The following is a 56,394-nucleotide window of genomic DNA, read 5'->3' on the forward strand; positions in this document are numbered from 1 at the left end:
GAGTAGGTCACCAGCGCATCCTGGTTCTCCAGATCCAGCGCGCCGCCCAGCAGGTCCGTCCGCCGCCGCAGCAGCGCCCGTTCCTGGTCGGCCGAGGAGCCCAGCGCCTGCAGGCGATTGCCGACCAGGGCGATTCGCGCCAGGTCGGCGCCGGTCTGCGCCTCGAAGGTGGTGGAGCGCGTGTCGGAGGCGACGACGGACAGGCTGTCGCCGGCGGTGGCGAGGTAGACGCGCGCCGCCGGCAGGTCGCAGGCCACCAGCGTCAGCCCGCCGTCGAAGACCTCCACCGCCCGGCCACCGCCGCCGCCGCCGACCATGCCGCCGACGAACTGGTTGTCGCCCTGGTTGGCGGCGTTCGAATTGACCCGGATGGCGGTGCCCTGGCTGCTGATGAAGCCACCGACCCACTTGGTGCGGAAGGCGCTGCCCTGGATCAGGGCGCCGACGGTGTTGGGATCGGCGAGCGACAGCAGGTCGTCGACGCTGCAATTGTGCAGCTGGATGGAAGCCGCGCCATTGCCGAGGTCGAAGCCGCGGTCGTAGCCGAAGCTGAAGCAGTTGACGAATTCGGCCACGTCGCTGCTCTCGATGCGGAAGCCGGTGCCGAGGCGCCGGTTGTTCCACACCGCCACGGTGCCGCCGCTGGTCCAGGCGCCGGAGAAGCTCGATCCCTGCAGGTCGATCCGCGTGGTGTCGACGACGGTGGCGAGGAAGCGGTTGTTCGCACCGGGCACGCCGCCCACGCCATAGACGTTGACGATATCGCCCGTCACCAGCCCATGCGCGGCGGAGGTGGTGACGCGCACCGCACCGGCGCCGTTGTTCGCCACCGCCGAGACCGTGCGGGTGACGATGGAGAGGTTCGCCAGGTTGCCCGTCAGGAACGGCCACAGATGCACGTCGTGCACGCGGCTGATGTCGTAGGTGCGGGTCATGAAGATGCCGTTGCGGTTGTCCCCGCGCATCCGGCGCAGGTTCAGCCGCTGGCTGTTGTCGGACCGCACCGCCAGGTCGAAGCCGAGCACCAGCATATCCTCGACCAGCACGTCGTGATGCGTGCCGGAGGCATCGCCGATGGTGATGGCGGTGCCGGCCATGGCGGCGCGCAGGTCGATGGCGGCGCGCATGGTGGTGGGCGGGGCGGGCATGCCGTCGCGGATCAGCGTGATGCCGCGCAGCGTGGAGGCGCGCAGCAACTGCACCGTGCGGTTGGAGGCCACCAGCAGCGTGCCGGGGATGTTGCGGTAGTCGCCCGCCAGGCGCTGGCCGCCGGGGAACTGCACCGGGCCTTCCAGGCAGACATTCTCCTTCACCACCAGGTTCGCGGCGCTGACGCGGTAGCGGCGCGGCCCGAGGCGGACGATGCCGCCACCGCCGGCCACCGCCGCATCGATCGCGGCCTGGATCGCCGCCGTGTCGTCCGTGGTGCCGTTGCCGACGGCGCCGAAGTCGCGGACATGCAGCATGCGTTCGGCATGCACGCCGGCGGTGATCTGGGCGAAGGTGGCGCGCCGGGTCTGGGCTGCGACGCCGCTGCCCTGGACGACGGGGGCGAGGTCGGCGGCGGCGAGCGCCGCGGCGGCGGGCAGGTCGGAGATCTTGGCATCGGCCATGTGTCGGGATTCCTGATCGGGGACGGGAAAGGCGGGCCGAGGCTCAGACCAGGACGCGGTCCCCGCTCTCCAGCAGCAGGCCGCCGCCGGATTGCAGCAGCAGCCCGTAGGGCAGCGTCACGGTGAAGGCGGGGGAGGTGGCGGCGACGCCGGGCTCGCCGGTGGCCTGCACGCGCAGCCGGTAGCCGGTGCCGGCCGCCGGTGCGGCGAAACTGGCGGAGGCGGTGCCGGCGCTGACGGCGGCGAGTGTCGGGCCGCGCACGGTGGCGCCGGCCGCGTCGCTGATGCTGAAGGCGACCTGCGTCACCGGCCCGGCGACGGCCGCCTGCGCCTGCACCGTGCCGCCCGCCAGGATGCCGGCGGCGAGCGGCGCCAGCACCACCGTCATCACCACGCCGCTGGATGCCTGGCGCGCCAGGAAGCGCTGCGCGGCGCGGATCTGCGCGCGGAAGGGCGCCGCGGCGGTGTCCAGCACCAGCCCGGCCGCGACCACGTCGCCGGCCCGCACCGGCAGCAGCGACACGGCATCCGAGGTCAGCGCGATGATGATGTCGCCGGTCTCGAGCCGCGCCGCGGCCGGGCTGAAATAGCCGGCGGCGATCGCGGTCGCGCGGGTGTCCGTGGTGCGATACAGCCACATGGTGAAGCCGCTGTTGCTGAGCAGCGACACCAGGGCGGCGTTGTTGAAGGCCATCGGCGGTTCTCCGGTTCTGAATGCGCGGCGGGCCGGGCGGGCGGCACCCCGTGCGAATGGCTGAGCGGTATATAATCCTAGATAGCGAGCGCGGTAAGGCCGGCGAGGGCCTCTGGGCGGCTCCCGCGACGCAGTTCTCGCCTTGGTGAGGCAGGACTAACGCTGGATTAGGAACAAGTCAAGAACAAATTCCTGCGGTCATTCCGCATTCGTGCCCCCGTGCAGCATCGTGGCCGCGTGTTAGCATTGCCGCCGTTCCGTCTTCGGAGGTGCCCGAGATGCTGCGTCGCCTGGCCCTGCTCGCCACCCTGCTGCTGCCCCTGGCCACGGTGCCGGATGCGCGGGCACAGGACCGCGTGGTCAACGTGTTCAACTGGAACGACTATATCGACCCCTACATGGTGCAGCGCTTCACGCGCGAGACCGGCATCCGCGTGCGCTACGACATCTACGACAGCCTGGAGACGCTGGAGGGCCGGCTGTCCGCCGGGCGCAGCGGCTACGACATCATCGTGCCGACCGGCGAACCCACCTTCTCCCGCCTCGCCCGCGCCGGCGGCCTGCTGCCGCTGGACCGCGCGCTGGTGCCGAACCTGGCGAACCTGGACCCGGCCTTGCAGGCGCAGGTCGCGTCCTCCGACCCTGGCAACCGCTTCGGCGCGCTGTACCTGTGGGGCACGATCGGACTTGGCGTGAACCCGGACCGCGTGCGCGAACTGGCGCCCGACGCGCCGATGGACAGCCTGCGCCTGCTGCTGGACCCGGTGAACGCACGGCGCCTGGCGCGCTGCGGCATCAGCATGATGGACAGCGCCGCGGACGTGATCCCGACCGTGCTGCGCTTCCTCGGCAAGGATCCCAACAGCACCGACGCCGGCGACCTGCGGGAGGTGGAGCGCACGCTGATGGCGGTGAGGCCCTTCATCCGCAACTTCTCGACCGGCGGCACGATCGAGGCCTTGGCCGGCGGCCAGGCCTGCCTCGCCTTCGCCTATTCCGGCGATGCCATCCAGGCCGGCGTTCGCGCGCGGGAAGCCAACCGTGGCGTCACCGTGCAGTACGTGGCGCCACGGGAGGGCGCGCAGTTGTGGTTCGACCTGCTGGCGATCCCGGCCGATGCGCCGAACCCGGCGGAGGCGCATGCCTTCATCAACTTCCTGCTGCAGCCGGACGTGATGGCGGCCATCACCAACCACGTCCGCTACCCCAACGGCGTGCCCGCCAGCCGCGCGCTGGTGGCGCCCGAGGTCGCGAATGATCCCGCCGTGTTCCCGCCCGAGGCGGTGCGCGCCAACTTCTTCACCATCGGCCCCGTCGCGCAGGCCGCGGAGCGTGCCCGCAACCGCATGTGGTCGCGCTTCAAGGCGGGGAGATGAGCCAGCCGGCCAGGCCGGGCGCTGCCGAACCCTGGCGCGACCCGGCCGCCGAGCCCTTCCTGCGTATCGAGAAGCTGACGAAGCGCTTCGGCGATTTCGTCGCGCTGGATGAGGTCAGCCTCCCGATCTACCGCGGCGAGCTGTTCGCGCTGCTCGGCGGCTCCGGCTCCGGCAAGTCCACCCTGCTGCGCTGCCTGGCGGGGTTCCTGGAGCCGGATGCCGGCCGCATCCTGCTCGATGGCCAGGACATGGCGGGCGTGCCGCCGTATCGCCGCCCGGTGAACATGATGTTCCAGTCCTACGCGCTGTTCCCGCACATGACCGTGGCGCAGAACATCGCCTTCGGCCTGAAGCAGGAAGGCGTGCCGAAACCCGTCATCCGCGAGCGTATCGCGGAGATGCTGGCCATGGTGAAGATGGAAGGCTTCGACTCGCGGAAACCGGTCGCGCTGTCCGGCGGCCAGCGCGCCCGCGTGGCGCTGGCCCGAGCGCTGGCAAAGCGGCCGAAGCTGCTGCTGCTGGATGAGCCGCTCTCGGCGCTCGACAAGAACCTGCGCGAGGCCACGCAGTTCGAACTGATGAACATCCAGGAGCGCACCGGCACCACCTTCGTCATCGTCACCCACGACCAGGAGGAGGCGATGACGATGGCGACCCGGCTGGCCGTGATGGACCGCGGCACGCTGGCGCAGGTCGGCACGCCCGGCGAGGTCTACGAATTTCCCAACAGCCGCTTCACCGCCGAATTTTTGGGCACCGCCAACATCCTGGAAGGTGTCGTCGAGGGCGTGGACGCGGAGGGCGTGCGCATCGGCAGCTCGGAGCTGGATTTCGACATCCTCGCGGAGCCAGCGGCCTCCAAGCCGCCCGGCAGCCGCGTCTTCGTGGCGCTGCGGCCGGAGCGGATGCGGATCGAGCGTGCCGCGCCGGATGCGGCGCATGGCGACAACCGCCTGGTCGGGCGCGTACGCGACATCGGCTACTACGGCGACTTCTTCGTCTATTACGTGGTGCTGGATGGCGGCAAGGAGATCCGCGTCAGCCAGCCCAACCTGCGCCGCCGCACCGAACGCCCGGTGGATTGGGAGGACACGGTCGCCATCACCTGGGACCGCCAGGCCAGCATGGTGCTGCCGGAATGACCCGGCCTGCCGGCAAAGCCCTCTCCCCCTCCTATAGGGGGAGAGGGTTGGGTGAGGGGGCACGCCGCGCCCTGGTGCTTGCGCTGCCCTGGGCCTGGATGGGCCTGTTCTTCCTGGTGCCCTTCGCCATCGTGCTGTCCATCGCCTTCGCCGAGCCGGCGGAGGGCCTGCCGCCCTATGCCGCGCTGCTGCGCTGGTCGGGCGAGGCGACCGCCATCCTCCAGCTCAACCTCGCCAATTTCCAGCTGCTGCTGGAGGACCCCTACTACCTCGACGCCTATCTCCGCAGCCTGCGCGTCGCCGCGGTCTCCGCCACGCTGTGCCTCCTGGTCGGCTACCCGATGGCGCTGGCCATCGCCCGCGCCCCGCAGCGGCAAAGGAACCTGCTGCTGATGCTGGTGATCCTGCCGTTCTGGACCAGCTTTCTGCTGCGCGTGACGGCCTGGATCGGCATCCTGCAGGACCAGGGCTGGCTGAATGGCCTGCTGCTGGGCCTCGGCCTGATCGCGGAGCCGATCCAGCTGCTCTACACCGATGCGGCGATGTATCTCGGCATCACCTATTGCTACCTGCCCTTCATGGTGCTGCCGCTCTACGCCACCCTGTCGAAGCTGGATCCCTCGCTGCTGGAGGCCGCCGAAGACCTTGGTGCGCCGCCGTGGCGCGCCTTCCTGGCGGTGACGCTGCCGCTGTCCATGCCCGGCATCGTTGCCGGCTTCCTGCTGGTGTTCATCCCGGTCGTCGGCGAGTTCGTCATCCCCGAACTGCTCGGCGGCCCCGGCGCGCAGCTCATCGGCCGCGTGCTCTGGACCGAGTTCTTCCAGAACCGCGACTGGCCGCTGGCCTCCGCGCTGGCCATCGTGCTGCTGCTCGCGCTGGTGGTGCCCATCGCCGTGTTCCAGGCGCGCGCGGCGCGGGAGGGGCAGCGGTGAAGCGCCTTGCCATCCCGCTCGCGCTGGGCTTCGCCTTCCTGTACCTGCCGATCCTGTTGATGGCGCTGTTCTCCTTCAACGACAGCCGCATGGTCACCAGCTTCACCGGCTTTTCGCTGCGCTGGTACGAGAGCCTGTGGCGCAACGAGGTGCTGATGGGCGCGCTCGGCCTTTCGCTGCGCATCGCCGCCATCTCCGCCACCATGGCCACCATCCTCGGCGTACTCGCCGGCTTCGCGCTGGCCCGCTTCGGGCGGTTCCGCGGGCGGGCGGGCTTCGGCGCGTTGATGGCGGCGCCGCTGGTGATGCCGGAGGTGATCACCGGCCTGTCGCTGCTGCTGCTGTTCGTGGCGCTGGAACCGCTGTTCGGCTGGCCCGCCGGCCGCGGCGCCAGCACCATCGCCATCGCCCACGCCACCTTCGGCGCGGCCTATGTCGCGGTGGTGGTGCAGTCCCGCCTGGCGGATTTCGACCTGAGCCTGGAGGAGGCGGCGCTCGACCTCGGCGCGCGGCCCTGGACCGTGTTCCTGCGGATCACCCTGCCGCTGATCGCGCCGGGCATCGCCGCCGGCTGGTTGCTGGCCTTCACCCTGTCGCTGGACGACCTGGTGATCGCCAGCTTCGTCTCCGGCCCCGGCGCCTCCACCCTGCCGATGGTGATCTTCTCCTCCGTCCGCCTCGGCCTGACGCCGGAATTGTATGCGCTGGCGACGGTGCTGGTCGTGGTGGTCGGCGCCGGCATGGCGCTGGCGCTGCGCTTCATACGTCCGCGATAACGGCGCCGCGCCATGGCATTGCCCGAATGGCAATGCATATGGGGTGCATGCGCCGCATCGCCCTGCTGCTGGTCCTGCTCCCCCTCCTCGCGGGTTGTGCCGAGCGCTGGTCGCGCCCCGGCACCTCGGAGGAAGCATCCGACGCCATGAACGCCGCCTGCGGCAACGAGGCGCAGCTGGCGGTGCCGCCGCACATGGTCTGGCAGATGGTGGAACCCGCGCGGATCGAACGCGACCGCCGCTGCTGGCGCGACGGCAACCGGGAACACTGCCGCGTCACGGAACGCTTCCGGCCGGCCCGCTACGACATGGTGGACCTCGCCATCAGCGCCCGCGAGCAGCACCGCACCGCCTGCATGCGCGAGAAGGGCTTCACCTTCGAGGGCTACCGGCCGCTTCGCCTGAACTAGAGTCCGGATGGACGCGCCCTTCGGCCTTCGGTAGGAAAAGCGCGCCCGCCCAGTCACGGGGCCGGGCAGGGACCCCGGGAACCGTCATGAACCTCATCGCCGACCGCCTCAACCGCATCTCGCCCTCGCAGACCATTGCCATGACCGGCAAGGCGCGCGCGCTGAAGGCGCAGGGCCGGGACATCATTTCGCTCTCCGTCGGCGAGCCGGATTTCGAGACGCCGCGCAACGTCAAGGACGCCGCCATCGCCGCCATCGAGCGGGGCGAGACGCGCTACACCGATGTCGCCGGCACGATGGAGCTGCGCCAGGCGGTCTGCCAGAAGTTCAAGCGCGACAGCGGCATCGACTACAAGCCGGAGGAGATCCTGGTCGCCACCGGCGGCAAGCAGGTGATCTTCGACGCGCTGGTCGCCACCATCAATGCCGGCGACGAGGCCATCATCCCCGCCCCCTGCTGGGTGTCCTACCCGGACATCGTGGCGCTGGCGGAAGGCACGCCCGTCATCGTCCCCTGCGGCCCGAACCAGGGTTTCCGCATGACGGGCGAGCAGCTCGAGGCCGCGATCACGCCGAAGACCAAGTGGCTGATCCTGAACAACCCCTGCAATCCGACCGGCGCCGGCTACAACGCCGCCCAGCTCAAGGAGCTGACGGATGTGCTGCTGCGCCACCCGGATGTCTGGATCTTCTCCGACGACATCTACGAGAAGCTCGCCTATGACGGCATGAAGCCGGCCACGATCGTCGAGGTCGAGCCCCGCCTGCGCGACCGCACCGTGACCATGAACGGCTGCTCCAAGGCCTATGCCATGACCGGCTGGCGCATCGGCTTCGCCGGCGCGCCGCTCCAACTCATCAAGGCGATGGACAAGCTGCAGAGCCAGTCCACCTCCAACACCAGCAGCATCAGCCAGGCCGCGGCGATCGAGGCGCTGACCGGCCCGCAGGACAGCGTCGAGGAAATGCGCCAGGCGTTTGAGCGCCGCCGCAACCTGGTGGTCGGCATGCTGAACCAGGCCGCCGGGATGCGTTGCGCGACGCCCGAGGGCGCCTTCTACGTGTTCCCGGACGTGCGCGGCTGCCTCGGCAAGACCAGCGCCGGTGGCGCGAAGATCGACAGCGACGAGGCGTTCTGCCTGGCGCTGCTGGATGAGACCGGCGTGGCGACGGTGCACGGCGCCGCCTTCATGTTCCCGGGCCACATCCGCATCAGCTACGCGACCGACGATGCGACGCTGACGGAGGCCTGCACCCGCATCCAGGATTTCTGCGCCAAGCTGACGTGACGCCGGCCTTCAGCCTCCGCCCCGCGGCGGAGGCGGATTTCGAGGCGCTGCTGGACCTGTCGATCCGCGTCATGCGGGCGCATCTGGAGCGTCTCGGCCGCTACGACCCGGCCCGCCGCCGCGCCCGGATGCGGGCCGCCTTCGAGGGCGGCGGGATGCGGGTGATCGAGGTCCAGGGGCTGGCCGCCGGCTGCATCGGAATCGAGCCGGGGCCGGAGGGCGTGGAACTGCACAGCCTGTACCTGGAGCCCACCCTGCAAGGGCGGGGCCTGGGCGCCGCGGTGGTCGCCGATGTCCTGGCCCGGCATGCCGGCGCGGCCTTCCGCATCGAGGTCCTGAAGCAGAGCCCGGCGCGCCGATTCTGGGAACGCCAGGGATTCCTCCTGGTGGGCGAACAGCCCTATGACTGGCTGCTGGCCAGGCCGGCCAGCGGCTTGTCGCCGGCGCCGTAGCAGGACCGCCCCGCCGCCGCCGGCGCCGCAGGCTTGGCGGGGGCCGCGCCGGCCGGCAGGAAGACGATCCGCGCCACCAGCCCATCGGGCGCGAAGTCCAGCGTCGTCGTCGGCATGTGGCCCAGGTCGGTCGGCAGCCCGCGTTCCAGCAACCTGGTGCCGAAGCCACGCCGCTGCGGCGGCGCGGCGATGCGAGGACCACCGACCTCCTGCCACAGGATCTCGACCCGCCCCTGCGCGACCGCCTGCCGCCGCAGCCGGACGAAGCCCCCCTGCACCGACAGCGCGCCGTATTTCGCGGCATTGGTCGCCAGTTCATGCAGCGCCAGCACCAGCGCCTGCGCCTGTCGGGGCGAGACGATGAACCGGCCTCCGCCCTCCAGGCGCACCTGCTGGTCGTCATTCTGCCAGGGTGCCAGCGCGGCGCGCAGCACCTCGTCCAGCTCCGCCTCCACCCAGCCCACCTGGGTCAGCAGGTCATGCGCGCGCGCCAGGCTGCGCAGCCGGCCGCGGAAGTCCCCGGCGAAGCGATGCGGGTCGGCGCCGGCGCTGCGCAGGGTCTGGTCCGCCACGGATTGCACGCTGGCCAGCATGTTTTTCACCCGGTGGTTCAACTCCGCCACCAGGACCGCCTGGTGTTCCTCCGCCACCTGCCGCTGCCGGGCCTCCCGCCGCAGGGTCGCCGCCACCTCCTCCACCTCCCGGAAGCCGGGATCGGCGGCCGCCTCGCCGCGGCCAAGGGCGGAGAGCACGCCGATGGTCCGGCCCAGCCGGCGGCCCAGCAACAGGGCGGCGATCAGCCCGATGGCGGTGATCGTCGCCCCGATCGGCACCACCTGCCACAGCGCGGCCCGGAACGGCGCGGCGAAGGCGTCCGCGGGCACGGAAGCCGCGGCGACATAGCCGCTGAGCGCGGCCCGGGCGTAGGCCACCACCACCCGCTGGCCATGGATGTTCCGCGCCGCGCCCGACATGGCGCCCTCCCCGACCCGCAGCGCCGCCTCCCGCAGGGCCGGCGGGGCCTGCTGGCCTACCAAGGCGCCGTCATCCCCGGTGCGGGCGACGAACCGCATCTCGCGGTCGAACACCACGCCGGTCAGCCCATCCGTCAGCCGGTTCTGCACGACCAGCGCCGCCAGCCTCTCCCGCGGCAGGGTTGTGGCGAGAAGGTTGCTGGGCGTCATGCCGCCGGGCGGGATGATCGGCAGGGTGATGCTGATCGCGGCCCCGCCCAGGCTCGAGGAGTAGATCAGGTTGGAGATGGTGGGCTGCGCCTGCGCCCCGGTCGGGCCGGTCCCGACGCGGTCCGGCGCATCCATCGGGCCCAGGCCCGGCATGCGGATCATGATGCTGAGCGGCGCGCCATCCGGCCCGATCAGGCCGATGGGCGTGCCGTGGAAGCTGCGCGCCGCGGCCTGCAGTTCCAGCTCGAAGCGGTCCATCTCGCCACGCGCCAGGCTTTCCGATCCGGCCAGGGTGCGGAGCATCGCAAGGCTCTGCAGGAATTCGTGGTCCACCGCCGCCGCCAGCGTGCGCGCCTGGCCGACCAGGCTGACCCGCGCCCGTTCCAGCGCCGCCTGCTGGACCAGCCAGACCGAAAGGCCGGTCAGGCTCAGCAGCAGCAGCGCCACCACCCCGATGACAGCCATCATGCGTCCCCTCAGGCTGGGGAGCCGCGGCGCCGGGCGCCCGGCTTGGTCGACGCGAGGGGCATTGGATGCCATCTACAAAATGTTCCACCTTCTCGACTTGACGGCAAGCGTGCGGCGAGGTGGCGAGCCTTGGCGCATCCCGCCGCACGGCCTAACCTGGGCGCCCACCCTTGCAGGACCAGTCCGGACCATGCCCGCCCTTGCCAAGCGCCTCGACGACATTGCCATTTCCGCCTCCGCGGTGATGACCACCCGGGGGCGCGAGCTTGCGGCACAGGGCATCAAGGTGATCAGCCTGGCGATCGGGGAGCCGGATTTCGACACCCCCCGCCACGCGATCGACGCCGCCTACCAGGCCGCGCTGTCGGGCGACACCAAGTACCCGCCGCAGGACGGCACCAAGGCGCTGAAGCAGGCGGTGCAGCGCAAGTTCAAGCGCGACAACAACCTGGACTACGCGATGGACGAGATCATGGTCTCGAACGGCGGCAAGCAGGTCATCATGAACGCGCTGTTCGGCACCTGCGACCCGGGCGACGAGGTGCTGATTCCGGCGCCGTTCTGGATTTCCTACGCCGACATGGTGAAGCTGGCGACGGGCAAGCCCGTGCCGGTGAACTGCCCGCAGAACAACGGCTTCAAGCTGCGGCCGGAGGATCTGGAAGCCGCGATCACGCCCAGGACCAAGTGGCTGATCCTGAACTTCCCGAACAACCCGACCGGCGCCGCCTGTTCCCGTGCGGAGATGACGGCGCTGGCCGAGGTGCTGCTGCGCCACCCGCATGTCTGGGTGCTGACCGACGACATGTACGAGCACATGGTCTATGACGGCTTCGATTTCTGCACGATCGCGGAGGTCGAGCCGCGTCTCAAGGATCGCGTGCTGACGGTCAACGGCGTGTCCAAGACCTATGCGATGACCGGCTGGCGCGTCGGCTTCTGCGGCGGCCCCAAGCCCCTGATCGCGGCGATGGTGAACATGCAGAGCCAGCTGACCTCCGGCATCAGCACCGTGGGCCAGGCCGCCGCCGTCGCGGCGCTGGATGGGCCGCAGGACCTGGTCAAGGAACGCGCGCTGATCTACCGCCAGCGCCGCGACCTGGTGGTGGACATGCTGAACCAGGCGCCGGGTATTTCCTGCCACAAGCCGGAGGGCGCCTTCTACGTCTTCCCGAACATCGCCGGCTGCCTCGGCAAGACCAGCAAGGGCGGCCGCAGGATCGAGACGGACACGGATTTCGCGCTGGCGCTGCTCGAGGAGGCGCATGTCGCGCTGGTGCAGGGCGCCGCCTATGGCATGAGCCCCTATGTCCGCGTCTCCTACGCCACCGACACGGACAGCCTGCGCGAGGCCTGCACGCGCATCCAGGAGTTCTGCAAAGGCCTCGCATGATTCTCCGAGACGGCCGCGATTCCGACGCCGAGGGCTTCATTGCCCTCGTCGGCAATTGCTGGGCGGAATACCCGAACTGCGTGCTGGACGTGGATGGGGAGGTGCCGGAACTGCGGCACCTCGCCACCTATTTCGCCGAGGCCGGCGGTGCGCTGTGGGCGGCGGAGCGGGACGGCCGCATCATCGGCATGGCGGCGACGCGACCGCTCGGCGATGACGCGGCGTGGGAAATCTGCCGCGTCTACGTGGCGAAGGATGCGCGCGGCACCGGCCTCGCCCAGAGGCTGCTGACGTCGGCGGAGACGCATGCGCGCGACGCCGGCGCGGAACGCCTGGTGCTGTGGACCGATACGCGGTTCGAGCCAGCGCACCGCTTCTACGAAAAGACCGGCTATGTCCGCCAGGGTTCCATCCGCATCCTGGACGACATCTCGAACAGCCTGGAGTTCCGTTACACCAAGCCGCTGCGCGGCCTCGTCGTCGAAGCGCTGGATGCCGCCGCGGCGGCGAGTGCGGAGGCGCAGCTGGCGCGCATCCTGGTGAACTGCGTCGCGGCCGGCGCCAGTGTCTCGTTCTTCCCGCCACTTGCGCCCACGCTGGCGCGGGATTTCTGGAAGCGCGTGTCCTCCGACGTGGCACTCGGGAAGCGCGTGCTGCTGGCGGCCTGGATGGACGGGGTGCTGGTCGGCACCGTGCAACTGCTGCTCGACACGCCGCAGAACCAGCCGCACCGCGCCGATGTGGCGAAGCTGCTGGTGGACCCCGCCGCCCGCCGCCGCGGCGTCGCCCGCGCCCTGATGCGCCGTGCCGAACAGGCCGCGCGCGGCCATGGCCGGCGCCTGCTGGTGCTGGACACCGCGAACGGGGAGGGCGCGGAGGCGCTGTACCGCGAACTCGGGTGGGTCGAATTCGGGACCATCCCCGGCTACGCGCTGTGGCCGGATGGCAGTCCCTGCGACACCGTCTTCTTCTGGAAGCACGTCTAATGGTGACCCCCGCCTGGTGCCACCTGATGGCAACCTACAATGCCGAGATGAACCGCCGGATCTACGCCGCGGCGGGCACGTTGACGGAGGCGCAGCGGCGGGAGGATCGCGGCGCCTTCTTCGGCTCCATCCATGGCACGCTGAGCCACCTGATGTGGGGCGACGCCACCTGGATGGCCCGCTTCGCCGGCTGGCCCGCGCCCGAAGGTGGCATCAAGGACAGCCCGCGGCTCCATCCGCAGTGGGCCGCGATGCGCGCGGCGCGCATCGGCCTGGATACGCGCATCACCGCCTGGATGGCGACGCTCGACCCTGCCGCGCTGTCCGGCTCGCTGGGCTGGTACAGCGGCGCGATGCAGCGGGAGGTCAGCCGGCCGCGCTGGGTGCTGCTGACGCATTTCTTCAACCACCAGACGCATCACCGCGGCCAGGTCCATGCGCTGCTGACCGGCCTGGGCGCCGTCACCGGCGACACCGACCTTCCGTTCATCCTGCCGTTCGACTGAGAAATCCATCGAGCGACGCCAGCACCTCCGCCGGCGTTTCCTCCGCCAGGTAGTGCCCCGAATCCACCGCATGGCCGCTGACCTCGGCGTTCGAGTAATCCCGCCACACGGCCAGCGCGTCGTACCACACCGCGATCTTGCCCTTGGCGCCCCACAGCACCAGCAGCGGGCATTGCAGCTTCTGCCCGGCGGCGCGGCTTGCGCGGTCGTGCCGCAGGTCGATGCCGGTCGCGGCGCGATAATCCTCGCAGATGCCCATCACCGTGCCGGGCTGGTGCAGCGCCGCGATGTAGTCCGCACGCGCCTCGGGGGCGAAGACATCGCCCTGCGGTGCCCGTGTCGTGTGGCTCGCGAACCAGTCCTCCACGTCCCGCAGGATCATGCGCTCCGGCCTGGGATGCGGCTGTGCCAGGAAGAACCAGTGGTGGTAGCCCATGGCGAAGTCCATGTTCGCCGTCTCGAAGTGATGCAGCGTCGGCACGATGTCCATGACGCAAAGCCGTTGCACCGCCTCCGGCGCATCCAGCGCCAGCCGGTGTGCGACGCGCGCGCCACGGTCATGCGCCACCACCTGGAACCGTTCGAAGCCGAGGCCGCGCATCAACGCCAGCATGTCGGCTGCCATCACCCGCTTCGCATAGGCGCCGCTGTCCGGTGAGGCCGGCGGCTTGTCGCTGAAGCCGTAGCCGCGCAGATCGGGGCACACCACGGTGAAGCGCTTCGCAAGTTCCGGCGCGACAAGGTGCCACATCGCATGCGTCTGCGGATTGCCGTGCAGCAGCAGCAGCGGCGGGCCTTCGCCGCCACGCCGCAGCCGCAGCGTGATGCCATTCGCCTCGCGCCGTTCCTCGATGAAACCCTCGAACATCGCATCCCCCCGTGGGTTGACCGCGGCTTGCCGCACCCGCAGCCTTCCAGGAACAGCGTGGGGGAAAACGATGTCCGGCACCATCGGGCGGATCGGCTTCATTGGCATCGGGCGCATGGGCTGGCCCATGGCCATCCGCCTCATCGAGGCCGGCTTCGCCGTCACGGTGCAGGACGCCGTGCCCGGCCGCGCCGAGGATTTCGTGCGCCGGCATGGCGGCACCGCCGGCGAGGCCGCGCGTGGCGCCGAGGCCCTCGTCACCATGCTGCCCACAAGCCGGGACGTGGCGCAGGCGCTGGCGGAGGCGGGCCCGCTGCTCGCCCCCGGCGCGGTGGTGATCGAGATGTCCTCCGGCGAACCCTCGGCCACCCGCGCCCTGGCCGCGGACCTCGCCGCGCGCGGCATCGGCATGGTGGACGCGCCCGTCTCCGGCGGCGTCGCCCGCGCCGAGACCGGCAGCCTCGCCATCATGACCGGCGGCGACGCCGCGGCTCTGGAGCGCGTGGACCCGCTGCTGCGCGCCATGGGCACCACCATCACCCGCTGCGGCGAGATCGGCGCCGGCCAGGCGATGAAGGCGCTGAACAACCTGGTCAGCGCGGCGGGCTTCCTGGTCAGCGTCGAGGCGCTGCTGATCGGCAGCCGCTTCGGCCTGGACCCGGCGGTGATGGTCGATGTGCTGAACGCCTCCACCGGCATGAACAACAGCACGCAGCGCAAGCTGAAGCAGTTCGTGCTGTCGCGGTCCTTCGATTCCGGCTTCGGGCTAGACCTGATGGTGAAGGACCTGTCCATCGCGCTCCAGGTCGGCCGCGAAACCGCGACGCCCGCGCCGCTCTCTGCCCAGACGCGAGAATTGTGGGCCGCCGCCGCCGGCCTGCTCGGTTCCGGCCAGGACCACACCGCCGCCGCCCGCTTCAGCGAGGCATTGGCCTCCGATGAGCTGCACTCCCCCCAGATCAACCGGAAGGGTTAGCGCCATGTGGCAGGTCTTCGCCTCCCGCTACGGCGCGCATGAGGCGCGCACGGCGCAGGCCAATTTCATCATGCCGCTGCCCGACCCGCACGAGCTCATGCCGCTCGACTACTTCGTCTGGCTGCTGCGCGGGCCGAACGGGCAGGAGGTATTGGTCGACACCGGCTTCCACCCGGAGACCGCCGCGAAGCGCGGCCGCCCGCTGATGCGCCCGGTGGAGGACTGCCTGCGCGCGCTCGGCACCAGCGCGGAGGCGATCCGCGACGTCGTCATCACCCACCTGCACTACGACCACGCCGGCAACCTCGACCTGTTCCCCAACGCCCGCTTCCACATCCAGGACCGCGAGATCGCCTTCGCCACCGGCCGCCACATGTGCAGCCCCTGCCTGCGCCACGTCTTCGAGGTGGAGGACGTGGTCCGCCTGGTCCGCGCGCTGTATTCCGACCGCGTGGTGTTCCACAACGGCGAGGGCGAGGTGACGCCCGGCGTCACGGTGCACGGCATCGGCGGCCATTCGGACGGGTTGCAGATGGTGCGCGTGGCGACCGCGCGCGGCCCGCTGGTGATCGCCGGCGATGCCAGCCACTTCTACGCCAACATGGCCCGGGAGAACCCGTTCCCCATCGTCTACGACCTCGGCGCCATGGTGCAGGGCTGGCGCCGCGCCCGGAAGCTGGCGGGCGGCGACGAAAGCCTGATCATCCCCGGCCATGACCCGCTGGTGCGCGCCCGCTTCCCGGTCTCGGAGCAGGACCCGGAATCCTGGCGCCTCGACCTGGCGCCTCACTCGTAGAGGAAGGAATACACCGCCAGCGGCAGCCCGACCGCGGCGAACAGCATGGACAGGGCCGGCCAGGTCGGCCGCGGCCCGCGATGGCCGAACCACCAGTTGACCGCGAAAGACCCCAGCAGCGCCGAGGTGCCGTCCGCCCAATGGCGGGTGGCGAAGCCGCGCAGGATCAGCGCGGCCCAGGCCAGCAGCGCGGCGAAGGCGAGCGCCCGCCACAGCAGGTCGATCGATTCATGCTCCGGCCGCATCTCCGGCGTGGTGGAGCGGGTGTGCAGGTAGGCGGCCACCGAAAGCAGCAGCGCGGCGACGAAGAATGCGGACATGGCGCAGGCTGTTACGCGGTACGCGCGGGTGCGCGCAAGCGGCTCAGCCCGGCCGGCCGCCCGCCAGCAGCCGCAGCCCCAGGCCGAGGAACAGCGTGCCCGCCACCGCCTCCAGCCACCGTGCATGCGCCGAAAGCCGCGCCGCCGCGCGCCCGGCGCCGGCGATCAGCAAGCCATAGGCGGGCAGGGACATCAGCGGCACCAGCGGCCCCAGAATCGCCATCTGCAGCCACACCGCGCCCCGCGCCGGATCAACGAATTGCGGCAGGAAGGCCAGGAAGAACAGGATGACCTTGGGGTTGGTCAGGTTGGTCAGGAACCCATCCCGGAAAGCCCGCCGCGCCGGCGCCGCCGGCACCAGCCCTCCGCCGCCCCGCCAGGCCGCTCGAAGCGCACCCGCGCCGAGCCAGATCAGGTAGGTCGCCCCCGCCAGCCGCAACGCGTCGAACAGCATCGGTGACGCCGCGATCAGCGCCGCGGCGCCGGAGGCCGCCAGCGCCACATGCACCATCGCTCCGCTGAGGATCCCAAGCATCGCCGCCCAGCCCCGCCGCGCACCGCCCGCCAGCGTCTGCCCGACCACGAACAGCATGTCCGGCCCCGGCGTCAGGATCAGCACCCAGGCGGCGATCAGGAAGGCTGCGAAAAGCTGCGGGTCGATCGGCATGGTGGCAGCCTGCGCCGCGCGCCCTGCGGCCGGAAACGAATTGCGGTGATGCGCCCGATCAGCGGCGCTGATGCTCAGCCCAGCCCCGCCATCTCCCGCCACTCGGCCTCGGTCAGCACCCGCAGCCCAAGCTCCGCCGCCTTCTTCGCCTTGCTGCCGGCCTCGGTGCCGACCACCACGAAGTCCGTCTTCTTCGAGACGCTTTTCGTCACCTTCGCACCCAGCCGTTCCGCCTGCGCCTCCGCCTCGTCGCGGGACATGGTCCCGAGCGTTCCGGTGAAGACGATGGACTTCTGGGCGAAGGCGCTGTCGGCGGCGGCGATTTGCGCCGCATCCTCAGGCGTCACCTCGCGCGCCAGGTCATCCAGCGCGGCGCGGTTGCCGGCCTCGGCGAAGAACTCGGCCAGCTCGGTGGCGATGGCCGGGCCGATGCCCTGGATCGAGCCCAGCTCCTCCCGCGCCTCGGACCCCACCACCGTCGCCGCCTGCATCTTCTCCCGCCACTCGGCGAAGGAATGGTAGTGCCGCGCCAGCAGCTTGGCGTTCGCCTCGCCGATCCGCCGGATGCCGAGCGCGAAGATGAAGCGCTCCAGCGGCACGCGCCGCCGCGCCTCGATCGCCGCCAGCAGGTTGGACAGCCGCTTGCCGGACTTGGCGCCCCAGCCTTCCCAGCCGCGGATGATTTCGGCCTGGTCCTTGAGGCGGAAGATGTCGGCGGGCGTCTTCACCAGGCCGCCGTCGAACAGCGCCTGCACGTTCTCCTCGCCCAGGCCCTCGATATCCATGGCGTTGCGGCGGGCGAAGTGGATCAGCCGTTCCACCGTCTGCGCCGGGCAGATCAGGCCGCCGGTGCAGCGCTTCACCACCTCTCCGTTCGGGCGGATGGCGTGGCTGCCGCAGGCCGGGCAGCGGTCCGGGAAGGCGTAGGGTTCTGCCCGGGCTGGCCGCTTCTCCAGCACCACGGAGACGATCTGCGGGATCACATCGCCTGCGCGCTGCAGCACCACCGTATCGCCGATCCGCACATCCTTCCGCGCGATCTCGTCCTCGTTGTGCAGCGTCGCGTGGCTGACCATGACGCCGCCGACGCTGACCGGCTGCATCACTGCCCGCGGCGTCAGCGCCCCGGTGCGGCCGACCTGGATCTCGATATCCAGCAGCACCGTCGTTGCCTGCTCCGCCGGGAACTTCCAGGCGACGGCCCAGCGCGGCGCGCGCCCGACGAAGCCGAGGCGCCGCTGCCAGTCCAGCCGGTCCAGCTTGTAGACGACGCCGTCGATATCGTAGCTGAGCGCCGCGCGCCCTTCCGCCATCCGCTTCTGGAATCCCAGCGCCGCATCCTCGTCCGGCAGGATCTCGGAGGCCGGGTTCACGCGAAAACCCCAGAAGCGCAGCCGGTCGAGCCAGCCCGAATGCGTCTCGGCCGGCGCCTCGCTCGCCTCGCCCATCGCATAGGCGAACAGCTTCAGGGGCCGCTGCGCCGTGATGGTGAGATCCAACTGCCGCAGCGACCCCGCCGCCGCATTGCGCGGATTGACCGGCACGACGATGGCCGGGCCGAGTTTTTGGCCGCGTTCCCGCCTTGTCTCCCGTTCCGCCAGCGCCTGGGCCTGCTGGTCGCGAAACCGCAGAAAATCGGCCTTCTCCATGAAGACCTCGCCGCGGATCTCGATGCGGGCGGGGAAGGGGGCGCGCAGCTTGCGCGGCAGGTCGGACAGGGTCAGCAGGTTGCGGGTGACATCCTCGCCCTCCGCCCCGTCGCCGCGCGTCGCGCCGCGGGTGAAGGCGCCGTTCTCGTACAGCAGGTTGATCGACAGCCCGTCGATCTTCGGCTCCCCGACGAAGACCAACTTTTCCTCCGCCTCCAGCCGCAGGAAGCGCCGGACGGAGGCGGTGAATTCCAGGAAGTCGGCATCGGCGAAGGCATTGTCGAGCGACAGCATCGGCACGCCATGCCGCAGCTTGGCGAAGCCCTCCGCGGCTTCCGCCCCCACTTTCCGGCTCGGACTGTCATCGCGCACCAGTTCGGGAAACCGTGCCTCGATGGCGCGGTTGCGGCGGACCAGCGCGTCATAGGCCGCGTCGCTGATCTCCGGCGCGTCCTTCGCGTGATAGGCCGCGTCGTGATGCGCGATCTCGGCCGCCAGCGCGGCGAGTTCCTCGGCGGCCTCCGCCTCCTCCAGCGTCTCGACCGGTCGCTGCCGCGGCATGGTCATGTGGCCGCCAGGCGGTCCAGCGCCGCACCCTCGATGATCTCGCCGCTGAACATCCCCTCGCTGCGCGCGCCGATGGCGCGGTAGAACAGCAGCGCCTCGTCGTCGCCCTCATCGACGCCCCACCAGAGGCAGCGCGCGCCGACCCGCTGCGCTTCCACCGCCAGCCGCGCCATCAGCCCGCGCGCCAGCCCGCGCCGACGCGCGTCCGGCTTCACATACAGGTCGAGCAGCATCAGTGCCCAAGCGGCGCGCACCGCGTCGTAGATCGTGCCCGCGGTGGCGAAGCCGGCCACTTCGCCTTGCCACTCGGCGACAAACAGCATCGCCTTCGGCTGCGCCCCGAGCAGGTCGCGCCGCACGATCTCCTCCGTCATCGGCGGATCGTGCATGTCCTCGCCCAGCGCATTGATCGCGACGATCAGACCTGCCACCGCCTTGGCATCCGCCGCGGTCGCCGCGCGGATCACAGCAGCCCCCCCGCCAACAGGTCTCGCCGGGCAGGAACGTTCACAAGCCTATTCACTTGGCGTACCACGACCGGAGTCCGAGGAAAGCCATCCTAAGTCTGCAACTCCGGCCGGGAGCGGGAAGCCCGGCTCATCCATGTCCAGCCAACTTAGTGCACCAGCCTCGAATTCCGCACTGGCCCGAAGATCCGCAGCAATGCGCTCCATGGCCATCTGGAGGACCTGAAAGCCGTCAATCCCCAAAACCCGCCCTCGCTTTCGCGTAAGCGGTCCCTCAATTCGATAGATACAAAGATAGTCTTGCTGCATACGCTCAGGTTTATCCAGTTCAACCTTGATCCGGCCAACTTTGCTGTGAAGCATCCGGAATGCGATCATTTCAGAGCTCCGGCAGGTTTACCAGGTCGCGATTAAAGTAGCCCGCCCGCCAGCAGGCTGTCCGCCGCCATCCGCGCCGCCTCCGTCACATGCTCCCCGGCCAGCATCCGCGCGATCTCCTCACGCCGCTGGGGCGCGTCCAGCGGCGTCACGCGCGTCTCCGCCCGCCCGGCCTTCACCTGCTTGGCGACGGACAAATGGCGGCTGCCGCGCGCCGCCACCTGTGGCGAATGCGTCACCACCAGCACCTGCAACCGGTCCGCCACCCGCAGCAGCCGTTCGCCGACCGCCGCCGCCGTGGCGCCGCCGACGCCGCTATCCACCTCGTCGAAGACCAGCGTCGGCACCGGGGAGCCGCGCGCCAGCACCACCTTCAGCGCCAGCATCAGCCGCGACAATTCGCCGCCCGAGGCCACCTTGTCCAGCGCGCCCGGCGCCTGGCCCGGGTTGGTGGAGACCAGGAAGGTCACCCGGTCCACCCCCTCCGGCCCCCAGGCCACTTCCGGCTTCGCTGCCACCTCCACCACCAGCCGCGCCCGGTCCAGCTTCAGCGGCGGCAATTCGCGCGCCAGCGATTTCTCCAGCTTCTGCGCCGCCTCCCGCCGCGCCTCCGTCAGCCGGCCCGATGCGGCCAGGTAGGCCGCGCGGGTCTCTGCCAGCCGCTTTTCCGCCGCCGCCACCTGGCCCGTCCCGGCATCCAGCGCCGCCAGCCGGTCCTTCAACTGCGCCAGCAGGCTCGGCAGTTCCACCACCGGCACCATGTGCTTCCGCGCCGCCGCGCGCAGGCCGAACAGCCGTTCCTCGACATGCTCCAGCCGACGCGGATCGGGCGCTGCCTCCTGCACCAGGCGCTCCAGCGCCGTCTCGGCCTCCGCCAGCGCATCCAGCGCCCGGCCGATGGCCTCCAGCGCCGGTTCCGCATCGGTGTTCGGGGCCGGCAGCCGCTCCAGCGCCCGCGCCGCGCCGCGCAGCGCGTTGCCGGGATGGGCGCTGCGCCGGTCTCGCGGCTGCAGGCTGGACAGCGCCTCCGAGATCGCCTCGCCGCGCCGCTCGCCCTGTTGCAGGCGCTGGCGCTCCGCCGCCAGGTCGTCCTCCTCGCCCTCGGCCGGGGCGAGCGTCTCCAGCTCCGCCACCGCGTGGCGCAAGAATTCCTCGTCCCGCTGCGCCGCCGCGATGCGCTCGCGCGCCTCCGCCAGCGCGCGCTCCGCCTCCCGCCAGGCGCGATGCGCCAACGCGGAGGCATTGCGCAGCGTGTCCAGCCCGCCCGAGGCATCGAGCAGCCCGGCATGGTTCGCCGGATCGGTCAGCCCCACCTGGTCGTGCTGCCCCTGGACCTCGACCAGCAGCGCGCCCAGCCGGCGCATCAGGGCGAGGCCCACCGGCTGGTCGTTGACGAAGGCGCGGGATCTTCCATCGGCGGTGACGATGCGCCGCAGCACGATCTCGTCCTCCGCCTCGATCCCCTGTTCGGCCAGCAGCGCCCGCGCCGGATGTGCGTCCACCGGCGCGAAGGCCGCGGCCACGCTGGCCTGGGATTGCCCGGACCGCACCAGCCCGCTTTCCGCGCGCGCGCCGAGCGCGAGCCCCAGGCTGTCCAGCAGGATGGATTTGCCCGCGCCCGTCTCGCCGGTCAGCACCGTGAGGCCCGGGCCGAAGCCCAGGTCCAGGCGCTCGATCAGCACGACGTCGCGGATGGCGAGCGAGGTCAGCATGGCGCCAACCAGCCCCTGTCGCTCAGAAGATGGAGCCCACGACGCGCCGGACCAGGCCAGGCCGGTTCGGCTCGGAGCCTTCCGCGCCTTCGACCAGCAGCGCGTAGCTGTCCTGGTACCAGGGGCTGCCCGGGTAGTTGTGGCCGAGCACGGCGGCGGTGCGCCGCGCCTCCTCCACCAGGCCGAGCGTCAGGTACAGCTCGGTCAGCCGGTGCAGGGCTTCGGGGACGTGGTTGGTGGTCTGGTATTCGTCGATCACCCGGCGGAACCGGCCGATCGCCGCGGTGTGCAGGCGCCGCGTCTGGTAGAAGCGCCCGATCGTCATCTCCCGCCCCGCCAGGTGGTCGCGTGCGAGATCCATCTTCAGCCGGGCATCGCGCGCATAGGGCGTGTTCGGGAAGCGGTTCGCCACGTCCTGCAACGCCGCCATCGCCTGTTCGGTGGTGCGCTGGTCGCGCTGCGTGTCGTTGATCTGCTCGTAGTAGGACAGCGCGCGCAGGTAATAGGCATAGGCGATGTCGCGATGCGCCGGGTGCAGCTGGATGAAGCGGTCCAGCGCGCCGAGTGCTTCCGTGTACCGGTTCCGCATGTATTCGGAATAGGCGGACATCAGCTTGGCGTTGGTGGCGAAGGCGGAATAGGGGTGCTCGCGCTCCACCGTATCGAAGGCCGTCACCGCGGCGGCATAGCGCTGCGCCTCCAGCGCCTCCATTCCGCGCGCGTACAGCGCCTCGGGCGAGGTGTCCTGGCCAGTGGCGCCCGGGCGCACGCCGAGCGTGTTGTCGCGCCCGTCCCACGCCGTGCAGGCGGCGATGGGCAGGATGAGGATCAAGGGCAGAAGGCGTCGAAGCATCGCGCACCGGTCCGGCATGGGGCTTCCCTATACCATGCCGCGGCATGGTCACGGCAAGGCGCGGGTCGCCGCCGTGTGTCTCCGCGAGTCCTAGGCCATCGGCGCCAAGCTGTCACTTCACCGGGCAGCGGAACCCGGCGGAGCGTTTAGGCCATCGCCGGGACGGCGTTCAGGCCATCGCCGGCGCGGCGGCGGCCGGCAGGCGGGTGGCGACGCCGTCCATCGGCACCTCGCCATCCACCAGGCGCCAGGCGCGGTGGTCCGCGAACAGGGCGCGCAGCACCTTGTTGTTCAGCGCGTGGCCGGAGCGGTTGCCGACGAACCGGGCAGACAGCGCCGCGCCGGCCAGGGCCAGGTCGCCCACCACGTCCAGCATCTTGTGCCGCACGAACTCATCCGGCCGGCGCAGCCCGCCGGGGTTCAGCACCAGCGGGCCGTCCACCACGATGGCGTTGTCCAGGCTGCCGCCCTGCGCCAGGCCGGCGGCCCGCAGCCGCGCGATGTCCTCGGCCAGGGTGAAGGTGCGCGAATCAGCGAGTTCCGCCCGGAAGCTGGCCGGGCTGAGGCGCAGGTTGACCGATTGCTGGCCGATGGCGGTGGACGGGAAATCGATCGCCAGCGACGCCTCGAAGCCGGGCAGGGAGGCCGGCTGCAATTCGGCGAAGGCGTCGCCTTCCTCCACCCGCACGCGGGCCAGGACCTCGATCACCGGGGCGGCCACGTCCAGGCCGACGGTGCCGGCGCAGTCGATCAGGAAGACGAAGGGCGCGGCGGAGCCGTCCAGGATCGGCACCTCCGGCCCATCCAGCTCGACGATCGCGTCGGTGACGCCGGTGCCGGCGAGGGCCGCCATCACATGCTCCACCGTGCCGATGCGCGCCTGCGGCGCCCCTTCGGCCACCAGGGCGGTGCAGAGGCGGGTATCGACCACGCGGTCGAAGCGGGCGGGAATATCGATGCCGAGGTCGCTGCGGCGGAACAGGATGCCGGTGCCGGCGGGGGCCGGGCGCAGGGTCAGCGAGACGCGGCGGCCGCTGTGCAGGCCGACGCCGACGCAGCCGATCACGGTCTTCAGCGTCTTGCGCCGCCTCAGATCGACAGGAAGGAAACCGTCCATAGCTTGCTCGCGCCCCTGACCCCGCCCTGCGCCGCGGCCGCACTAGGCGGCCGAACCTCAGGAACGTGTCCTAGAAACCCGCCGCCTGCCCGGATGGGAAGGCTTGAGGGGGGACGCCAGACCCGGCGTCCCGAGTGGTTGATGCCACCACCACCCGGGAAACACCATTCAAGCGTTGTTTCTCCGTATTACGTCAGAAACCACTGGAATTAAACGATTTTTGCGGCGCAGCAACGCCGCAATTTCGCCCTATTTCCGGAGAGGCCGCCTCAGTTGCTCTGCCGGCGCAGGAAGGTCGGGATGTCGAGGCCCATCTCGTCCTGCTGCGTCGGTGCGGCCACCGGGCGGGGCGCGGCCTGCGGTTCCTGCCGCACCGGCTGGGCAGCCTGGGGCGCCGGGGCGTCCACGTCGCGGCGCCGCAGCCCCGTCGCCTGGAGGAACAGGTTCTTGAAGCCGCCGGACTGCACCGGCGGCAGCGGCGCCGCCTGGCGGGTTCCGGCCGGGGCGCGGAGCGAGGCCTCGGCAGGCTGCTGCATGCTGACCGGGGCCTCGGCGGGCGGGGCCTGCACCGCCTGGACGTTGGCGGCCTGCATCGGCGCGGGCTGCGGCGCGGCATAGGTCTGCGCCGGGCGCATCTGCGCCGGCTGCGAACCACCGGATGCCACCCGCGGCGTGAAGCCGGCCGGGCCGCGCATGGAGGGCGGCATCGGCTGGCCCTGCGGCGCGCCCGGGCCCTGGTTGCCCCCATGCGGCACCGGCGCGCTGGCCACCGCCTGCACCGACCCGCCGCCGCCCATCGCCACCAGCTTCGGCCGCTCCGCCTCCCGCGTGTCGCGCGCGTCGATACCCGTGGCCACCACGGAGACCCGCAGGCGGCCGTTCATCGATTCGTCGACGGAGGAGCCGAAGATCACGTTCGCGTCCTCGTCCACTTCCTTGCGGATGCGGTTGGCCGCCTCGTCCACCTCGAACAAGGTCATATCCAGGCCGCCGGTGATGTTGATCAGCACGCCGCGCGCCCCGTGCATCGAGGTATCTTCCAGCAGCGGGTTGCTGATCGCCTCCTCGGAAGCCTTCACAGCGCGGCCTTCGCCCTCGGCCTCGCCGGTGCCCATCATCGCCTTGCCCATCTCCGCCATCACGGTGCGGATGTCGGCGAAGTCGAGGTTCACCAGGCCGGGGTTGACCATCAGGTCGGTCACGCCGCGCACGCCCATGTACAGCACGTTGTCGGCCATGCGGAACGCCTCCGCGAAGGTCGTGCGCTCATTCGCCAGCCTGAACAGGTTCTGGTTCGGGATGACGATCAGCGTATCGACGAACTGCTGCAATTCCTCGATGCCCGCATCGGCGGCCTTGCGGCGCTTCGGCCCCTCGAAGTCGAAGGGCTTCGTCACCACGCCGACCGTCAGGATGCCACGCTCGCGGGCCATGCGCGCGATCACCGGCGCCGCGCCGGTGCCGGTGCCGCCACCCATGCCTGCTGTCACGAACACCATGTGGCTGCCTTCCAGGTGGCGCGCCAATTCGGTCTCCGCTTCCTCCGCCGCGCCGCGCCCGATCTCCGGCTTCGCGCCCGCGCCAAGCCCCTGCGTCAGGTAGGAGCCGAGCTGCACGCGGCGATCCGCCTTGCTGTGCTGGAGCGACTGCGCATCGGTGTTGGCGACCAGGAACTCGACGCCCTCCAGCCCCATCGTGACCATGTTGTTCACGGCATTGGTGCCGCCGCCGCCAACACCAATGACGGTGATGCGCGGCGTGAAGTCGGTGTGCTGCTGGTTCGGGATCGTCAGGTTGAGGGTCATGAACGGGGCCTTTCCTGGAAGCTCAGCCAAGGGAAGTTGAAAATCGGTATCGGGTTGCACGTCGGTCAGACGCGCACCGTAAGTCAGTTGCGCGTCGGTCAGACGCGCACCCGTAGCCAGTCGATCAGGCGACGCACGCGGCCACGCGACCGGTCGGCGCCAGGGGCGATGTCGATCAGGGGCCGGCCCTCGCCGGCGCCCCAGGCCAGCAGCCCGATGGCCGCCGCGAAGGGCGGGCCGCCGGCGGTCTCCGGCAGGCCACGCACGCCGCGCGGACGGCCGATGCGCACCTGCCGGTCCAGCACGCGGGCCGCCAGTTCCCGCGCGCCGATCAGCTGGCTCGCGCCACCCGTCAGCACGACGCGGGACCCGGCCTCGCGCGCGACGCCGGCCTGCTCCAGCCGCTCGCGCACGAATTCGAAGGTCTCCTCCAGCCGCGGCCGGATGATGTTCACCAGCATGGTGCGCGGCACGCGCGCGATGTGGTCCTCATCCTCGCCGACCAGCGGCACCGGCAGCATCTCCCGCTCGTCATCCGCCGCCGCCATGGCGCCGCCATGCAGCGTCTTCAGCCGCTCGGCGTGATTGATCGGCGTCGACAGCACGCGCGCCAGGTCGTTCGTCACCTGCCAGCCGCCGACCGGGATCTGCGCGGTGTGGATCAACTGCCCTTCGCTGAACACCGCGATGGAGGTGGTGCCGCCGCCCATGTCGATGACGGTGGCGCCGATGCGCTTCTCGTCCTCCACCAGCGTGGCGAGGCCGGCGGCGAGCGGGGAGGAGACCAGCTCCTCCACCTCCAGGTCGCAGCGCGCCAGGCAGGCGCCAAGGTTGCGCAGCGCCGCCTGCGAGGCATCCACCAGGTGCACCCGCGCGCCGAGCTGGTCGCAGACCATGCCGCGCGGGTCCTCGACGCCCGGCGTCGCATCGACGGTGAAGGACACCGGCGAGCCATGCACCGTCTCCCGCCCATCCTCCGCCCCGCGGCGGCGACCCTCGGACAGGATCGCGCGCAGATCGGCTTCCGTCACGGCGCGCCCGCTGATCGGCCATTGCAGGTTCATCAGCCGCGACGTCGGCTGGCCGCAGGACAGGTTGACGATGGCGCCGGTCAACTGCGTGTCGGACATCTCCTCCGCCTGTCCGACGGCGGCGCGGATCGCGCGCTCCGCCTCCTCCAGGTCCACGATGGAGCCGCCCTTCACGCCACGGCCGCGTTGCCAGCCGAAGCCGAGCACCCGCGGGTCGCCATCGCCCTCGATGCGCGCGATCAGGCAGACCACCTTGGTGGTGCCGATGTCGAGCACACCGAAGGTGCCGCTGCGCGCACCGCGCCGCCGACGCTCGGAGGGCGGCTCGACGCCGATGGGGAGGCGCGACAGCGCATTCATGCGCGGAGGACCTGATTTGCGTTCATCCGCGCGTGCTCCGGGTGGCGTTGCGTCGTGCGGGCGGCGCCGGCTGTTCCGCCACCGGCTGCTGCCGCACCACCAGCCTGTCCGGCAGCCGCATGTCGACGGCGACCAGCGGACGGTCCAGCAGCGCGTTGCGCGCATGCAGTTCCGCCAGCCGGTTCAGCGCCGGCGCCTCGTGGCCCTCCGGCAGCAGCACATCCGTGCCGCTGTGCAGCCGCAGGTTCCAGCGCCGTTCGCCGATGCGCACCAGCGCCTGGGTGCGCGCCAGGATGTTGCGATGCGCCTGCAGCAGGTCGTAGAGCGCCGCCGCATGCTTTTCCGCCCCGGCGCCGACCACCAGCGGCAGCGGGCCGAAGGCGTCCAGCGTTTCCGTCTCCACCACCAGCCCGTTGCGGTCGATCACCGCGAACCGGCCCTGGTGCTGCCAGATCGCAAAGGGCGCGCGTTCCTCCAGCCGCACCAGGATGGTGCCGGGCAGGCGGCGTTCCACATGCGCGGAGGCGATCCAGGCGATGCTCTGCAAGCGCTCCCGCGCCTCCCCCGGCGAGAAGCCGAGCATCGGGTCGCCGCGTTCCACGCCGATGGCCGAGCGGATGAGATCGAGCGGCGCATTCTCGCGCCCCTCCACCAGCACTTCCGTCACCTCCAGCCCCGCGGCCAGGCCGAGTTCCGCCGCATTCTCCACCACCGCCCGCACGCGCCCGGCCGGGTCCGCCGCATAGACCGCGTAGCCGGCCACGCCGAGCAGCCCGAAGCCGATGGCCCACAGCGCCGCCGGCCGCAACAGCCCGCGCCGCCGCTTGATCCACAGGCGCAGCGAACTGGGCCGGTCCGGATCCCGTCGCGCCACCGGGGCGCGACGCGCGCTGCTGACGGGGCTACGCGCCATGCCGGGCCTCCCGCACCATCCAGGCACACAGCTCGGGGAACCCGATGCCGACATGCGCCGCCTGTTCCGGCACCAAGGAGGTCCGCGTCATGCCCGGCTGGGTGTTGACCTCCAGCAGGAACAGCCGCCCCGGCTCGCCCGCCGTGTCGTCGTAGCGCAAATCGGCGCGGGACACGCCGCGGCAGCCCAGCGCCTGGTGCGCCCGCAGCGCGATCTCCATCGCCTTCGCCCGCGTCTCGGGATGCACGGGGGCGGGAAGCGTATGGCGGCTGCCGCCATCAGCGTACTTCGCCTCGTAGTCGTAGAACACGTGGCCGGTGTCGATCTCCGTCACCTCCAGCGCGCGGTCGCCCATCACGGCGACGGTCAGCTCGCGTCCCGGGATGAAGGCCTCCGCCATGATCCGCCGGTCGAACTTCCAAGCCCGCGCCACATTGGCCCGCCGGTTGTCGCCGTCCCGGAAAATCTCGACGCCGACGGAGGAGCCTTCGTTCACCGGCTTCACGACATAGGGCAGCGGCAGCGGGTCCGCCGCCTCCAGCTCCTCCGGCGTCACCAGCCGGCTTTCGGCGACAGGCAGCCCGGCCGCGAGGAACACCGCCTTGGCCGCCGACTTGTCCATGGCGACCGCCGAGGCGCGCACGCCGGAATGCGTGTAGGGCAGGCCCATCCAGTCCAGCACGCCCTGGATGCAGCCATCCTCCCCGTAGCGGCCATGCAGCGCGTTGAACACCACATCCGGCCCGGCGGCCTGCAGCGCGCCGATCACCGCGCCGAGGTCGGCGCCGACTTCGATGGGCGCCACCTCGAAGCCCGCCGCGCGCAGCGCCGCCATCACCTGCCCGCCGGTCGCGAGGCTGACCTCGCGCTCCGCCGAGACGCCGCCGAACAGCACCGCCACGCGCATGCTCATGCCGAGACCTCGCCGATCCGCTTGATTTCCCACTCCAGCGTGATGCCGGAATGGGCCTGCACGCGCGCCCGCACTTCCTCGCCCAGCGCTTCGAGCTCCGCCGCCGTCGCGCCGCCCGTGTTGAGCAGGAAGTTCGCGTGCAACTCGGACACCTGCGCGCCACCGCGAACCAGCCCGCGGCAACCCGCGGCATCGACCAGCGCCCAGGCCTTCTGGCCCGGCGGATTCTTGAAGGTGGAACCGCCGGTCCGCGCCCGCACCGGCTGCGTCGCCTCCCGCGCCACCCTTATCTCCGCCATCCGCGCCGCGATCGCACCTGCGTCGCCCGAGGTCGCCCGGAAACGCGCCCGCACGACCACGCCGCGCGCCGGCAGCGTCGCGTGGCGGTAGGCGAAACGCAGCGCCTCGGCCGACAGACGAAGAAGGCCCGCCGGCGTCGCGACCTCCGCCCAATCGAGCGCGTCACGCACCTCGCGCCCATAGGCACCGGCGTTCATCGCCACCGCGCCACCGATGCTGCCGGGGATGCCCGAGAGAAACTCCAGGCCGCCCAGCCCCGCCGCCGCCGCATGTTCCGCCACCACCGCATCCAGCGCCGCCGCGCCCGCCACGATACCGTCGGCCTCCACGCCAACTTCGCCGAAGCCGCGCCCCGCCAGGCGCAACACCACGCCGCGCACGCCGCCATCGCGGATGATCAGGTTCGACGCGGCACCGATCACCGTCAGCGGCACGGCATCGGGCAGGTCGCGCAGCAGCAGCAGCAGGTCGGCGACATCGGCCGGCCGCACCAGCCACTCCGCCGGCCCGCCGACGCGGAACCAGGTGAAAGGTGCCAGCGGTGCATCCCGCTGCACGCGTCCGCGCAGCGGCGGCAGGGTCGCGTGCGGGGCCATGGCGCGGCGCGCCGTCACGTGGTGCCGACCAGGCGCGGCCGCGTCCGCGACTGCAGCGCCAGAAGCTGCTCCGGCAGCGCATGCGCCCAGGTGGTGATGGTCCCGGCACCGAGGCAGATCACGTAGTCGCCGGATTTCGCGATGGCGTTCACCATCTCCGCCAGGCTGTCCGGCCCCGGCAGCGGCACCACGCTGCGATGCCCGCGCGCGCGCAGCCCCTCGACCAGCGCGTCGCGATCAACGCCCGGCATCGGCTGCTCACCCGCTGCATACACATCCGCGACGATGACGGTCCCGGCATCGTTCATGCACGTACAAAAGTCCTCGAACAGCGAGGCGAGGCGGGAGTAGCGGTGCGGCTGCACCACGGCCACCACGTCCCGCGCCCCGGCCTGCCGCGCCGCCTTCAGCACCGCCGCGATTTCCACCGGATGATGGCCGTAGTCGTCGATGACGGTGATGCCGCCGGCCTCCCCTGTGCGGGTGAAGCGCCGCTTGACGCCCTTGAAGCCCATCAGTGCGGTGCGGATGGTCGCCTCGGGGATGTCCATTTCCAGCCCGATGGCGATGGCGGCCAGCGAGTTCTGCACGTTGTGGCTGCCCAGCATCGGCAGGCGCATCGGCTTCAGCAGCCGGCTGCGGCCGGTGGCACGGTCGCGCACCGCGACCTCGAAGGTCGCCCCGGTGCGATCCGTGATCAGCTTCTCCGCCCGCACATCCGCCTGCGGCGAGAAGCCGTAGGTGATGATGCGGCGATCCGACAGGCGCGGGATCATCGCCTGCACTTCCGCATGGTCCGCGCACAGCACCGCGAAGCCATAGAACGGGATATTGCCGACGAACTGGGCGTAGCCCTCCTTCATCGCCTCCTCGGTGCCCCAATGGTCCAGGTGTTCCGGATCCATGTTGGTCACCACGGCGCAGACGGCGGGCAGCTTCAGGAAGGATCCGTCGCTTTCATCCGCCTCCACCACCATCCAGTCGCCGGAGCCCAGGCGCGCATTGGTGCCGTAGGCGTTGATGATGCCGCCGTTGATCACGGTGGGGTCGAGCTTCGCCGCTTCCAGCACGCAGGCGACCAGGCTCGTCGTCGTCGTCTTGCCATGGGTACCGCCGATGGCGACTGCCCACTTCAGCCGCATGAGCTCGGCCAGCATCTCCGCCCGCCGCACCACCGGCACCAGCCGCGCCCGCGCCGCCTGCACCTCCGGATTGTCGCGCTTCACGGCGGTGGAGACCACCACCACCTGCGCCGTGCCGAGATTCGCCGCGTCGTGCCCGATCGACACCGGAATGCCGCTTGCACGCAGCCGCAGCACATTGGTGCTTTCCGACAGGTCGCTGCCCTGCACCGCATAGCCGAGGTTGTGCAGCACCTCCGCAATGCCCGACATGCCGATGCCGCCGATGCCAACGAAGTGGATGGGCCCGATGGAAAGGGGCAGCGCGCGCATCAGCGGCAATCCAGGAAGAAGGGACGCGCAACCGCGCGTCGGGCGATGCCAACGAAGTGGATGGGCCCGATGGAAAGGGGCAGCGCGCGCATCAACGGGACTCCGACTGCGCGATCGTGCGCGAAAAATCCTGCGGTGCAGGCCGACGGACCAGCCCCTGCACCAGATCGGCCAGGCGCCGTGCCGCATCCGGGCGCGCCAGGCTTGCCGCCGCGGCGGCCGCCTTCGCCAACACCGCTGGCGTCGAGAACATCGCCGTCATCTGCCGTGCGAGCAACTCTGGCGTGAAGCCCGGCTGCGGCATGATCCAGGCGGCCCCGGCACGTTCCAGCGAACGGCCATTCGCCGTCTGGTGGTCGTCGATCGCGTGCGGCAGCGGCACCAGCAGGGAAGGCCGCCCGGCACAGGCGAGTTCCGCCACGGTCGAGGCGCCGGCGCGCGCGACCACGAGATGCGCCATCGCCAGCCGCACCGCAATATCGCCAAAGAAGGGAGAAAGGTCCGCCGGAACGCCCGCTTCCCGATACGCCGTCTCGACCCGCGGCAGATCCTCCGCCCGCGTCTGCTGCGTCACCACCAGGCGCTGGCGCAGCCGTTCCGGCAGCAGCGCCACGGCGCCCGGCACCACATCGGCGAAGATGCGCGCTCCAAGGCTGCCGCCCAGCACCAGCAGCCGGATCGCGCCATCCTCGCCCGGCGCCGCGAAGCCCTGGCCCGCGAGCGCCGCCAGCGCCGGACGCACCGGGTTGCCCACCACCTCGACATGGGCCGAGGTCGGCACCCGCGTCGTATCATCCGCCGACAGCGCCAGCAGGTCCGCGCCCGGCGCCAGCAGCCGGTTGGCGCGGCCGAGCACGCCGTTCTGTTCATGCAGCGCCGTCGCCGGCCGCGTCGCCCGCGGCAGCAGACGCGCCGCGATCAGCGGCGGGACGGAGGGGTAGCCGCCGAAGCCGACCACCGCCGAAGCATCCAGCCGCGCCAGGATGCCGCGTGCCTCGATGGTGCCGGCCGCCAGCGCCAGCGCACCGCGCACCGCACCCTGCACGCCGCGGCCGGCGAGGCCGGAGCCCTTCAGCACAAAGCGTTCCGCATTGCCGAAGGCGGGGCTTTCGTAGGCGGCGCTGCGCGCATCCGTCATCAGCGCGATCCGTTCGCCACGCGCCACGAGTTCCGCCGCCAGGGCCTCGGCGGGGAACAGATGCCCGCCGGTGCCGCCGGCGGCGATGACGATGGGGCGCACGCTTGGCCCTCTCATCGCTCATCCTCGGCACGGGACAGGCGGCGGCGCGTCAGCGCCAGCAGCATCCCCATCCCGAGCGCGATGGCGAGGACGGAGGACCCGCCATAGGACACGAAGGGCAGCGTCATGCCCTTTGTCGGGATCAGGTGCAGGGTGGAGCCCATGTTGATGAAGGCCTGCAGCCCGAACTGCGTCAGCAGGCCGGCGGAGGCCAGCACCACGAACAAATCGCCCTCGCCCAGCAGCCGCACCAGGCCGCGCACCACGACGAAGGCGAACAGCGCCAGGATGATCAGGCACATCACCAGGCCAAACTCCTCCCCGGCCACGGCGAAGACGAAGTCCGCATGCGCGTCCGGCAGCATGTTCTTCAACCGCCCCTCGCCGGGACCGCGCCCGAGCAGCCCGCCATTGCCGAAGGCCTCCAGCGCCACCTCGATCTGGAAGTTCTCCGACTGCTCGCCGGTGAAGCGCGCCACGCGCGCCTGCACATGCGGGAACAGGAAATACGCGCCGACGGCGCCGGCGATGCCGAGCAGCCCGACGAAGCCCACGGCCAGCAGGTTCAGCCCGGCCACGAAGAACTGCGCGAAGAACACCGCCGCCACCACCAGCATCATGCCGATGTCCGGCTGGCTTTTCAGCATCACGCCGATCACGCCGAAGATCAGCACCGACAGCACCGTCGCGCCATGCCGGCGCGCCAGCTTGCCCTCCGCGATCAGCCAGGCGGCGACGACGGCGAAGCAGGGCTTCAGGAATTCCGAGGGTTGCAGCGAGCCGAAGCCCGGCAGCGAGATCCAGCGCCGTGCGCCCTTGATCTCGGTGCCCACCACCAGCGTCGCCGCCACCATCAGCATCGCACCCGCCAGCCCGGCCCAGGCCAGCAGCCGCACCTGCTTCACCGTCAGCATCGAGACGGCGACCAGCACCGCCGCCGCCAGCCCGAGATAGACGACCTGCCGCAGGAAGAACATGTTGCGGGACGCGGCACCGATCCGCTCCGCCACCGCGGGGCTCGCTGCCAGCATCATCACGTAGCCGAAGCCGATCAGCGTCAGCAGCGCCGCCAGCGTCCAGCGGTCCACCGTCCACCACCAGCGCCCGACCGTGGAGTTGTCCGCGCGCGAGACCTGGATCATGCCGCCCTCCCCACATCCGCGGAGGCCATCGCCTGCACCAGCGCCCGGAACCGGTCGCCGCGCGCATCGAAGCCGGTGAACTGGTCCCAGGACGCCGCGGCCGGCGACAGCAGCACCACCGGCGCGCCGCCCATCCTCGCCGCGGCGGCGGCGGCCGGTACCGCATCCTCCAGCGTGCCCGCGACCTCATGCGGCACGCCATGCGCGGCCAGCGTCGCGGCGAAGGCCAGCGCATCGCGGCCGATCAGGACGGCGCGGGCGATGCGCGGGAACAGCGGCACCAGGCTCTCGATGCCGCCCTCCTTGCCGGTGCCCCCGGCGATCCAGACGACACGCTCATAGGAGGCCAGCGCACGCGCCGCGCTGTCCGCGTTGGTCGCCTTGCTGTCGTTGATGAAGCGCACGCCGCCGACCTGCCCGACCAGCTCCTGCCGGTGCGGCAGCCCGCCGAAGCTGCGCAACCCCTGCGCGATGTCCGTCCGCGACACGCCGAGCGCCAGCGCCGCGGCTGCGGCCGCGGCCGCGTTCTGCGCGTTGTGGCTGCCGGGCAGGGCAGGGGCCTCGTCCAGGTCGACGATCTCAGCCACCGCATCCCGCAGGCTGCGACCCGTCGCCCAGACGCCGCCCTCGACCGCCCGTTCGCCCGAGATCGGCACGAGCCGCGCCGCAGTCCCGCGCGCCATTCCGGCGGTCCAGGCATCGTCCTGGCCGACCACGGCAAAGTCACCGCGGACCTGCCGCGCGAAGATGTTCGCCTTCGCAGCGGCAAAGCCGGCCATGCTTCCATGACGGTCGAGATGATCAGGGCTGAGGTTCAACATCACCGCCCCGTTGAAGCCGACTTTCGCGATTCGCTCCAAGCTATAGGATGACATTTCCAGGGTATAGACGCCGTCCGACCCCAACATCTTCAGTCCAAGCGCCGGCGGACCAAGGTTTCCACCCACCTCCGATACGCGGCCGGAACCGCTCAGGATGTGGTGCAGCAGGGCCGTGGTCGTTGACTTCCCGTTGGTTCCGGTGATCCCAACGAAACGCGCCGCGCTGCCCGATGCTCGGACGGCACGAAACAGATACTCGACGTCGCACAGGATCGGCACGCCCGCCGCCCGCGCCGCCACCGCGGCCGGATGCGGCTGCGGCAGCAGGTGCGGGATGCCCGGCGACAGCAGCAGCGCGTCGAAGTCGAACCGCCCGGCGGACAGATCGCGCACCGCGAACCCCGCCGCCTCCGCCGCCGCACGCGCCGGTGCGCCATCGTCCCAGCAGGTGACCTCGGCACCCCAACCGGCCAGCCGCGCGGCCGCCGGCAGGCCGGCCCGGCCGAGCCCCACGACCGCGATGCGCTCCCCCGCGAAGGGCTTCATCGCAGCTTCAAGGTCGAAAGCCCGACCAGCCCCAGGATCATGGCGATGATCCAGAATCGGATGACGATGGTGGCTTCCGCCCAGCCCTTCTTCTCGAAATGGTGGTGCAGCGGCGCCATCAGGAAGACGCGCTGGCCGGTGCGCTTGAACCAGAACACCTGGATGATGACGGACAGCGTCTCCACCACGAAAAGGCCGCCGACGATGGCCAGCACCACCTCGTGCTTCGTCGCCACCGCCACCGCGCCCAGCGCGCCACCCAGCGCCAGCGACCCGGTGTCGCCCATGAACACCGCCGCCGGCGGCGCGTTGAACCACAGGAAGCCGAGGCTCGCGCCGATCAGCGCGGAGCAGAACACCGCCAACTCGCCCGAACCGGCCACGGCATGCAGTTGCAGGTGGTCCGCGAAGATGCGGTTGCCGACCAGGTAGGCGATCAGCGCGAAGACGCCGGCTGCGATCATCACCGGCACGATGGCGAGGCCGTCCAGACCGTCGGTCAGGTTCACCGCGTTGGAGGAGCCCATCATCACCAGCATGGCCAGCAGCGGGAAGGCGATGCCAAGCGGGATCAGCGCCTCCTTGAAGAACGGCATCGCCAGCTTGTCGGCCAGCGGCTCCGGCATCAGGAAGTACAGCCACACCGCCGCGGCCAGGCCGATCGCCGCCTGCGTCACCAGCTTCTGCCGGCCGGACACGCCCTTGGTGTTGCGCTTCGTGACCTTCAGCCAGTCATCGGCAAAGCCCAGCGCGCCATAGCCCAGCGTCACCAGCAGCACGCACCACACGAAGCCGTTGCGCAGGTCCGCCCAAAGCAGCGTCGATCCCGTCAGGGCCAGCAGGATCAGCATGCCGCCCATGGTGGGCGTGCCCTTCTTGGTCAGCAGGTGGCTCGCCGGCCCGTCCTCGCGGATCGGCTGGCCGCCATTCTGCTTCGCGCGCAGCCAGCGGATCAGCATCGGGCCGAAGAACAGCGCGATGACCAGCGAGGTGATGCAGGCGGCGCCGGCACGGAAGGTGACGTAGCGCACCACGTTAAAGGGCGAGAAGCTGTCGGCCAGCGGGGCGAGCAGGTGGAAGATCATGCAGCGGAGCTTTCGTGGAGGCTTGCGGTCAAAGCCTGCACCACGGTCTTCATCCCGGTTGCCAGACTGCCCTTGACGAGAACGGCATCGCCATCGCGCAGCGCGGCGGCAACGAGGGGCGCGAGTTCGGCGGAGGTTTCGGCCCAACCACCGATCTGTGCGGCCGGCAGCGCGTCCAGCGCATGGCGCATCAGCGGACCGCAGGCGAAGACCAGGTCGGCCGCCCCCGTGATATGCGGCGCCAGCCCGGCATGCTCATCCCGCGCGAAATCGCCGAGTTCGCCCATCTGCCCCAGCACCGCGACGCGGCGCCGTGCCGGCAGCAGCCGCAGCAGCGCCAGCGCCGCGCGCATGGAGGGCGGCTGGCCATTGTAGGCCTCGTCCAGCAGCACGGCGCGACCGCCATCCGGCGTCGCGATAGAACGGCGGTCGCCCCGCCCGGCCAACGCCCGGAAGTCCGGCAGCACGCCCGCGACCTTCGCCACGTCACCGCCGAGCGCCGCGACGGCCGCGAGCGCCGCCAGCGCGTTGCCCGCCATGTGCAGGCCCGGCGTTCCCAGCCGGAAGGTCACGCGCGCGCCGGCAACCTCTGCCTCGATGTCGCTGCCCTCGGCATCGGCTGCGATCCGCGTGGCGCGCACGTCACCGCCTTCGCCGAAGGTGACGATACGCGCATCGCCGGCCGCGGCCCGCAGCAACGGCAGGAAGGGGGAGGCGGCCGGCAGCACCGCGACGCCGCCCGGCTCCAGCCCCTGCAGGATCGCCGCCTTCTCCCGCGCGATCGCCTCCAGGCTGCCCATATGGCCGATATGCGCCGCCTCCACCGCCGTGATGACCGCGACATGCGGCCGCGCGAGGCGGGCCAGCGGCGCGATCTCGCCCGGGTGGTTCATGCCGATCTCGATCACGGCATAGGCACTGTCGCGCGGCATCCGTGCCAGGGTCAGCGGCACGCCCCAATGGTTGTTGTAGCTCGCCACCGCCGCATGCGTCGGACCCAGGACCGAGAGCAGGGCGCGCAGCATCTCCTTCGTCGTCGTCTTGCCGACGCTGCCGGTCACGCCGACCACCCGCGCTTGGCTGCGTCCGCGCGCCGCGTCCCCCAGCGCCCGCAGGCCGGACAACGTGTCGCCGACACGCAGCAACCGCGCATCCGCCTGCATCCCGCCATCCACCATCGCCGCCGCCGCGCCGCGGGCCAGCGCATCCGCGACGAAGGCGTGGCCATCCCGCACGTCACGCAGCGCCACGAACAGGTCACCCGGTGCGACGGAGCGGCTGTCGATGGACACGCCGGTGACGGCGACCTCCGCCGCAAGGGTCCCGCCGGTGGCACCCCGCAGCTCGGCGCTGGTCCATAGCGTGCTCATGCCAGGCCCGCCGCCGCGCGCACCACGGCCACGTCGTCGAAGGGCAGGGTTGCGCCGCCGATGGTCTGGCCGCTCTCATGCCCCTTGCCCGCCACCGCCAGCACGTCGCCCGGCCGCAGCGCTGCGACGGCGCGAGCGATGGCCGCGGCGCGATCCCCGGCATCGATGCCGCCAGGGCAGGCAGCCAGCACGGCGGCACGGATCGCGGCCGGGTCCTCGCTGCGCGGATTGTCATCCGTCACCCAGCAGATATCCGCCTGCACCGCGCAGGCCGCGCCCATCAGCGGCCGCTTGCCCGGGTCACGGTCGCCACCGGCGCCGAACAGCACATGCAGCCGTGCACCCGGCGCGACATGCGCGCGCAGCGCCCGCAGCAGGCGGTCCAGCGCATCGGGCGTATGCGCGTAGTCGACATAGACCGCCGCACCACCCGGCAGCCGCGCCGCCAGTTCCATCCGCCCGCGCACGCCCTGCAGGCGCGGCAGCAGCGCCAACACCCGCGAGGGCGCCAATCCGGTGCCGATGGCCAGCGCCGCCGCCATCATCACATTATCCAGCTGGAACCGGCCCGGCAGCGCCAGGTGCAGCCGCTCGCGCAGGCCGAAGCCTTCCAGCGTCACCTCCTGCCCATCCGGACGCGCCTCATGCGCCAGCAGGCGCAGCGCCGCGCCGGCCTCGCCCACCGTCAGCAGCCGCAGGCCGCGCGCGCCGGCAATTCCGCGCAGCGAATCGAGCGTCGCCGCATCCATCTCGGCATTGGCGACCGCGCAGGCGCCCGCCGGCAGCAGCGTGTCGAACAGCCGCAGCTTGGCAGCGCGGTAGGATGCCATGTCGCCGTGGTAGTCCAGGTGGTCCCGCGTCAGGTTGCTGAACCCCGCCGCCGCCAGCCGCACGCCATCGAGCCGCCGCTGTTCCAGCCCGTGCGAGGACGCCTCCAGCGCCACCGCGCCCACGCCCGCCTGCGCCAGCGCCGAAAGCCCCGCATGCAGCGCCACCGGGTCCGGCGTGGTCAGCGACGGTCCCGGCGGAAAGCCCTCCGCCACCAGCCCCAGCGTGCCCAGGGAGGCCGCGCGCTGCCCGTTCAGCGTCCAGATCTGCCGCAGGAAATCCACGCTGCTGGTCTTGCCGTTGGTGCCGGTGACGGCGACGACCATCTCCGGCTGCCGCCCGTGGAAGGCCGCCGCGACCAGCGCGAGGACGCGCCGCGGGTCGGCGGCGCGCAGCAGTGGTCGTGCCTCGATGCCTTCCGGCCATGCGGTTCCTGCGGGCGCCAGCACCGCCGCGGCCCCGCGCGCCACCGCCTCGCCGATGAAGCGGCGTCCATCCGCCTGGCCGCCGGGCAGGGCCGCGAACAGATCGCCCGGCGCGACCTTGCGGCTATCGGCCGTCAGTCCACCGAGCGGCGGCAGCGCGCCGTCCGGGACGCAAAGCTCCGGGATCGCCCGCAGTGCTTCGTCCAGGCGGCGCAGCGTGGGGGCTTCATCGCGGCGCAATGCTCACCTCCCGCAACAGCGCGGGCTCCGAGGCGTTGCGGCGCGGCGCCTGCGCGCGATCCTGCGAGACCGGGGGCGGCACCGCGCCCACGCGCGGCGGTGCGCTCCGCGCCGGCTCGGCACGCGCCGGCGCACTGCCAGGCGCGCGCGGGCGGCCCGGCTGCATCGGCATGGCAAGCGCCGCCTGGATCTCCGCCGCGCGATCCGTCTCCGGCGCCATGCCGAGGATCGGCGCGACACGGCGCAGCACGGCGCCCGCCGCCGGGGCCGCGACCCAGCCCGCCGTGGCGAAGCCGTGGCTGCGGGCGTTCGGCTTCGGCTCGTCCACCATCACGTACAGCGCGTAGCGCGGCGCCTGCATCGGGAAGGCGCCGACGAAGGCGGCGATGCGCTTGTTCTCGAGGTAGCGTCCGGTCGGCCCGATCTTCTGCGCCGTGCCGGTCTTGCCACCGAGGAAATAGCCCGGCACGTCGCCGCTGCGGCCGGAGCCGTCCGTCACCACCAGCCGCATCAGCCGCCGCATGGTGTCCGAGGTCCGCTCGCTGATCACCCGCGTGCCGTCCACCACCTCGCCATGCGGCCGCGCCATCAGCGTCGGCGGTCGCAGGATCCCGCCATTGACGAGGGCGGAGACGCCGGTGATGACGTGCAGCGGCGTGACGGAAATGCCGTGGCCGAAGCCGATGGTCAGCGTGTTGATGTCGCGCCAGTGCTGCGGCCGCGGAATCAGCGGCACCGCGGTCTCCGGCAGTTCCAGCGCAAGGCGGGAGCCCATGCCCATCCGCACCATGAATTCCCGGTGCCGCACCGGCCCCACCGCCGCGGCCATGTGCGCGGAGGCGAGGTTGGAGGAGTAGGCGAGGATCTCCGGCAGCGCCAGCCAGCGGTTCTTGCCGCGATAGTCGTTGATGGTAAAGCGCCCGACGCGAATCGGTCGCGACGCATCGTAGCCGCCCCAGACATTCACCGTGCCGAGGTCCAGCGCCATCGCCGCGGTCAGCAGCTTGAAGGTGGAACCCGGCTCGTAAACGCCCACCGTCGCGCGGTTGAAGCGCGGGTTGTTGCCCTGCTCGTCCGCGCCCGGCGCCACCGCCTCGACGCGCGCCGGCTCGGCGAGGTCGAAGTCGGGCAGGGACACCATGCCGACGATCTCGCCGGTCTGGACATCCATCATGATGCCGGCGCCGCCGATACCGTTGAAATCCGTGATCTGCTGCTGCACCGCGTCGCGCAGCGCCAGCTGCACGCGGACATCGAGCGACAGCCGCAGATCCTCGCCGCGCCGGGTGCGCAGGCGCTCGTCGTGGAAACGCTCGACGCCCGCGGTGCCGTTGCCATCGACATCGACGCCGCCGAGGATATGCGCGGCGGCACGGCCCTGCGGATAGATGCGACGCTCGGCCTGCTCGAAATACAGGCCGGGAATGCCGAGCGAATTCACCGCCTGCTGTTCGCGCGGCGTCAGCGCGCGGGCAATGTAGGCGAATTGTCGCTCCCCGGTCAGCCGCGCCGTCACCGCCTCCAGGTTCAGCTGCGGCAGCACGGACACCAGCCGCCGTGCCGCGCCGGCCGGGTCCTGGATCTCGCGCGGGTTGGCGTACAGCGCCGTGATCGGCAGCGTCACGGCCAGCAATTCGCCATTGCGGTCGGTGATGGCGCCGCGGCCGGGCAGGTGTTCCGCCGGCGGCGTGTTCTGCCGCACCATCGCCGCCAGCCGCACCGGTGCTGCCGGCGAGATCAGCGTCGCATCGGCCAGCCGCGCCGCCACCGCGCCGAACAGCACGGCGAAGCCGCCGGCGGCCAGCAGCAGGCGGGACCGCGTGCGTTCCAGCGCGGCGCGGCGCACCAGCTCCGGCTGGCTGACGCGAACCAGCGCGCCCGGCGCGGCGGCCGTGTGGCCGATCATGCGCCCGGCAGGCGGGGCATCCGGGGGAGGCGGGAAGGACGGCATGCCGGGCCTACCGGCCGCGCGGCGGGGCGAGGCCGCTGTCGAGCGTCGCGGCGGCGGCGGAGGAGAACGGCACCGGCGGCGCCATCATCGGCCGGCCCAGCCCGAGGGACGACGCGCCGCCAAGGGCGGAGACATAGGTCGGCGCGGTCGGTGCCGCCTGGGTGGTGCGGATCGGCGGCGCGGCGGGGCGAACCGGCGTGACATGCACGGCCGGCTGGACCTCCCGCGTCGGGGCCTGGCGCGCCGGCACCTCGCGCGACGGCACCTCCCGCACCGGGGCGGCGGCGCGTGGCGCCGGGGCTGGCTGCGCCGCGCGGGTCGCGCGCTGCACGGCGACGGCGGCGGCCAGCACCTGCGGCGCCGGCGCTTCGGCCGCCCGCAGGCTGTCGGTGCGCGGGGCCTCGGCCACCGCCTGCACCGGCGCGGCGGGCGCCGGGCGACGCGCGGCAGGTGCCGCGGCGCGCACGGGCTCCGGCGTCGCGACCTGAGGTGCCGGTGCCTGCGGTGCCTGCGTCGAGGCCATCATGATGGGGGCGCCGGCAGGCGTCTCCGGCACGAACAGGTTCGGCGCGCCGGCGAAGGCGATTGCGGCCGGCAGGCGACGCTCCATCTCCGGCAGGCGGGTGAATTGCTGCGGCTGCATCGGCTCCAGCGGCAGGTGCCGCTGCACGACCTGGCGCAGCCGGTCCGGCTCGTTCAGCAGCGCCCATTCGGCGCGCAGGATGGAGGTGCGGTCGCGCGCCTGCTCGATCTCCCGCCAGATGCCGCGCAGTTCGCGATCCTGCGTCGCGACCTGGTGCTTCACCTGGTACAGCCAGGCGCCCGCCCCGGCGAAGGCGCAGAAGCAGAGGATGGTGAAGGGCCGGATCATGTCGGCATTCCCTGTCTCGACGTCGCGCGGCGCTCCAGGCCGCGCAGGCGCGCGGACCGGGAACGTGGATTGCTGGCGGCCTCCGCGGCGCTGGGCCGCAGGGCACGGAAGGTCAGCAGATCGAACTCCGGCGCCGGCGCCGGCATCAGCGCCGCCGGGTCGTGGCGGGAGGCGGTGCCGGCGCGGCCCGCGGCGCCGACCATGGCGCGCTTGACGATGCGGTCCTCCAGCGAATGGAAGGACACCACCACCAGCCGCCCACCCGGCGCCAGCAGCGATTGCGCCGCGGCAAGCCCGCGCTCGATCTCGCCCAGTTCGTCGTTCACCGCGATGCGCAGCGCCTGGAAGGACCGCGTCGCGCCATCGAGGCCGGAGGGGTCGCGCGGCACCGACCCGCGCACGATGTCCGCCAGCCGCGCCGTGGTCGTGATCGGCGCCTCGGCACGCTCGCGCAGGATGGCGCGCGCGACGCGGCGCGCATGCCGCTCCTCCCCCAGGTCGGACAGGATGGAGGTCAGTTCGCGTTCCGGCAGGGTGTTCACGAGATCCGCCGCCGAGGGTCCGGCGCGATCCATCCGCATGTCGAGCGGACCATCGTGGCGGAAGGAGAATCCACGCTCCGACTCGTCGATCTGGAAGGACGACACGCCGAGGTCCATGACCACGCCATCCAGCGCCGTAACGCCGCGCGCCGCCAGGCTGTCCAGCATGTCCCCGAATCGCGCATGCAGCAGGTGCAGCCGGCCCGGGTGCTTCGCGGCCAGCGCCGCGCCACGCGCGATCGCATCCGGGTCACGGTCCAGCGCCCAGAGGGTACAGGCGGCGGCGGAGAGAATCGCATCGGCGTAGCCGCCACCCCCGAAGGTCGCGTCCAGGTAGATGGCGCCGTCGCGGGGCCGCAGAGTTGCCAGCACTTCCTCCAGCATCACGGGAATGTGGCCCGTCATGACACGCCTCGCGGAGTCGTGGGGAGTACCGATGCAGCAACGGTCAGGCGCTTTTCGCGCATCTTCTGCTTGGCCTCGGCGACGTGGGCGCGTGCGGCGGCCTCGTTCCAGATCTCGAAGCGGTCGCCCTTGCCTAGGAAGGCCACCTGGTCGCCCAGCTCGACCTCCGCGATCATGTCCGGCGGCAGGATCAGCCGCCCGTCGCCGTCGATGCGGAGCATGTCGCTGCCGGCGATGAGCGTGGCTTCCAGCACTTCACGCTCCTCCGAAAAATGCGGCAGATTCTGGATGGCTTCGATAATGTGCTGGAACACCGGGCGCGACCGCGCCTCGATGCAGGGATGCTGGTGGGAGGTGCGGAAGACGAGATGGCTGGTCGCAGCGGCCTCCAGCTCGGCGCGGAACTGCGCGGGCACGGAAATGCGGCCCTTGCGGTCCAGCTTCCCGAAATGCGTGCCCACGAATTGGGTCATCGCGCTATGCTGCTGCTCCCCTCGCGACACCAGGTCGCGCCCCCTTGTTTCAGCGGGCCGGCAAGGCCCCCCGACCTCGCCAGCCCGCCCGACCACCCCGTCCTGAAGCCCCAGAATGCCCCCAAGCCGGGCCTCAGGTGGGATAAGATGGGAATACCTGGGATTTCGGGGGCGAGCAAGCTAATTTCGGGGTGCCGACGCGGCGCGTTCGGCGCAAAAGCAAGCATTTCCAGGCAATTAACGCGCTAGCCTGATCTTCACATGAAGAAATCCGACAGGACTCCCGCGTTGTGCTCGTAATTCTTGATTTGTTCTTTTGGCAACGCGATCGATGCCTGCATCGCCGACGAAACGAGTGGTGCCGGGTGGCCTGTAAGCCGGGTTCTGTCCCCATCCGAAGATGGTGGGCGACCATTCCTCTGGAGCCTGCGTCGCCGCAGGCTTCACGCGGCCAACCCGGGCTGCGGGGCGGAAATGCCCCTGCGTCCATCCGGAACACGTCCGGATCAAGCTGGCAGCCCCTATTCGGCCTTGCTCCCGGTGGGGTTTGCCGTGCCGCCCCCGTTGCCGGGCGCGCGGTGCGCTCTTACCGCACCCTTTCACCCTTGCCGCGAGGTGCCTCCCTTGCGGGCGACACGCCGAGGCGGTTTGCTTTCTGTGGCACTTTCCCTGGGGTTTGACCCCCGCCGGCCGTTAGCCGGCACCGTATTCCCGTGGAGCCCGGACTTTCCTCCAGCACCTTGCGGCACCAGCGGTCGCCCAGCCACCCGGCACCGCGCCCCACATCGGCCGTCCGGGCCGCGCGGTCAATCGCCGGACAGCCGTAATCTTGGCCAGCGCGTTCGCCAGCCCTTCGCGGCAATGCGCGCCAGCATCGCGGCACGGTCGCCGCCGTGCGGCGTGCGCAGCACGAAGCCGAGCAGGTCCGCCACGCCATGCGGCGCCAGGATCTCGAGTCGGCCGGCACGAAGCCGCGCCGCCACGGCCGTCGCCGTCTCCGGCCACCGTGCCAGCGCCGCGCCGAGGTCGGGGTAGGGGGCATGGCCGTGCCGGGCGGACATGCGCGCCTGGTTGGTGACGGACCACGGCAGCGTGGGCCGCACCGCACGCAACGTGGCCTCGAACACCGGATCAGGGCTCGCTTCATCCAGATGCACCACGTCGAGATCGGCCAGCGCCGTCACATCGGGCGCCACGCCCGACAGCGCATCCCACACCGCGTTGCGCACGAAGCCGGCGCCGATCCAGGCGCCGCGCGGTCCCGCCAGCGCCAGGGCCTGCAGCGCATCCCCATGGCCGGGACTCGCCGCCAGCACCGCGGCCACCCGGTTCACCCGACGGCGGCCGCCACCGCTGCCAGCCGCGCGAGCGTGCCGGCATCGGCTTGTCCGTCCACGGATTCCGGCCGCCAATGCCGCTGGAAGGCGCGCAGCAGCACGGGCAGGGGGAGATCCTTGCGGTAGCCGATGCGGCCGAGCAGGGTCAGCGCCGCCGCATCCGGCTCGGCCGCGCCATGCGGCCACAGACCCACGCCGTTATCCGCAAGCCCCTGCCAGTCGAACAACTCGCCCGGGTCTTCCTTGCGGTCCGGCGCGATGTCGGAATGCGCCACCACGTCACGCGCCGCGATGCCATGGCGGGCGATGATCCCGAGGCACAGGTCGCACACCGCCGCCATCTGCAGCGCAGGAAAGGGACGATAGCCGAATTCGTGGCCCGGGTTGACGATCTCGATGCCGATGCTGCGTCCATTCAGCAGCGAGGCGCCGCGCCAGTGGGAAACCCCGGCATGCCAAGCGCGCCGATCCTCCGCCACCAGGCGGAACACCGCGCCATCCTCCTCCACCACGTAGTGCGAGGAGACGCGGGAGGCCGGGTCGCGCAGCCGCGCGATCGCCTCGGCGCCGCTGCGCATGCCGGTGTAGTGCAGCACCAGCATGTCCACCGGCTGCGGCCGTTCGTCGTGGTTCGGGCTCGGCAGGTCGTGGATGCGCAACGCCTACGATCCGCGCTGCGGCCCGGTGCGGCGCGAATGCCCGGCGTGGCGCGCCTCTGGCTGGGACCGCTGGCGCGCCTTCACAATCCGCGCTGCCGCTTGATGCGGTCCCAGGCCGCGTTGATGTCGGCCACCTTGCGCGTCGCCCGGTCGACGAACTCCGCCGGCACGCCGCGCGCCGCCAGCCCGTCCGGGTGGTTCTCCCGCATCAGCTTGCGCCAGGCGAGCCGCACCTCCTCATCCGTCGCCGACGCCGGCAGGCCGAGCACGGCGTAGGCGTCGATCTCCTCCACCTGGCGCTGCGCCGCACCGGTCTGGCCGCCCTTGGCGCGATCCCAGGCCGCGTTGTCGAGGGCGAATCGCTGATGCACGCCCTGCAGCATCCGCAATTCGCCTTTGGTCAGCGGGCCATCGGCGCGGGCGATGAAGAACAGCGCGGCCAGCACATCCTCCAGCATCGCGCGGTTGTCGGCGAAGGCCTCGCCGAGCCGATCCGCGAAGGGCTCCCACCCGCCGGTGTCGCGCCGTGCCTCGTCGAACATCTGCGCCACTTCGCGCAGGTTCTGCGGCGGGATGCGGAACATCGCCTTGAAGGCGTCGATCTCGGCCCGCTGCACCGGCCCATCCGCCTTGGCCAGCTTGGCCGACAGCACGATGACGGAAATCGCGAACAGCGTTTCCTTGTTGCCCAGCAGCGCCGCCATGTCGGCGGCACCCGGCCCGATGCGCCCGCCCATGCCGCCCCCGGGTCCCTGGTCCGCCGCATGGCCCATCGCCGCGCCGACCACGGCGCCGAGCGGCCCGCCGGTGACGAAGCCTGCAACCCCGCCCAGAAGTTTGCCCCAGATGCTCAAGCCGGCCTCGCGCGTTTCACCCCGGTCCTAGCATGGCCCGCGGCACGCCTACAGGGCCGCCTTCCACCGGACGCTACAAGGTCGCCGCCGCCCGCGCCGCCTGGTCGTAGAAGCCGGACAGCCCGCGCAGCAACTCCGCCACCTGGGAAAGCTGCGGCTCCGCCGGCCCCGCCGCGCGCAGCGGCCGCGCCAGCAGGCCCTCCCGCACCTCGGCATAGGCGGCGCACAGCGCGGCGCCCGCTTCCGTTGCCGCCACCAGCTTTTCCTTGCCGGCCCGGCCGGTCGAGACCAGCCCGGCCTCCTCCAGCTTGCGGATGGCGTAGCTGGCGATGTGCGTGTCCTCGATGTCCAGCACCAGCAGGATATCCGCCAGCCGCTTCGGCCGGTCCCGATGGCGCACCGTATGCAGGATGAGGATCTCGGTGGCCGACATGCCGGGCCGCCCGGCGGCCGCCATGCATCGCACCATCCAGCGATGGAAGCCGTGACCCGCCAGGATCAGCCCGTACTCCACCTCCGACAGCCCCGGGGAGGCGCCGGCGGCGAGGTGGGCGGAGGACACCACCGGTGTCGCGCTCGCTTTGGCTGGCATGGGGCGCCCCTGCGTCGATGCCAATTCATATTGACGAAATGCCGATAAATTGTCAATGAAACGCCATCGTGCCGCGCGGCCTTGCATCGGCCCGGCCACAATGTGATCAGCGACGGAACCGAGGGGCAGGGCAATGAGCGGCTGGCAGTTCTGGATCGATCGCGGCGGCACCTTCACCGATATCGTGGCGCGCGATCCGCAGGGGCGCCTCGCCACCAGCAAGCTGCTGTCCGAGAATCCCGGCCGCTACCGCGACGCCGCCGTCGCCGGCATCCGCGCCTGCCTCGGACTGGCGCCCGGCGCGCCGATCCCCCCCGGCACCATCGACGCCGTGAAGATGGGCACCACGGTCGCCACCAACGCGCTGCTGGAGCGCAAGGGCGAGCGCGTGCTGCTGCTGGTCAACCGCGGCTTCGCGGACATGACCCGCATCGGCAACCAGGCGCGGCCCCGCCTGTTCGACCTCAACGTCAAGCTGCCCGAACTGCTGCAGGAGGTGGTGGCCGAGATCGGCGGCCGCATGGCGGTGGACGGCACCGAGATCGAGCCACTGGACGAGGCTGCCGCGCGCGCGGCGCTGGCCGCCGCGCATGCCCAGGGTATCCGCGCCGTCGCCGTCTCCTTCATGCACGCCTGGGCGCATCCGGCGCATGAGCTTCGCCTCGGCGAGCTGGCGCGGGAGGCCGGCTTCACCCAGGTCAGCCTGAGCCACGAGGCCTCCCCGCTGCCGCGCATCGTGCCGCGGACGGATACCGCGGTGGTGGACGCCTATCTCTCGCCGATCCTGCGCCGCTACGTCGAGCAGGTGGCCGGCGAATTGCCTGGTGTGAAGCTGTACTTCATGCAGTCCTCCGGCGGCCTGGCAGAGGCACGGTCCTTCCAGGGCAAGGACGCCATCCTGTCCGGCCCCGCCGGTGGCATCGTCGGCGCCGCGCGGACCGCGGCGATGGCGGGACTCGGCAGGATCATCGGCTTCGACATGGGCGGCACCAGCACCGACGTGGCGCTGTATGCCGGCGAGTATGAGCGCGCCTTCGAAACCCAGGTGGCCGGCGTGCGGATGCGCGCGCCGATGATGGCGATCAACACCGTGGCCGCCGGCGGCGGTTCCATCCTGAAGTTCGACGGCGCCCGCTTCCGCGTCGGCCCCGAATCCGCCGGCGCGGTCCCCGGCCCGGCCTGCTACCGCCGCGGCGGGCCGCTGACCGTGACGGATGCGAATGTCATGGTCGGCAAGATCCAGCCGGCGCAGTTCCCCACCATCTTCGGGCCCGATGGCGACCAGCCGCTCGATGCCGAGATCGTCGGCGAGAAGTTCGCGCAGCTCGCGGAGGAGATCGCCGCCGCCACCGGCCAGCCCCAGGACCCGCGCGCGGTGGCGGAGGGCTTCCTGCGCGTCGCCGTGGCCAACATGGCAAATGCCATCAAGCAGGTCTCGATCCAGAAGGGCCACGACGTCACCCGCTACGCCTTGCAGTGCTTCGGCGGCGCCGGCGGCCAGCATGCCTGCCTGGTGGCGGATGAACTCGGCATGGAGACGGTGTTCATCCACCCCTTCGCTGGCGTGCTGTCGGCGTACGGCATGGGCCTCGCCGACCAGAGCGCGATCCGCGAGGCCGCGGTCGAGGCGCCGCTGACGGAAGCCTCCATGCCCGACCTCGCCGGACGCCTCGATGCGCTGGACGAGGCCGGCCGGGCCGAGCTGGTGCGCCAGGGTGCCGCCGCAGGCGCGCTGCGTGCCGCGCGCCGGTTGCACCTGCGCTACGCCGGCACCGACAGCTTCCTGCCGGTGCCCTTCGGCAGCCACGCCGAGGTGCTGGCGGCCTTCACGGACGCCCACCGCCGCCGCTTCGGCTTCGCCACGCCGGAGCGCCAGGTCGTGGTGGAAGCCTGCGTCGTCGAGGTCACCGCGCCCGGCGAACAGGTCGAGGAGGCGACGCTGCCCGCACGGCCGGAGGGCGAAGCCGCGCTGAGCCTCGCCACCGTGCCGGTCTTCACCGCCGGCGCCGAACACCCGACGCCGGTGCTGGACCGCGAGGCGCTGCGCGCCGGCGACCGCATCCCGGGTCCGGCGCTGATCCGCGAGGCGATCGCCACCACCGTCATCGAACCCGGCTGGACCGCGGAGGTCACCGCGCGCAACCACATGATCCTGCGCCGCACCACGCAGCGGGAAGCCGCCCGCGTCGCGGATGCCACGCGCGTCGATCCGGTGATGCTGGAGCTGTTCAACAACCTGTTCATGTCGATCGCCGAGCAGACAGGGGCCGTGCTGCAGAACACCTCGCTGTCGGTGAACATCAAGGAACGCCTGGATTTCTCCTGCGCCATCTTCGACGAGACCGGGCGCCTGGTGGCCAACGCGCCGCATGTGCCGGTGCATCTCGGCGCCATGGGCGAAAGCGTGCGCACCGTCATCCGCTCCCGCGGCGCCACGCTGCGGCCGGGCGACGTGGTGGCGCTGAACAACCCGTTCAACGGCGGCACCCACCTGCCGGACATCACCGTCATCACCCCGGTCTTCGACGTGGCGGGGCGGGAGATCCTGTTCTTCGTCGGCTCCCGCGGCCACCACGCCGATATCGGCGGCCTCACCCCCGGCTCCACCCCGCCGGGCTCCGCGACGCTGGAGGAGGAAGGCGTCGTCATCGACGATTTCCTGCTGGTCGCCGAGGGCCGCATGCGGGAAGCCGAGTTCCGCGCGCTTCTGGCGGGCGCGAAGTACCCGGCGCGCAGCCCGGATGTGAACGTCGCCGACATCACCGCCCAGGTCGCGGCGAATGAGAAGGGCGTGCAGGAACTGCAGCGCGCCGTGGCGGATTTCGGCCTCGACACCGTGCGTGCCTACATGCGCCACGTCATGAACAACGCCGAGGAGGCGGTTCGCCGCGTGCTCGCCCGCCTCGCCGACGGCGCCTTCGAGACCACGATCGACGACGGCACGCCGCTCAAGGTCGCCATCCGCGTGAACCAGGCGGCGCGATCCGCCACCATCGACTTCACCGGCACCGGCCCACAGCGCCCGGACAATTTCAACGCGCCGGCCGCGGTGTGTCGCGCCGTCGTGCTGTACTGCTTCCGATCCCTGGTGGGGGAGGAGATCCCGCTCAACGATGGCTGCCTGGTCCCGCTCGAGATCATCGTGCCGGACGGCACCTTCCTCAGCCCGCGGCCCGGCGCGGCCGTCGTCGCCGGCAACACCGAAGTCAGCCAGATGACCTGCAACGCCCTGCTGGCGGCGCTCGATGCCTGTGCCTCCGCCCAGGCGACCATGAACAACCTGCTGTTCGGCGATGCGGTTTACCAATACTACGAGACGGTCTGCGGCGGCACCGGCGCCGGTCCCGGATTCGCGGGAACTTCCGCCGTGCAGACGCATATGACCAACACGCGCATGACGGACCCCGAAGTGCTGGAACTCCGCTACCCCGTGCGGCTCGAGGAGTTCGCCATCCGCCGCGGCTCCGGTGGCGCCGGGCAGTGGCCGGGCGGCGATGGCAGCCGGCGGCGCATCCGCTTCCTGGCGCCGATGGAAGCCGTTATCGTCGCCTCCCGCCGCACCGTCCCGCCGCATGGGCTGCATGGCGGGCTGCCCGGCGCGCCGGGCCGGCAATGGGTGGAACGCGCGGATGGCCGCATCGACCCGATGGCCGGCTGCGACCGCGCGGCCCTGCGGCCCGGCGACGTCCTGGCGCTCGAAACCCCCGGCGGCGGCGGCTGGGGCAGCCCCCCCGCTGCATGAGGAAGGCCGTTCCCGACCACTTCGCCGCGAAAGCCCTCTCCCCCATCCTTCATGGGGGAGCGGGTTGGGTGAGGGGGCACATCGCTGACCTGACCGAAACCGCGCCCACATGAAGCGCCTTCTCGCGGCCCTCGCCCTGCTGCTGCTGGCGCTGGTCGCTGGCCTCTGGATCGGTCCCCGCTTCGTCGATTGGGAGCCCTGGCGCGGCCGCATGGCCGAGCTCGCGAGCGAACAACTCGGCCGTCCGGTGACGCTGGATGGTCCCGTGGAGCTGCAACTTCTGCCACAGCCGGTGGTCCGCGTCGGTGGCGTCGCGGTCGGCCTGCCAGGCGAGGAATACGCCTTCACCGCCCGCCTGCTCCGTGTCCGCCTCGACCTCGGCGCGCTGGTCGGCGGCCGGCTTTCACCGCGGGAGATCGCGCTGGTCGGCGCCGACCTGACGCTGCCCTGGCCGCCCGGCCCGCTGCTGAACCTGCGCCCGCCCTCCTGGATCACCCAGCTCGACGCCAACCTGGAGGACGGCCGCGTCCGCATCGGGGAGGCGGTGCTGCAGGGCGTCACCGCGCGCCTCAGTTCCGGCGGCTATGCCCAGGTTCTGGACATCGCCGGCGCCTTCACCTGGAACGGCCGCGCCACCCGCTTCACCGCCGCCCTCGGCCGCCCTGGCTGGGACGGCATCGCCACCTTCGAGATGGCGGTGGTGCTGCCCGAGATCCTCGGCAATGTCCGCGGCGTGCTCATCCCCGGCACCGGATTCGAGGGGCTGGTCGAGGCCAGCGGGCCCGACCTCGCCGCCCTGCTGCCCAGCCCGCCCGGCGCCTTCCGTGCCGCCGGCCGGCTCAGCGCCTCGGCCGAACTGATCGCCGCCGACGAACTCGCCATCGAGATCGCCGGCAGCCCGGCGCGGGGCGCATTGGCCCTGCGCCTGCTGCCGGCGCCGCGGCTGGACATCGCCCTGGTCGCCAGCCGGCTGGACCTGGATGGCTGGGCCGCGGCACTGCGGGCCGGCGGCCAGCGCCCCTGGCCGATTTCCATCGACCTGTCGGCCGAGGCGAGCAGCTTCCGCGGTATTCTGCTGCGCCGGCTGCGCGGCGCCGCCTTCCTCGAGGAAGGCCGGCTGACGCTGTCCGACGTCTCCCTCCTGCTGCCGGGCGAGACGCAGCTGGAGCTGTCCGGTGCCACGGCAGGCGGCCGGTTGGAGCTGTCGGCCCGCTTCGCGGGACCTGACCTGCGCACCACCCTCGCCGCACTCGGCCTGCCGGTGGAGGAGCTGGACCCGACGCTGCTGCGCCAGGGCGAGGGTCGCATGCGCCTGGTGCTGGAGGATGCCCAGGCCGCCATGCCGGAATTCGCCGCGACGCTGGGCGAAATCCAGATCTCCGGCGCCGGCGTGCTACGGCATGGGGCGCGGCCGGCGCTCGGCCTCGGCCTCAGCATCAACCAGCTCGACCTGGTTCGCTGGCTGCCGCAGGGCTTCGACCCGCAGCGGGCCCGCCGCGGCCTGGGGGCCGTCGACCTCAACCTGCGGCTGGCGGCGGACAGCGTTCTGCTGCGCGACGCGGTGATGGAGCGCGCCTCGCTGGATGCCGCGCTGGAAGGCGGGCGGCTGACCCTGCGGCGCCTGGCGGGGCGCGTGGCGGAGGTCGACCTGGCCGTGTCCGGCGTGCTGGCCCTGGCGCCGGCGCTGCGGTTGCAGGACCTGAACCTGGAGGCCACCGGCTCCTCCGCCCGCGGCCTCGCCGCCCTGTTCCCCGGCATCTGGCCCGGCGGCACCCCGCTGGCCGGCCTGCCCGTGGTGCTGCGCCTGTCCGGCGGCGGGCCGATGGAGGCGCTGGCGCTGCGCGGCAGTGCCGAGATGGGGGAGCTGCGGCTGGAGGCCTCCGGCACGGCCGATGCGCCGCAGCGGCGTGGCACCGCCAGCCTGACGCTGCGCCACCCCGGTGCGCCGCGGCTGGTGTCCGAAGCCTTCAGCCGCGATGTCGGCACCTGGCTGGGGGAGGGATCCTTTTCCCTGATCGCCAGCATCACCGCCGGCCCGCAGGGCATCGCCGCCGAAAGCTTCGAACTCGTCGCCGCCGCGCTGCGGGCCCGGGGTGCGCTGGCGCTCGCCACCAATGGCGGGCGGCCTCGCCTGACAGGCCGCGTCGTGGCGGAAAGCCTGCCGCTGCCGTTTCCCGGCTGGCGCAGCACGGACCCGATCGGCCTGCGCAACCTGGCCGACCTCGACGCCGAGGTGGCGCTGGAGGCCGCCCGCATCCCAGTCGCCGGCATCATCGCCGAACAGGCGAGCGCCACGCTGCGCCTGGCGGAGGGCCGCCTGCGGCTGGAAAACCTGCGCGGCCGGCTGGCGGGCGGGCAGTTCGAGGCGACCGTCACCGCGGAAGCGCCGGTCGGCTTGCCGCCACGCCTGTCGCTGGCCGGGCGGCTTGCGGATGCCACGATCGGTGAAAAGCTGTTCAACGTGCCGGTCGACATCGCCGCCGCCCGCGGCAGCCTGGGCTTCGCGCTGGAGGCCGTGGGCCATTCCGCGGCGGCCCTGGTCGGCTCGCTGTCCGGGCGGGCGCAACTGGACCTGCGCGATGGTGTGCTGGCCGGCTTCAACCTCGCCGCCGCCGCAACCGCCAGCGCCTTGCCGGACGCACTGGGCGCCGAGGCCGCAATCCAGGAGGCCCTGCTGAACGGCGCCACCGCCTTCGACCGGCTGGAGGTCGAGGCCTCGCTGGCGTCGGGGCGGCTGCGGCTGGAAACGGCGCGCCTGGCGGCCGAGGGTGGCACTGCCGCCACCTTCGCCGGCGAGATCGACCTGGGCCGCGCAACGCTGGACCTGCTGGTTCTGGCCCGCCCGGCGGTGCCGGAGGCGCCCGACCTCGGCCTGCGCCTGACCGGCCCGGCCGACGCGCCCCGCGCGCTGCCCGAGACCTCCGCCTGGGCCGTGTGGCGCGCCGCCCAGCCCTGATCCCGCAAGGCCCTCTCCCCAACGGGGGGAGGGGGTTGGGTGAGGGGGGAGTGCCGCGCTACCGCCGCGCCAGTTGCCGGTTCTCCAGCCGCGACAGCAGCCGGACGCAGGGCCACAGCAGCAGGAAATAGATGACGGCGGCGACCAGGATCGGCGTCGCGTTGTAGGTGATGCTCTGCGCCTGGCGGGCCTGGAACAGCAGTTCCGGCACGGCGACGACGCTGGCGATGGAGGTCAGCTTCACCACCTCCAGCGTGTTGCTGATCAAATCCGGCAGCACGTTCCGCACCGCCTGCGGCAGCACCACGAAGATCCACACCTGCCAGCGCCGCAGCCCGAGCGCCCGCGCCGCTTCCGGCTGCCCGCGCGGCACCGATTCGATGCCCGCGCGCAGGATCTCGGCGTAGTAGGCGCCGGTGTTCAACAGGAAGCCGAGCGCGACGGCCCCCCAGGCGCCGAGGTCGATGCCGCCGAAGGGCAGCGCGGCATACAGGAAGATCAGCAACACCAGCGGCGGCACGGCGCGGAAGAAGTCGATGAAGCCGATCAGCGGCCAGCGCACCCAGCGCGATTTCCGCGTGCCCAAGACGGCCAGGACCAGGCCGGCCAGCATCCCGAGCGGCACCGTCATCAGCGCCAGCAGCATGGTCTGCACCAGCCCGATCCACAGCAGGTGCGATGACGCGACGGCGATCTCGGCGTTGAGGAAGGCCTGGACGAAGTCGCTCATCGCTTCCACGCGAACTTCGTCTCGACCCAGCGCCCCGCCACCACCACCGGCAGGAACAGCACCAGGTAGGCGGCCGCCCCCAGCGTCAGCGGCGTCGTGTTGCCCGAGAACGCCATGCCGGACTGCGCCGCGCCGAGGATCTCGGACACGGCGACGACGCTGCCGAGCGCCGTGCCCTTGGTGATGGCGATGGTGCGGTTGACCAGCGGCGGAATCGCGATCCGCACCGCCTGCGGCAGCACGATGAGCCGGAGGGTCGGCAGGAAATGCAGGCCGACCGCGCGCCCCGCTTCCCACTGGCCGACAGGGACGGCGGAAATGCCGGCCCAGAAGATTTCCTCGGCGAAAGCCATCAGCACCAGGGTCAGCGACAGCCAGGTGGCCCAGAAGCCGGACATTGAAAGTCCGGCGGCGGGCAGGCCGAAATAGATCAGCACGATGATGACCAGCGGCGGCAGGGCGCGGAACAGGTCCACCACGAAGATGATGGCCCAGTTCAGCGGCCGGACGCCGAAGGCCCGCACCACCGCCAGCGCCAGGCCGAGCAGCAACCCGGCCGCGATGACCAGCAGCGCCAGCAGGATGGTGATCCCCAACCCCTGCAGGATCATCGGCGCATAGCGCGCCGCGACCTCGGGGTTGAGGAAGTTGAAGGCGAAGGCCTCCCAGCCCGTCATGAGGCGATCAGCAACGCGGCTCCCGCGGCGTCGCGTCGTAGCCCGGCAGGCCGGGGACGCCGGTGCCGGGGAACACGGTGTTCTCGGCGTCATCCGCCGCCGGAGCCGTGCCGAACCACTGCTGCGACAGCCGCGCGACGGTGCCGTCCTTCTTCATGCACTCCAGCGCGTTTTCCAACTCGACGCGCAGCGCTGTGGCACCCATCGGCAGCGGCGCGGACCAATGCGCGCGGGTGTTGGTCAGCACCAGGTCGGGCACGAATTGCGGCGTGCGGGTCGCGGCGTAGCGCACCACGGTGTTGCCGCCGAGATTGGCATAGGCGCGGCCGGACACCACCGCCTGCACCGCATCCGTCTGCGTGTCGTAGGTCTGCACCGTGAAGCCCATGGCCGCGGCATTGGCCTGCGCCCAGGCATCGTAGGCGCTGCCCTTGTTCACGCTGATCGCCTTGCCGCGGAGGTCGGCGGTGGAGGCGATGGGCGCGCTGCCGCGGCGAATGCCGAACTGGAAGGCGGTGTAGAGGTAGCCCTCGGTGAACAGCATGTTCGCGGCGCGTTCCGCCGTCGCCGTGGTCGGCGCGCAGAGAAAATCATAACGCCCGGCATTCATCGCCGGGATCAGGCCGGAGAAGCTGGCGCTGTCGATGGTCAGCTCGCGCCCCATGCGCTTCGCCGCCTCGCGGAACAGGTCGATGTTGAAGCCCTGCACGCCGCCCTGGAGGGTCGGGAAGGCGTGCGGCGCGAAGGTGCCGTCCACCGCGCAGCGCAGCGGGCCCGGCGCCTGGGCGCTGGCCTGGGTCGGGGCGGTGGTGGTGAAGGCCATGCCGAACAGGCATGCGGCGAGCAGGCGGCGCATGGTGAAGTCTCCCGGTTTATCGATGTCTCCCGCTCCGACGATCCCACTGCCGTCCACCCCGCGCAACCGCCGCCGGGGGTGGATTGCCGCACTGCGATGCAGTCATGAAGGATTTGTCATGTTTGGTGGGCCTTTGCCCAAATCCTGCCGCTTCATGGTCGCGTCCCGGCCAAGGCCTCTGCGTAGATACCGTATGCAACATCGCAGCTTCCGGATCAGTCCCATGCCCCGTTTCGCGCTTCTGCTGGTCGGTCTTGGACTTCTCGCCATCATCCTGACGGTCGCCCTGGTGATGGGCGATGCGACGCTGCCTGGCCGCGTGCCGCTGCTGGGCGCCGCCGGTCTCGCCGGCTTCGGCGGCCTGTCGCTGGTGGTCGGGCTCTGGCTGCTGGAACCCGGCACGCGGGTGCCGGAGGCCGGGCTGCGCCAGCGGTAGAACCGGTTCAGGCCTTGTCCGGGTAAAGCCCCCTCAGCCCGGCCTCGCTGGCCTCGCAGCGGCCGCGCTCCGTGATCAGGCCGGTCACCAGCCGCGCCGGAGTCACGTCGAAGGCCGGGTTGGCCGCCGGACTGCCCTCCGCGGCCACGCGAATCGTCTCGATCCGGCCATCCGCGGTGCGGCCCGTCAGGTCGGTGACCTCCGCCGCGCTGCGCTCCTCGATCGGAATCTCCGCCACGCCATCGGCCACCGACATGTCCAGCGTCGAATGCGGCAGCGCCACCCAGAACGGCACGCCGTTGTCCCGCGCGGCCAGCGCCTTCAGGTAGGTGCCGATCTTGTTGGCGACGTCGCCGTTGCGGGTCACGCGGTCGGTGCCGACGATCACCAGGTCGACCTCGCCATGCTGCATCAGGTGGCCGCCGGCATTGTCCGCGATGACGGTATGCGCGACGCCATGCCTGCCGAGTTCCCACGCCGTCAGCGCCGCGCCCTGGTTGCGGGGGCGGGTCTCATCCACCCAGACATGCACCGGCAGGCCGGCATCATGCGCCATGTAGATCGGCGCCAGCGCCGTGCCCCAATCCACCGTCGCGATCCAGCCGGCATTGCAATGCGTCAGCACGTTGACGCGGGATTTACCGCGCGCGGCG

51 protein-coding genes and 1 other RNA gene (2 of these 52 cut by a window edge) are annotated in these 56,394 nt (G+C 71.5%); 15 read left to right on the forward strand and 37 right to left on the reverse strand.

The genetic code is table 11. The annotated features are described in order from the left end of the window. Both ACFHPP_RS01625 and ACFHPP_RS01630 read right to left on the reverse strand, forming a co-directional pair. On the reverse strand, window positions 1–1,613 hold the 5' portion of the coding sequence (locus ACFHPP_RS01625; RefSeq protein ID WP_437161512.1) for a glycosyl hydrolase family 28-related protein. 745 nt of this gene lie to the left of the window's left edge; 1,613 of the gene's 2,358 nt are visible here — the first part of the coding sequence; the start codon lies at window positions 1,611–1,613; its stop codon lies off the left edge, out of view. Between the two features lie 43 nt (window positions 1,614–1,656). After that, entirely contained in the window at window positions 1,657–2,307 is a 651-nt protein-coding gene (locus ACFHPP_RS01630) for a hypothetical protein (RefSeq protein ID WP_437161513.1), read from the reverse strand. A gap of 278 nt (window positions 2,308–2,585) precedes the next feature. Here ACFHPP_RS01630 and ACFHPP_RS01635 point away from each other — a divergent pair, with 278 nt between their 5' ends. The 7 genes from ACFHPP_RS01635 to ACFHPP_RS01665 all read left to right on the forward strand — a co-directional run bounded on the left by ACFHPP_RS01635 (window position 2,586) and on the right by ACFHPP_RS01665 (window position 8,684). After that, window positions 2,586–3,683, forward strand: coding sequence for a polyamine ABC transporter substrate-binding protein (locus ACFHPP_RS01635; protein WP_437161514.1), 1,098 nt, complete (start codon window positions 2,586–2,588; stop codon window positions 3,681–3,683). Continuing rightward, window positions 3,680–4,825, forward strand: a complete 1,146-nt coding sequence (locus tag ACFHPP_RS01640) for an ABC transporter ATP-binding protein (protein WP_437161515.1) — start codon at window positions 3,680–3,682, stop codon at window positions 4,823–4,825. Before ACFHPP_RS01635 ends, ACFHPP_RS01640 begins: the two co-directional genes overlap by 4 nt. A gap of 47 nt (window positions 4,826–4,872) precedes the next feature. Next, window positions 4,873–5,757, forward strand: coding sequence for an ABC transporter permease subunit (locus ACFHPP_RS01645; protein WP_437161516.1), 885 nt, complete (start codon window positions 4,873–4,875; stop codon window positions 5,755–5,757). After that, window positions 5,754–6,533 (forward strand): ABC transporter permease subunit, encoded by a 780-nt coding sequence (locus ACFHPP_RS01650; RefSeq protein ID WP_437161517.1) that lies wholly within the window; start codon window positions 5,754–5,756, stop codon window positions 6,531–6,533. The genes ACFHPP_RS01645 and ACFHPP_RS01650 overlap by 4 nt, the downstream gene beginning before the upstream one ends. A gap of 47 nt (window positions 6,534–6,580) precedes the next feature. Next, window positions 6,581–6,943, forward strand: coding sequence for a hypothetical protein (locus tag ACFHPP_RS01655; RefSeq protein ID WP_437161518.1), 363 nt, complete (start codon window positions 6,581–6,583; stop codon window positions 6,941–6,943). 86 nt (window positions 6,944–7,029) lie between these two features. Then, window positions 7,030–8,232 carry a pyridoxal phosphate-dependent aminotransferase gene (locus ACFHPP_RS01660; RefSeq protein WP_437161519.1) on the forward strand — a complete coding sequence of 401 codons (1,203 nt, stop codon included), beginning with the start codon at window positions 7,030–7,032 and terminating at the stop codon, window positions 8,230–8,232. After that, window positions 8,229–8,684: a GNAT family N-acetyltransferase gene (locus ACFHPP_RS01665; protein ID WP_437161520.1), complete on the forward strand. Its 456-nt coding sequence runs from the start codon at window positions 8,229–8,231 to the stop codon at window positions 8,682–8,684. The genes ACFHPP_RS01660 and ACFHPP_RS01665 overlap by 4 nt, the downstream gene beginning before the upstream one ends. On the opposite strand, the gene ACFHPP_RS01670 is transcribed toward ACFHPP_RS01665, so the two are convergent. Continuing rightward, window positions 8,633–10,336, reverse strand: coding sequence for a sensor histidine kinase (locus ACFHPP_RS01670; RefSeq protein WP_437161521.1), 1,704 nt, complete (start codon window positions 10,334–10,336; stop codon window positions 8,633–8,635). The genes ACFHPP_RS01665 and ACFHPP_RS01670 overlap by 52 nt on opposite strands. 190 nt (window positions 10,337–10,526) lie before the next feature. On the opposite strand from ACFHPP_RS01670, the gene ACFHPP_RS01675 reads away from it, so the two are divergent. The 3 genes from ACFHPP_RS01675 to ACFHPP_RS01685 are packed head-to-tail and all read left to right on the forward strand — an operon-like array spanning window position 10,527 to window position 13,221. After that, window positions 10,527–11,729, forward strand: coding sequence for a pyridoxal phosphate-dependent aminotransferase (locus ACFHPP_RS01675; RefSeq protein WP_437161522.1), 1,203 nt, complete (start codon window positions 10,527–10,529; stop codon window positions 11,727–11,729). Further along, complete coding sequence (locus tag ACFHPP_RS01680) at window positions 11,726–12,715, forward strand: GNAT family N-acetyltransferase (protein WP_437161523.1); 990 nt, start codon at window positions 11,726–11,728, stop codon at window positions 12,713–12,715. The genes ACFHPP_RS01675 and ACFHPP_RS01680 overlap by 4 nt, the downstream gene beginning before the upstream one ends. Further along, window positions 12,715–13,221: a DinB family protein gene (locus tag ACFHPP_RS01685; RefSeq protein WP_437161524.1), complete on the forward strand. Its 507-nt coding sequence runs from the start codon at window positions 12,715–12,717 to the stop codon at window positions 13,219–13,221. The genes ACFHPP_RS01680 and ACFHPP_RS01685 overlap by 1 nt, the downstream gene beginning before the upstream one ends. Here the strand turns inward: ACFHPP_RS01685 and ACFHPP_RS01690 are convergent. Further along, a complete protein-coding gene (locus ACFHPP_RS01690) occupies window positions 13,202–14,089 on the reverse strand; it encodes an alpha/beta fold hydrolase (RefSeq protein WP_437161525.1) in 888 nt (295 codons plus the stop codon). The genes ACFHPP_RS01685 and ACFHPP_RS01690 overlap by 20 nt on opposite strands. A 70-nt stretch (window positions 14,090–14,159) precedes the next feature. On the opposite strand from ACFHPP_RS01690, the gene ACFHPP_RS01695 reads away from it, so the two are divergent. Together ACFHPP_RS01695 and ACFHPP_RS01700 are read left to right on the forward strand one after the other, a co-directional pair. Further along, window positions 14,160–15,065, forward strand: coding sequence for an NAD(P)-dependent oxidoreductase (locus ACFHPP_RS01695; protein WP_437161526.1), 906 nt, complete (start codon window positions 14,160–14,162; stop codon window positions 15,063–15,065). Window positions 15,066–15,069: 4 nt separating this feature from the next. Further along, the gene (locus tag ACFHPP_RS01700) at window positions 15,070–15,861 is read left to right on the forward strand and encodes an N-acyl homoserine lactonase family protein (protein WP_437161527.1); all 792 of its coding nucleotides are present in this window, start codon (window positions 15,070–15,072) and stop codon (window positions 15,859–15,861) included. Here the strand turns inward: ACFHPP_RS01700 and ACFHPP_RS01705 are convergent. From ACFHPP_RS01705 to ACFHPP_RS01845, 29 genes are all read right to left on the reverse strand, one after another. Then, the gene (locus ACFHPP_RS01705; protein ID WP_430671169.1) at window positions 15,852–16,181 is read right to left on the reverse strand and encodes a hypothetical protein; all 330 of its coding nucleotides are present in this window, start codon (window positions 16,179–16,181) and stop codon (window positions 15,852–15,854) included. The genes ACFHPP_RS01700 and ACFHPP_RS01705 overlap by 10 nt on opposite strands. Before the next feature lie 43 nt (window positions 16,182–16,224). After that, entirely contained in the window at window positions 16,225–16,848 is a 624-nt protein-coding gene (locus tag ACFHPP_RS01710; RefSeq protein WP_437161528.1) for a LysE family translocator, read from the reverse strand. 74 nt (window positions 16,849–16,922) lie between these two features. Continuing rightward, window positions 16,923–19,064, reverse strand: a complete 2,142-nt coding sequence (ligA, locus tag ACFHPP_RS01715; RefSeq protein WP_437161529.1) for an NAD-dependent DNA ligase LigA — start codon at window positions 19,062–19,064, stop codon at window positions 16,923–16,925. Next, window positions 19,061–19,531: an N-acetyltransferase family protein gene (locus ACFHPP_RS01720; protein ID WP_437161530.1), complete on the reverse strand. Its 471-nt coding sequence runs from the start codon at window positions 19,529–19,531 to the stop codon at window positions 19,061–19,063. The genes ligA and ACFHPP_RS01720 overlap by 4 nt, the downstream gene beginning before the upstream one ends. 48 nt (window positions 19,532–19,579) lie before the next feature. Further along, window positions 19,580–19,909 (reverse strand): DUF6968 family protein, encoded by a 330-nt coding sequence (locus tag ACFHPP_RS01725; RefSeq protein WP_437161531.1) that lies wholly within the window; start codon window positions 19,907–19,909, stop codon window positions 19,580–19,582. 32 nt (window positions 19,910–19,941) lie between these two features. Continuing rightward, window positions 19,942–21,621 (reverse strand): DNA repair protein RecN, encoded by a 1,680-nt coding sequence (gene recN, locus ACFHPP_RS01730; protein ID WP_437161532.1) that lies wholly within the window; start codon window positions 21,619–21,621, stop codon window positions 19,942–19,944. 22 nt (window positions 21,622–21,643) lie between these two features. Further along, entirely contained in the window at window positions 21,644–22,474 is an 831-nt protein-coding gene (locus ACFHPP_RS01735; protein WP_437161533.1) for an outer membrane protein assembly factor BamD, read from the reverse strand. A 169-nt stretch (window positions 22,475–22,643) separates the two neighbouring features. Then, on the reverse strand, window positions 22,644–23,591 hold the full coding sequence (gene lpxC / locus ACFHPP_RS01740; protein ID WP_437161534.1) for a UDP-3-O-acyl-N-acetylglucosamine deacetylase: 948 nt from the start codon (window positions 23,589–23,591) through the stop codon (window positions 22,644–22,646). Between the two features lie 269 nt (window positions 23,592–23,860). Then, a complete protein-coding gene (gene ftsZ / locus ACFHPP_RS01745; protein ID WP_437161535.1) occupies window positions 23,861–25,396 on the reverse strand; it encodes a cell division protein FtsZ in 1,536 nt (511 codons plus the stop codon). A gap of 98 nt (window positions 25,397–25,494) precedes the next feature. Further along, window positions 25,495–26,787, reverse strand: coding sequence for a cell division protein FtsA (gene ftsA / locus ACFHPP_RS01750; protein WP_437161536.1), 1,293 nt, complete (start codon window positions 26,785–26,787; stop codon window positions 25,495–25,497). A 22-nt stretch (window positions 26,788–26,809) separates the two neighbouring features. Next, window positions 26,810–27,700, reverse strand: coding sequence for a cell division protein FtsQ/DivIB (locus tag ACFHPP_RS01755; RefSeq protein WP_437161537.1), 891 nt, complete (start codon window positions 27,698–27,700; stop codon window positions 26,810–26,812). Next, entirely contained in the window at window positions 27,690–28,613 is a 924-nt protein-coding gene (locus ACFHPP_RS01760) for a D-alanine--D-alanine ligase (protein ID WP_437161538.1), read from the reverse strand. Before ACFHPP_RS01760 ends, ACFHPP_RS01755 begins: the two co-directional genes overlap by 11 nt. Continuing rightward, complete coding sequence (murB, locus tag ACFHPP_RS01765) at window positions 28,610–29,527, reverse strand: UDP-N-acetylmuramate dehydrogenase (protein ID WP_437161539.1); 918 nt, start codon at window positions 29,525–29,527, stop codon at window positions 28,610–28,612. The genes ACFHPP_RS01760 and murB overlap by 4 nt, the downstream gene beginning before the upstream one ends. Continuing rightward, window positions 29,524–30,963, reverse strand: coding sequence for a UDP-N-acetylmuramate--L-alanine ligase (gene murC / locus ACFHPP_RS01770; RefSeq protein ID WP_437161540.1), 1,440 nt, complete (start codon window positions 30,961–30,963; stop codon window positions 29,524–29,526). Before murC ends, murB begins: the two co-directional genes overlap by 4 nt. Window positions 30,964–31,054: 91 nt before the next feature. Continuing rightward, window positions 31,055–32,218, reverse strand: coding sequence for an undecaprenyldiphospho-muramoylpentapeptide beta-N-acetylglucosaminyltransferase (murG, locus tag ACFHPP_RS01775; protein WP_437161541.1), 1,164 nt, complete (start codon window positions 32,216–32,218; stop codon window positions 31,055–31,057). Continuing rightward, entirely contained in the window at window positions 32,215–33,345 is a 1,131-nt protein-coding gene (locus ACFHPP_RS01780) for an FtsW/RodA/SpoVE family cell cycle protein (protein WP_437161542.1), read from the reverse strand. The genes murG and ACFHPP_RS01780 overlap by 4 nt, the downstream gene beginning before the upstream one ends. Then, on the reverse strand, window positions 33,342–34,712 hold the full coding sequence (gene murD / locus ACFHPP_RS01785) for a UDP-N-acetylmuramoyl-L-alanine--D-glutamate ligase (RefSeq protein ID WP_437161543.1): 1,371 nt from the start codon (window positions 34,710–34,712) through the stop codon (window positions 33,342–33,344). The genes ACFHPP_RS01780 and murD overlap by 4 nt, the downstream gene beginning before the upstream one ends. Further along, window positions 34,709–35,797, reverse strand: coding sequence for a phospho-N-acetylmuramoyl-pentapeptide-transferase (mraY, locus tag ACFHPP_RS01790; protein ID WP_437161544.1), 1,089 nt, complete (start codon window positions 35,795–35,797; stop codon window positions 34,709–34,711). The genes murD and mraY overlap by 4 nt, the downstream gene beginning before the upstream one ends. Beyond that, window positions 35,794–37,167, reverse strand: a complete 1,374-nt coding sequence (locus ACFHPP_RS01795; protein WP_437161545.1) for a UDP-N-acetylmuramoyl-tripeptide--D-alanyl-D-alanine ligase — start codon at window positions 37,165–37,167, stop codon at window positions 35,794–35,796. Before ACFHPP_RS01795 ends, mraY begins: the two co-directional genes overlap by 4 nt. Beyond that, on the reverse strand, window positions 37,164–38,615 hold the full coding sequence (locus tag ACFHPP_RS01800) for a UDP-N-acetylmuramoyl-L-alanyl-D-glutamate--2,6-diaminopimelate ligase (protein WP_437161687.1): 1,452 nt from the start codon (window positions 38,613–38,615) through the stop codon (window positions 37,164–37,166). The genes ACFHPP_RS01795 and ACFHPP_RS01800 overlap by 4 nt, the downstream gene beginning before the upstream one ends. Window positions 38,616–38,646: 31 nt before the next feature. Beyond that, the gene (locus tag ACFHPP_RS01805; protein ID WP_437161546.1) at window positions 38,647–40,566 is read right to left on the reverse strand and encodes a penicillin-binding transpeptidase domain-containing protein; all 1,920 of its coding nucleotides are present in this window, start codon (window positions 40,564–40,566) and stop codon (window positions 38,647–38,649) included. A 52-nt stretch (window positions 40,567–40,618) separates the two neighbouring features. Further along, window positions 40,619–41,482 carry a cell division protein FtsL gene (gene ftsL / locus ACFHPP_RS01810; RefSeq protein ID WP_437161547.1) on the reverse strand — a complete coding sequence of 288 codons (864 nt, stop codon included), beginning with the start codon at window positions 41,480–41,482 and terminating at the stop codon, window positions 40,619–40,621. Beyond that, window positions 41,479–42,429 (reverse strand): 16S rRNA (cytosine(1402)-N(4))-methyltransferase RsmH, encoded by a 951-nt coding sequence (rsmH, locus tag ACFHPP_RS01815; RefSeq protein WP_437161548.1) that lies wholly within the window; start codon window positions 42,427–42,429, stop codon window positions 41,479–41,481. Before rsmH ends, ftsL begins: the two co-directional genes overlap by 4 nt. After that, window positions 42,426–42,902 carry a division/cell wall cluster transcriptional repressor MraZ gene (locus ACFHPP_RS01820; RefSeq protein ID WP_437161549.1) on the reverse strand — a complete coding sequence of 159 codons (477 nt, stop codon included), beginning with the start codon at window positions 42,900–42,902 and terminating at the stop codon, window positions 42,426–42,428. The genes rsmH and ACFHPP_RS01820 overlap by 4 nt, the downstream gene beginning before the upstream one ends. 357 nt (window positions 42,903–43,259) lie before the next feature. Then, an RNA gene (gene rnpB / locus ACFHPP_RS01825) (RNase P RNA component class A) lies at window positions 43,260–43,673 on the reverse strand. A gap of 35 nt (window positions 43,674–43,708) precedes the next feature. Continuing rightward, on the reverse strand, window positions 43,709–44,236 hold the full coding sequence (locus ACFHPP_RS01830; protein ID WP_437161550.1) for a nucleotidyltransferase family protein: 528 nt from the start codon (window positions 44,234–44,236) through the stop codon (window positions 43,709–43,711). Beyond that, a complete protein-coding gene (locus ACFHPP_RS01835; protein WP_437161551.1) occupies window positions 44,233–44,898 on the reverse strand; it encodes an N-acetylmuramoyl-L-alanine amidase in 666 nt (221 codons plus the stop codon). Before ACFHPP_RS01835 ends, ACFHPP_RS01830 begins: the two co-directional genes overlap by 4 nt. Before the next feature lie 80 nt (window positions 44,899–44,978). Further along, on the reverse strand, window positions 44,979–45,752 hold the full coding sequence (locus ACFHPP_RS01840; protein WP_437161552.1) for a TerB family tellurite resistance protein: 774 nt from the start codon (window positions 45,750–45,752) through the stop codon (window positions 44,979–44,981). Between the two features lie 73 nt (window positions 45,753–45,825). Continuing rightward, the gene (locus tag ACFHPP_RS01845; protein WP_437161553.1) at window positions 45,826–46,344 is read right to left on the reverse strand and encodes a winged helix DNA-binding protein; all 519 of its coding nucleotides are present in this window, start codon (window positions 46,342–46,344) and stop codon (window positions 45,826–45,828) included. Window positions 46,345–46,477: 133 nt separating this feature from the next. On the opposite strand from ACFHPP_RS01845, the gene ACFHPP_RS01850 reads away from it, so the two are divergent. Next, window positions 46,478–50,086 (forward strand): hydantoinase B/oxoprolinase family protein, encoded by a 3,609-nt coding sequence (locus ACFHPP_RS01850; RefSeq protein ID WP_437161554.1) that lies wholly within the window; start codon window positions 46,478–46,480, stop codon window positions 50,084–50,086. Window positions 50,087–50,195: 109 nt separating this feature from the next. After that, window positions 50,196–53,042, forward strand: a complete 2,847-nt coding sequence (locus ACFHPP_RS01855) for an AsmA family protein (RefSeq protein ID WP_437161555.1) — start codon at window positions 50,196–50,198, stop codon at window positions 53,040–53,042. Window positions 53,043–53,100: 58 nt separating this feature from the next. Here the strand turns inward: ACFHPP_RS01855 and ACFHPP_RS01860 are convergent, their stop codons facing one another. From ACFHPP_RS01860 to ACFHPP_RS01870, 3 genes are read right to left on the reverse strand one after another with little or no spacing between them, the layout of a single operon-like run. After that, on the reverse strand, window positions 53,101–53,772 hold the full coding sequence (locus ACFHPP_RS01860; RefSeq protein ID WP_437161556.1) for an amino acid ABC transporter permease: 672 nt from the start codon (window positions 53,770–53,772) through the stop codon (window positions 53,101–53,103). Further along, window positions 53,769–54,449: an amino acid ABC transporter permease gene (locus ACFHPP_RS01865; RefSeq protein ID WP_437161557.1), complete on the reverse strand. Its 681-nt coding sequence runs from the start codon at window positions 54,447–54,449 to the stop codon at window positions 53,769–53,771. The genes ACFHPP_RS01860 and ACFHPP_RS01865 overlap by 4 nt, the downstream gene beginning before the upstream one ends. 7 nt (window positions 54,450–54,456) lie before the next feature. Next, window positions 54,457–55,305: a transporter substrate-binding domain-containing protein gene (locus tag ACFHPP_RS01870; RefSeq protein ID WP_437161558.1), complete on the reverse strand. Its 849-nt coding sequence runs from the start codon at window positions 55,303–55,305 to the stop codon at window positions 54,457–54,459. Window positions 55,306–55,528: 223 nt separating this feature from the next. On the opposite strand from ACFHPP_RS01870, the gene ACFHPP_RS01875 reads away from it, so the two are divergent. Beyond that, window positions 55,529–55,741 carry a hypothetical protein gene (locus ACFHPP_RS01875; protein WP_437161559.1) on the forward strand — a complete coding sequence of 71 codons (213 nt, stop codon included), beginning with the start codon at window positions 55,529–55,531 and terminating at the stop codon, window positions 55,739–55,741. 7 nt (window positions 55,742–55,748) lie between these two features. Here ACFHPP_RS01875 and mtnA read toward each other — a convergent pair whose 3' ends face one another. Next, on the reverse strand, window positions 55,749–56,394 hold the 3' portion of the coding sequence (gene mtnA / locus ACFHPP_RS01880) for an S-methyl-5-thioribose-1-phosphate isomerase (protein ID WP_437161560.1). The gene runs 443 nt beyond the window's last position; 646 of the gene's 1,089 nt are visible here — the last part of the coding sequence; its start codon lies beyond the right edge, outside the window; it ends in the stop codon at window positions 55,749–55,751.

It is taken from the genome of Falsiroseomonas sp. E2-1-a20 (assembly GCF_051433195.1).
GTDB lineage: Bacteria > Pseudomonadota > Alphaproteobacteria > Acetobacterales > Acetobacteraceae > Falsiroseomonas.

Coding starts and splice junctions, on each gene's coding strand:
- ACFHPP_RS01675 (WP_437161522.1), top strand. CDS start 10,527: ATGCCCGCCCTTGCCAAGCGCCTCGACGACATTGCCATTTCCGCCTCC.
- murG (WP_437161541.1), bottom strand. CDS start 32,218: ATGAGAGGGCCAAGCGTGCGCCCCATCGTCATCGCCGCCGGCGGCACC.
- ACFHPP_RS01705 (WP_430671169.1), bottom strand. CDS start 16,181: ATGTCCGCATTCTTCGTCGCCGCGCTGCTGCTTTCGGTGGCCGCCTAC.
- ACFHPP_RS01655 (WP_437161518.1), top strand. CDS start 6,581: ATGCGCCGCATCGCCCTGCTGCTGGTCCTGCTCCCCCTCCTCGCGGGT.
- ACFHPP_RS01820 (WP_437161549.1), bottom strand. CDS start 42,902: ATGACCCAATTCGTGGGCACGCATTTCGGGAAGCTGGACCGCAAGGGC.
- ACFHPP_RS01760 (WP_437161538.1), bottom strand. CDS start 28,613: ATGAGCATGCGCGTGGCGGTGCTGTTCGGCGGCGTCTCGGCGGAGCGC.
- ACFHPP_RS01685 (WP_437161524.1), top strand. CDS start 12,715: ATGGTGACCCCCGCCTGGTGCCACCTGATGGCAACCTACAATGCCGAG.
- ACFHPP_RS01735 (WP_437161533.1), bottom strand. CDS start 22,474: ATGCTTCGACGCCTTCTGCCCTTGATCCTCATCCTGCCCATCGCCGCC.
- ACFHPP_RS01635 (WP_437161514.1), top strand. CDS start 2,586: ATGCTGCGTCGCCTGGCCCTGCTCGCCACCCTGCTGCTGCCCCTGGCC.
- ligA (WP_437161529.1), bottom strand. CDS start 19,064: ATGACCATGCCGCGGCAGCGACCGGTCGAGACGCTGGAGGAGGCGGAG.
- ACFHPP_RS01795 (WP_437161545.1), bottom strand. CDS start 37,167: ATGAGCACGCTATGGACCAGCGCCGAGCTGCGGGGTGCCACCGGCGGG.
- ACFHPP_RS01725 (WP_437161531.1), bottom strand. CDS start 19,909: ATGATCGCATTCCGGATGCTTCACAGCAAAGTTGGCCGGATCAAGGTT.
- ACFHPP_RS01690 (WP_437161525.1), bottom strand. CDS start 14,089: ATGTTCGAGGGTTTCATCGAGGAACGGCGCGAGGCGAATGGCATCACG.
- rsmH (WP_437161548.1), bottom strand. CDS start 42,429: ATGACGGGCCACATTCCCGTGATGCTGGAGGAAGTGCTGGCAACTCTG.
- lpxC (WP_437161534.1), bottom strand. CDS start 23,591: ATGGACGGTTTCCTTCCTGTCGATCTGAGGCGGCGCAAGACGCTGAAG.
- ACFHPP_RS01805 (WP_437161546.1), bottom strand. CDS start 40,566: ATGATCGGCCACACGGCCGCCGCGCCGGGCGCGCTGGTTCGCGTCAGC.
- ACFHPP_RS01855 (WP_437161555.1), top strand. CDS start 50,196: ATGAAGCGCCTTCTCGCGGCCCTCGCCCTGCTGCTGCTGGCGCTGGTC.
- recN (WP_437161532.1), bottom strand. CDS start 21,621: ATGCTGACCTCGCTCGCCATCCGCGACGTCGTGCTGATCGAGCGCCTG.
- ACFHPP_RS01845 (WP_437161553.1), bottom strand. CDS start 46,344: ATGCCAGCCAAAGCGAGCGCGACACCGGTGGTGTCCTCCGCCCACCTC.
- ACFHPP_RS01680 (WP_437161523.1), top strand. CDS start 11,726: ATGATTCTCCGAGACGGCCGCGATTCCGACGCCGAGGGCTTCATTGCC.
- ACFHPP_RS01850 (WP_437161554.1), top strand. CDS start 46,478: ATGAGCGGCTGGCAGTTCTGGATCGATCGCGGCGGCACCTTCACCGAT.
- ACFHPP_RS01660 (WP_437161519.1), top strand. CDS start 7,030: ATGAACCTCATCGCCGACCGCCTCAACCGCATCTCGCCCTCGCAGACC.
- ftsL (WP_437161547.1), bottom strand. CDS start 41,482: ATGATCCGGCCCTTCACCATCCTCTGCTTCTGCGCCTTCGCCGGGGCG.
- ACFHPP_RS01870 (WP_437161558.1), bottom strand. CDS start 55,305: ATGCGCCGCCTGCTCGCCGCATGCCTGTTCGGCATGGCCTTCACCACC.
- ACFHPP_RS01780 (WP_437161542.1), bottom strand. CDS start 33,345: ATGATCCAGGTCTCGCGCGCGGACAACTCCACGGTCGGGCGCTGGTGG.
- ftsA (WP_437161536.1), bottom strand. CDS start 26,787: ATGAATGCGCTGTCGCGCCTCCCCATCGGCGTCGAGCCGCCCTCCGAG.
- ftsZ (WP_437161535.1), bottom strand. CDS start 25,396: ATGACCCTCAACCTGACGATCCCGAACCAGCAGCACACCGACTTCACG.
- ACFHPP_RS01865 (WP_437161557.1), bottom strand. CDS start 54,449: ATGACGGGCTGGGAGGCCTTCGCCTTCAACTTCCTCAACCCCGAGGTC.
- ACFHPP_RS01630 (WP_437161513.1), bottom strand. CDS start 2,307: ATGGCCTTCAACAACGCCGCCCTGGTGTCGCTGCTCAGCAACAGCGGC.
- ACFHPP_RS01670 (WP_437161521.1), bottom strand. CDS start 10,336: ATGATGGCTGTCATCGGGGTGGTGGCGCTGCTGCTGCTGAGCCTGACC.
- ACFHPP_RS01710 (WP_437161528.1), bottom strand. CDS start 16,848: ATGCCGATCGACCCGCAGCTTTTCGCAGCCTTCCTGATCGCCGCCTGG.
- mraY (WP_437161544.1), bottom strand. CDS start 35,797: ATGATCTTCCACCTGCTCGCCCCGCTGGCCGACAGCTTCTCGCCCTTT.
- murC (WP_437161540.1), bottom strand. CDS start 30,963: ATGCGCGCGCTGCCCCTTTCCATCGGGCCCATCCACTTCGTTGGCATC.
- ACFHPP_RS01755 (WP_437161537.1), bottom strand. CDS start 27,700: ATGGCGCGTAGCCCCGTCAGCAGCGCGCGTCGCGCCCCGGTGGCGCGA.
- murD (WP_437161543.1), bottom strand. CDS start 34,712: ATGAAGCCCTTCGCGGGGGAGCGCATCGCGGTCGTGGGGCTCGGCCGG.
- ACFHPP_RS01860 (WP_437161556.1), bottom strand. CDS start 53,772: ATGAGCGACTTCGTCCAGGCCTTCCTCAACGCCGAGATCGCCGTCGCG.
- ACFHPP_RS01640 (WP_437161515.1), top strand. CDS start 3,680: ATGAGCCAGCCGGCCAGGCCGGGCGCTGCCGAACCCTGGCGCGACCCG.
- ACFHPP_RS01700 (WP_437161527.1), top strand. CDS start 15,070: ATGTGGCAGGTCTTCGCCTCCCGCTACGGCGCGCATGAGGCGCGCACG.
- ACFHPP_RS01695 (WP_437161526.1), top strand. CDS start 14,160: ATGTCCGGCACCATCGGGCGGATCGGCTTCATTGGCATCGGGCGCATG.
- ACFHPP_RS01875 (WP_437161559.1), top strand. CDS start 55,529: ATGCCCCGTTTCGCGCTTCTGCTGGTCGGTCTTGGACTTCTCGCCATC.